Genomic DNA, 57,193 nt, shown 5'->3' with positions numbered 1-57,193 from the left:
GTCTCACCGGCACCGACCCCCACCCCCGGGGAGTGTGGGGTGCCACCATGACCACCGCCGCCGACCAGGTGCGGCTGTTGCGCGCGCTCTACTCCGAGGAGGGACCTCTGTCGGAGAGCGATCGCCTCTATCTGCGTGGACTGATGGAATCGGTCGCCGCCGAGCAGGCGTGGGGGGTCTCGGCCTGCGCGGGACCCCATGACACCGTGGGGCTCAAGAACGGATGGACACCGCGCGAGAGCAACCGCGGCCTGTGGAACGTCAACAGCGTCGGCTACGTGGCCGGCCCCGACCGGGAGTACCTGATCGCGGTCCTGAGCGACGGCAACGGCGGCTACACCAGCGGGGTGGAGTTGGTGGAGGAACTGGTGTCCACGGTCACCGATGCCCTGGAGGAGTCCGCCTCCTGACCCCGACCGGACACCGTGGTCTTTCGATGGTCCGGTCGCGTCCGGCGAGCGGGTCCCGCCCACCTGGCGGGACCCGCGAACGCGTGGCGGAGCATCGAGGCCTAGTCCAGCGGTCCGCCGGCCACGTACAGGACCTGGCCGGAGACGTACCCGGCCTCCTCTCCGGTGAAGAAGGCGACGGCGTTGGCGATGTCCTCGGGGACACCCACCCGGCGCACCGGGATCTCGGCCTCCTTGAAGGCCTTCATGTCCTCGTACTTGACGCCGATGCGCTCGGCGGTCGCCTTGGTCATGGCGGTCTCGATGAACCCGGGCGCGACGGCGTTGCAGGTCACGCCGAACTTGCCCAGTTCGATGGCGAGGGTCTTGGTGAACCCCTGGAGTCCGGCCTTGGCGGCGGAGTAGTTGGCCTGACCCCGGTTGCCCAGCGCCGAGGAGCTGGACAGGTTGACGATCCGCCCCCAACCGCTCTTGGTCATGTGGGCCTGGGCGGCCCGACTCATCAGGAACGTGCCCCGCAGGTGCACGTTCATCACGGTGTCCCAGTCCTCCACGGACATCTTGAACAGCAGGTTGTCGCGCAGGACACCGGCGTTGTTCACCAGGATCGTGGGCGGGCCGAGACGCTCGGCGACGGTGTCGACGGCGGCGCTCACCTGCTCGGGGTCGGCCACGTCGCAGCCCACGGCCACAGCCGTGCCGCCGGCGGCGGTGATGCGGTCCACGACCTCCTGGGCGTCGGACTCCTTCAGGTCCAGGACGGCGACGGACCGCCCCTCACTCGCCAGACGCTCGGCCACGGCGGCGCCGATCCCGCGGGCCGCACCGGTCACGATGGCTACACGGGGCGTTGGGGACATGGTGTTACCTCCAGAGTTCATGCGGTGGGCGCGGGGAGATCCTATCGGCATGCCAACCGGTCGGTAGGTGCCCGGGGTGACATTCGGCGGGGGGAAGGGGAACGTCCCTCGCGCGTACGCCTCCCGAGCCGGTGGAAGATGGTCTCTCCGTTTGCCTGCGCGGTGCCCCGGCGTGTCCTACGATTGTCCACAGGACCAAGATGCACGTGCATTCGAATCGTGCAGCGGCACACGCTCGCAGGGCGTCACCAGCTCTTCGGACACGACACCGCCGACTCACCACGGTGCATCAGGGAGGAGTGGAAGGCATGGAGTGCGCGGAGGCTGTGGCCGAGCCGACCCGTGGTTGGTGGCTCAGGGTCCTGACGCACGGTTCGCGCCGCTGGAACACCCCTGTCTGCGGAGACAGGCACGACGCCCTCACCTGGAGCTTCGTACCGCGCCCTCGTGCGGTGGGCGCCGCACGGGAGATCTCCGAGGCACTCCTCGGTGAATGGGGGATGCAGTACTTGTCCAACGATGTCGCGGTCGTCGTTTCCGAATTGGTCACCAATGCGGTCAGGCACGGCGCCCCCCTGCTCCTGCCCGAGCGGGAGGAGGGCGGTATTCAGCTGTCCTTGATGCGCAGCGGCAACGAATTCATCTGCGCGGTTCGTGACGGTGGAGAACGATTGCCACGCAGAAGGGAAGCCGATCTGGGCCTGGAGGGCGGACGGGGGCTTGCCCTGGTGAGTGCTTTCGCGCGAGAGTGGGGCGTGATTCCCACACCGCCCGGCGGAAAGTTCGTGTGGGCGCAATTCGTGTGAGCCGATCACCGTGTGCTGTTCCTCGGGAGGCGTCGCCATGGCGATGTGGTCCCACCCGGGGCGGTGGACGGAAGGCTCTTTCGGATCGCGGGGGTGATCGGGAGCCGTGCTCCTGTCTTGTACATGTAGTGTCTTGACCGTAGGGAAGGCATCCCGCCGGCCCGGATACCCTTGGGCGAGGAATGGACGGAGAGGCGGCGAACGTGGATATCGCTCGGTTGCGCCAGGGAAGCGGCCCCACCGTGCGCCGCATGCTGATCGGACACGAGCTGCGTCAACTCCGCGAAGCCCGTGGTATCAGTCGTGAGGACGCGGGGAACAAGATTCGCGCGTCGGCGTCCAAGATCAGCCGTATGGAACTCGGCCGGGTCAGTTTCAAGCTGCGCGATATCGAGGACCTCCTGAAGATGTACGGGGTCACCGACCGCAAGAAGATCAAGGAAATCCTCGAAGTCGCGCGGGAATCCAACAAGCCGGGGTGGTGGCGGGAGTACGGGGACTCACTGCACAAGTGGTTCACCCGCTACGTCGGCTTCGAGGAGGCCGCCGACCACATCCGTATCTACGAGTCCCAGTTCATTCCCGGCCTGCTACAGACCGAGGAGTACGCGCGGGCGATCATCTCCGGTGGTGTGGAGACCGAACTGGTCACCGAGCAGCGCGTGGAGGCCAGACTCAAAAGACAGCGCCGCCTGCGCACGGACAAGAAGATGCGCATGTGGGTGATCCTGGACGAGGCCGCGGTGCGCCGTCCCATCGGGGGACCGGAGGAGGGCCGCGAGATCATGCGCGGCCAACTGGAGTGGCTCATCCAGCTCAGCCAGGAGTACGACAACATCACCCTCCAGATCGTCCCCTTCTCGGTGGGTGCGCACGCGGCCGAGGCCGGTTCGTTCACCCTGCTGCGCTACTCGGAGTTCGAGCTGGCGGACATGGTCTATCTGGAACAGCTCACCGACGCGGAGATCATCGACCGGCGCCCCGTGGTGGAGGCCTACACCAAGGCCATGACCAGACTGAGCGTCGCGGCGGCCACGCCGGACGAGACGTTGGAGATGCTCAAGAACATGCTGAAGGACCTGGACAAGGACGACGAGGGCTAGGTCGTGTTTTTTGCATCATTTCGGGCTCGCGTCCACCAGGCCGCCTCTCGCTACGCCTCTGCGCTCGTGAAGCACGACCAGGCTGAACTTCGCACATCGTCTTGCGAGAGATTGCCTGGACGGCCGCTCGCTGACCCGAAAGCCTTCTGAAGAACACTCCCTAGAAGCACCTCTTGGAGGAGTGGTCCCGAAGGGACCGGAGATCGACCATAGGCTCGCTGCGGCGGGCCTTTTCGGTTTCCTGGGCAGGAGCCGCTTCCTCCGTCGGGCGATGTGCGCCCGACGCCCGAGGAACGGGTGGTCGCGGGTGGGGTGCCCGGGCCGGCCCGACTGAGGGCATGGCGGTCGGGCCGGCGCGCAGGAGTGCCACCGCACGGCGATGACCCCTCCTGCGTGCTCCGAACACCGAGGCGACCTGGGGCCGCCTACCCCAGAAGGTTGTCGAAGTCCCCGTCCTTGGCGCCGAGGATCAGGCAGTTGATCTCCTCCTGGGTGTAGACCAGGGCCGGCCCCGACGGGAACCGGGAGTTGCGAACGGCGATCGATCCGTCGCCGAGGCGGGCCATCTCGACACATGCGCCCTGGGAGTTGCTGCGCTTGGCCTTCTGCCAAGCCGCTCCAACGAGGTCGGTCGCGGGAATGCCGTTGCGTGCGGTCATGCTGCTCCTTAGTCGTATGAGGGGTGGTCCGTGCCGATGCACTCACAAATGCACGTGCATTGGCACCGACGCGTTCACAAGCATAGCGTGACCTCCGCCACTTGTCCGTGGGTTTGACGGTATGTGAGCGGCGTGTGATCGAGCAGCGTGGGCAGGTCGTCCTGTGGTGGGTGGGTTCGTGCGCAAGTGCGTCGAGGCCCGAGGAGGCGACCACCGATCCGCCGCTCGGGGTTCCGATACGAAAGCGGGAAAGACCCCGCCGGAACCGGATCGGGACTCGGAGTCGGCGGGGCCTTTCTCAGGGAAGGGCAAGGTCAGGAGCAGTCCAGCGCGGTGGTCAGCGCCTCCAGGTTGCCCCGCATGATCGAGGGATAGTCATCGCCGGGGGAATCCTCGGTGACCCCCTCCAGGGGATCGAGTACCTCCACCCGTGCACCGGTCTCGGAGGCGATGGTCTCGGCGGTCGCCGCGGGCATCAACGGCTCGGTGAAGACGGTGGTGATGTCACGTTCACGGACGATGTCGGTGATCGAGGCGATCTGTGAGGGGGAGGGTTCCATCTCCGGATCCACCCCGCTGACGCCCACCTGCTCCAGGCCGTAGGGCTCGGTGAGGTAGGTGAAGGCGGTGTGACCGACCACGACCTCGTCACGCTCGCAGGAGGACAGGCCCTCCTCGTACTCCTGCCCGAGCGCCTCCAGCTCCGTGGTGACGGTCTCCACCCCCCGTGCGTAGTCGTCGGAGCCGTCCGGGTGGATCCGGGCCATGCGGTCGCCGAGCTCACCGGCCACCTGTGCCATCAGGTCCACGTCGAGCCAGAAGTGGGGATCGTGTTCACCATGGTCGTGGCCGTGCTCCTCGGCGTGGTCCTCCTCGGCCGTGTCGCCGTGCTCGTGCCCCTCCTCGCCGTGGTCGTGGTCGTCCCCGGAGTGGTCGTGGTCGTCCTCGGAGGGGGACGCCTCTCCGCCCGCGGGGCGCAGGTCCACGAGTTCGGCGACGTCGAGCGCGCCGTCGGGGGCCTGCTGTGCGATCGCCTCGTCCACGGCGGGCTGAAGACCGCTCACGTGGAAGGCGATGTCGGCCTCACTGACCTGGGCGACCTGACGACCGGTCAGCTCCAGGTCGTGCGGTTCGGTACCGGGTTCGGTGAGCTGGACGACCGCCACCCGGTCTCCGCCGATCTCCCGGGCCAGCCACTCCAAGGGATAGACGCCGGTGACCACGGTGATGTCGGCGTCGGCCGGGGAGAGGCCCGACTCCTCCCTTCCTCCACCGTCTCCACAGGCGGTGATCGTCATGAGTGTTGCGGCGCCGAGGGCGACGACCCTCGCGGTTGTCCCAGTTCGCATGGGCCAATTTTGAGGAAAATGAAAACGGTTGTCAATTTGCCCGTTTGGCGAGAGCTGTCCCAGGCGGAGCAGACGTGGGAGGGATCGGCCACCGCCGACGGGGCGTTCACCGAGGCATGGGGCGGGTGCGGCGCCCGTGAGCGGTCCCCACACCGTGGGAGACGGGATCGATGTCCGACGGGAGCCCGTACCAACGACGACCCGTACCCGTGGGCGTCTCCCGGCCAGGTGGCTCAGGCCGACTCCGAGAAGCGCTCCACGTCGTCGGTCCGGCCCGCCACCACGATCACGTCGCCCTTGTTCAGCACCGTCTCCTGGGTGGCGTAGGTGAACTCCCCGCCCATCCTCTTGACCGACACCACGGTGACCCCGTACCGCTGACGCACCCGCGTCTCCCGCAGCGTCCTGCCGACCAGTGCCCGGGGCGCCTTGGTCTTGCCCAAAGAGAAGCCTTCCTCCAGCTCCACGTAGTCGAGCATCCGACCGGACAGCAGGTGCGCCACGCGCTCGCCCATGTCGTGTTCGGGCAGCACCACGTGGTGTGCGCCCACCTGCTCCAGGATCCTGCCGTGCCGCCGACTCGTGGCCTTCGCCCAGATGGTGGACACCCCCATGTCGACCAGTTGCGAGGTGGTCAGGATGCTCTCCTCCAGGTGACTGCCGATGGCCACCACGGCCCGCTGGAACTGCGAGGCGCCCACCTGGCGCAACGCCTCCTCGTCGGTGGCGTCGGCGATCACGGTGTGGGTGAGGGCGTCGGCGTAGGTCTGTACCAGACGAGGGTTGGAGTCCACGCCCAGCACCTCCCATCCCCGTTCGATCAGCTCCAGGGCCAGCGAGCTGCCGAACCGGCCCAGGCCCACGACCAGGACACGTCTGTCGGTGGGGCGCCTGTGTTGCTGCACGGGGTCCTTCCCTTCGGGTCGGAGGGCCTCAGCCGATGATCGGCCGCTCCATGGCGAGATCGTAGCGGCGCAGACGGTCGCGGAAGGCGAGCGCCGTCACGAAGGTGACGGGGCCGATGCGTCCGGCCACCATGAGCAGGGCCAGCAGAGACTGAGCCCACGGGGCCAGGTCCGGAGTGATGCCGGTGGACAGACCGACCACCCCGAAGGCCGAGACCACCTCGAACAGCACCGGCATGAAACCGAACGGGGTGGTGCGCAACAGCAGGACCGTGGTGACCGCCACCGCCGTGGCGGAGAGGAACACCAGGCTCAGCGACTGGCGGACCACCTCGTGCGGGAGTCGGCGGCCGAACACGTGCACCTTGTCCTGGGCCCGGACCTCGGCCAGGACCACCAGGAAGATCACCGCGAGGGTGGCGACCTTGATCCCTCCGGCCGTTCCGGCGCTGCCGTTGCCGACGAACATGAGCATGATCGTCACCAGCAGGGTGGCGTCCTCCATGTGGCCCGTGTCGACGGCGTTGAAACCGCCGCTGCGCGGCACCACGCCGTGGAAGAAGCCATCGGTGATGCGGGCCCACCAGTCCATCTCGCCCAGTGTGGCCGGGTTGTCCCACTCCATCACGGTGACCAGCAGGGCTCCGGCCACGAAGAGGATGGAGGTCGTGGCGACGGTGAGCTTGGTGTGCAGGCTCCAGGCGCGGGGTGTGCCCAGTCGGCGCCGCAACTCCAGCAGGACGGGGAGGCCGATGCCGCCGAGAATGATCGAGAAGGCCAGGGGAAGCAGGATGAACGGGTCGCCGGAGAAGCGCATCATGCTGTCGTCGTACAGCGACATCCCCGCGTTGTTGAAGGCCGAGACCGCATGGAAGAGCCCCGAGTAGACGGCCTCTCCCGGCGGCATGTCGTAGCCCAGCCACATCCGCGGGGTGATCAGCGCGAACGTGGCTCCTTGGAGCACCAGGAAGACGGCCGCCACCCGGCTGACCAACTCGCGAACGTCGCCCACCCACAGGCTCCGGGTCTCGGCCTGCACGTGGAGTTGCATGCGCAGCCCGAACCGATGGATCACCGCGGTGCCCAGCAGGGAGGCCAGGGTCATGATGCCCAACCCGCCGATCTGCATCAGGACCAGGACGATCCCGTGACCGAAGGCGTTCAGGTCTCCGCCGATGTCGATCACGCTCAGACCGCACACGGAGAGCGCGCTCGTGGAGGTGAAGAAGGCCTCGACGAACGACAGCCCCTCGGCGTCGGTCGTGGCCGCCGGGGTCATCAGCAGACCCGTGCCCACCAGGTCCACGGTGACGAACGCGAGCAGGAAGACCCGTGCGGGCTTGCGCCAGATGCGGGACTCGCGGGGAGCGTGCCAGTGCACACGTACGCGCCGTGTCGACCACAGGGCCCTTCGAGGCATGAGTCGGTCGCGGACCAGCCCGAGCAAGGCTCGCACGCCCGTTCCCCGAGGACGGGTGCTCACCGCTGGCCGCGGTTCGGGAAGGATGCCATGGTGCCCCCTTGTCGGCCGACCGCGAGGAATTGTGCCAGAGGGTCACGACACCGGCACGTCGACGGCCTGCTTCCGCATGGTAGACCCCTGGGTGAGGCGCGCGCGGTCGGCATGGGGCGCCGGCCGTCAGGCGTGGCGGGCCCCCTCGTGGTCCGCGTGTCCGGGCGGCTCCAGTTGCAGGGTGGAGTGTTCGACGTCGAAGTGGCCGGTCAGGCATGCGTGGAGCTCGTCCAACATCCGGCCGGTGTCGCGCAGATGCTCCTCGGCGACCACCACGTGCGCCGACATCACGGGCACCCCGGAGGTGATGGTCCAGGCGTGCAGGTCGTGGACGTCGAGTACGGCGGGGTGACTGAGCAGGTGTTCGCGCACCTCGGCCAGGTCCATGTCCTTGGGCGTGGCCTCCAGGAGGATGTGCACCGCCTCGCGCAGCAGCGTCCAGGCACGGGGCACGATGATCGCCGCGATGCCCAGCGACACCAGGGTGTCCACCCGTGTCCATCCCGTCAGCCAGACCACGGTCCCGCCCGCGATGACGCCCACGGAGGCCAGAGCGTCGCTGATGACCTCCAGGTAGGCCCCCTTGACGTTGAGGCTCTCCTTGGCGCCCGAGCGCAGGACGAACAGCGCACCGATGTTCACGGCCAGTCCGAACGCGGCGACGACGACCACTCCCGCGCCGGACACGTCCGCGGGTCTTTGCAGCCGGTCGATCGCCTCCAGGACGATGAACCCGCACAGGACGAACAGGACCAGCGCGTTGACGGCGGCGGCGAGGATCTCCGCCCGCTGGTAACCGAAGGTGCGTTCGTCGGTGGCCGGTCGGGCGGCGAGCCATACGGCGACCAGGGCCAGGGCCACTCCGAAGGAGTCGGTGACGGTGTGCCCGGCGTCGGCGAGCAGGGCGAGGCTGCCGCTGAAGGCGGCGCCGATCACCTGGACCACGGCGACGGCGAGCATCATCCCGAGGACCACGGCCAGCCGCCTGCTGTTGGCCGCGCCTGCGGTGACCGTGTGCCCGTCTCCATGGCCGTGTACCGCGCCCATCGGCCGCCCCCTGTCCGCCTCCGCCTGGTGGGCACCGTGAACGTACGGTGCCCACGATTCAGTCAGCACTGTTTATACAGTCTAAGCTGTCTATACAGCAAACCCTGTACAATGGTTTTCATGTTGACCTCCGAGCAACGCCTGTCCGCCATTCATCGACTGGGCCGCGCTCTGGCCGATCCCACCCGATGCCGCCTCCTCCTGGCGCTCCTCGACGGCCCGCACTACCCCGCCGGACTCGCCGAGCAACTGGGACTCACCCGCCAGAACGTCTCCAACCACCTGGCCTGCCTGCGCGACTGCGGGTTGGTGCGCACCTCCGCGCGGGGGCGTCAGGTCAGTTACGAACTCGTGGACGCCTCCCTCGCGCACGCCCTGGAGGACCTTCTGAGCGTGGTGTGGGGGACCGCCCACCCGCACGAGACGGTGGAGGAGTCGAGCGAGCGGTTGGAGGAGCAGCGGGCGGTCTGAGTCCCCTGAGACGGGGGTCACCTCAGGGCACGTCTTTCTGTGTGGGGCCAAACCCCGTACTGTGATGTCCGTTATTTGGGAAGACCGGCCCCACGGCGTCCTCCACCGTGTCCGCGGCGACCGCGGCCCGACTTCGGGCAGGGCTCCGAGGCCGGTCAGGGCCGACCCTGACAAGGGACTGACAGAACCCTGAGAGTCCCCTGAATCGGACAGGGGCGGGCCGACTCCAGATATAACGCGACGTATGGTGAGTAGTGCGCCCGGCGAAAGCGTGAAATTCCGACGAACACGCCTGGCACGGTGATCCCGCACCCCGCGGACGGATACCGACCGTCCCCCACCGCGGCACGTCCACAGGACTCCGCCGACCTCACGGCGCGCCGGAGTCGACGTGCGGAGGTGCTCGGGCACCGACGGACGCTGGACGCCCCCGCACATCATGGCCAGCACACCGCGGCCCGCTCCCGTGGTCCGCAGCGAAACTTAGGAACGAGAACCTCTCATGTCCAGATCGGCCGCAAGAGCCCGCGTCCCGGGCCGCCCCCGGACGGGGAATGCCGCCACCGGAGCGGAAGGGGCGCACACGTGAACCGCCTCTCGACCGTCTCACTCGGTAACCGGGCGCTGGTCCTGCTCATCACCCTGGCAGTCCTGTTCTTCGGTGTCCTCGCCGCAGTCTCGGCCAAGCGCGAACTCTTCCCAGAGGTCTCGTTCCCGATGGTGATGGTCACGGGAAGCTATCCCGGCGCCACACCCCAGGTGGTGGAGGGTCAGGTCACCGAACCCCTGGAGCAGGCGATCCAGGGGGTGGAGGGGGTCAACACCGTCACCTCCACCTCCAGCACGGGCACGGCCCAGATCATGGCCGAGTTCGACTACGGCCGTGACCAGGACGCCCTGGTTCGGGAGGCGCAGGTCGCCATCGACCAGGTCTCGGGCATGCTCCCCGACGACGTCGACACCTCCGTCATGTCGATGAGCACGGACATGATGCCGGCCATGCTCCTGGCCGTCAGCGCCGAGGACGGCGACGAGCAGGCCCTGGCCTCCAGCGTGGAGAACATCCTCATCCCCGACCTGGAGTCGGTGAACGGCGTGCGCTCGGCCACTCTGTCCGGCGTGCCCGAGCAGAGGATCGAGATCACTCCGGACGAGGACGAACTCGCCGAGGCCGGCATCACCACCGAGGACCTCTCCCAGGCCCTGGAGGGCAGTGGGATGCTCATGGCCGGGGGGTCCATCGACGAGGACGGTCGGACCCTGAGCGTCACCACCGGCGAGCAGCTCGCCTCCCTGGAGGCGATCGAGGACCTGTGGGTGCGCCCTTCCCAGGGCGTGGACCCCTCCGCCGCGATGCCCGGTGCGCCCCCGACCGCCCCGCCTTCGCCGGTCCGACTCTCCGAGGTCGCCGACGTCGAACTCCTCACCGCCGAGGCGAGCAGCATCGCCCGCCTGAACGGTGACCCCAGCATCGCCCTGATGATCATGGCCACCCCCGACGGCAACAGCGTCGAGATCTCCGAAGGCGTCCACTCCGTCCTGGAGGAGCAGTCCGACCTGCTGGACTCGAGCACCGAGATCGGTGTGGTCTTCGACCAGGCGCCCTTCATCAACGACTCCATCACCGACATGTTCGAGGCGGGCGGCTACGGCCTGGTCGCCTCGGTCATCGTCATCCTGGTCTTCCTGTTGTCCATCCGCTCCACCCTGGTCGTCGCCGTCTCCATCCCGGTGTCGATCCTCGTGGCCTTCCTGGGCATGCAGGCCTTCGGGTTCACCCTGAACATGCTGACCCTGGCCGCCATCACCATCGCGATCGGTCGGGTGGTCGACGACTCCATCGTGGTCCTGGAGAACATCGGGCGCCACATGAGCTACGGCAAGGAGCGCATGCGGGCGGTCAAGGACGGCGTGCGCGAGGTCGCCGTGGCCGTGGCCTCCTCCTCCTTCGCCACCATCGCCGTCTTCCTGCCCCTGGCCTTCGTCGGGGGCATGGTCGGCGAGATCTTCGTGCCCTTCGCGGTCACCAGTTCCCTGGCCCTGGGCGGTTCGCTGCTGGTGGCGCTCACCATCACCCCGGTGCTGTGCTACTGGTTCATGCGTCCCGCGGAGGTCGGTGACGCCACCCTGGAGCAGATCGAGCGGGAGAAGCGCTCCCCGTTGCAGCGGGCCTACCTGCCCGTCATCCGCTGGATCACCACCAAGCGCAGGTCCGCCACGATCATCACCCTGACCGCGTCGCTGTTCGTCTTCGGTGGCACGCTGGCCATGGCCGCCGGTTCCGAGACCGACTGGATGGGCGAGGCCGAGCAGAACACCTACGCGGTCGTGCAGGAACTGGAGCCCGGTACCTCCCTGGAGGCCGCCGACGAAGAGGCCGCCAAGGTCGAGGAACTCCTGGCGGGAATGGCCTGGATCGACAGCTACCAGACCAACATCGGCGGCAACCCGCTGATGGGCGGTGGGTCGGACCAGATCGACTACACCATCACCGCCGACCCCGACACCGACCAGCTGCGCAACCGCGAGGTGCTGCGCACCGAGTTCGCCAAGCTGGACACCGAGTACGAACCGCGTCTGGACGCCACCGGCGGCATGGGCGGTTCCGCCATCGAGGTGCGTGTCACCGCCGAGGACCAGGACACCCTGGCCGAGGCCGCGGCGATGGTCGAGGAGGAACTGCGCGCCATCGACGGCGCCGACGACGTGGCCAGCGGCATCACCGAGTCGCAGGCCGCGCTGGAGGTGCGCGTGGACGGTGAGGAGGCCGCCGAACTCGGCATGAGCGAGGCCATGGTCGGCCAGGCGGTCTCGGCCGCCTTCAACGGCCGTAACGTGGGCACCGCCACCATCGACGACATCCGCCGCGACGTGGTCGTCCGTGTGGAGGAGGCGCCGCAGACCGTCGCCGAACTGGAGGACCTGCCGCTGACCACGCCCACCGGCCAGGCCATCGTCCTGGGCGATGTGGCCCAGGTGGAGGAGGTGCTCCAGCCTCCGGAACTCACCCGTATCGACGGGGTCACCAGCACCACCGTGACCGCCGCCGCCACCGCCTCCGACCTGGGTGGGGTCAGCGTTCAGATCAGTCAGGCCCTGGACGGGCTGGACCTGCCCGAGGGCGCCACCGCCACCCTCGGTGGTGTGAGCCAGGAGCAGACCGAGGGCTTCGCCCAGATCGGGCTGGCGATCCTCGCCGCGATCGTCATCTGCTACCTGATCATGGTGGCGACGTTCAAGAGTCTGCTCCAGCCGCTGATGCTGCTGATCTCGGTCCCGTTCGCCGCGACCGGTTCGCTGGGTCTGCTCATGCTGACCGGCACCCCGATCGGTGCCGCCGCCCTGATCGGCATGCTGATGCTGATCGGCATCGTGATCACCAACGCCATCGTGTTGATGGACCTGATCAACCAGAACCAGAACCGTGGCATGCCGCTCGGTGAGGCGATCGTGGAGGGGGCCCGGCACCGTCTGCGGCCCATCCTCATGACGGCGGTGGGCACCATCGCCGCGCTCGTGCCGATGGCCACCGGTCTGGCGGGCGGTGGAGCGTTCGTCTCCGGCCCGGTCGCCATCGTGGTGATCGGCGGTCTGGTGACCTCCACCCTGCTCACGCTGATCCTGGTGCCCGTCCTCTACCAGCTGGTGGAGTGGGGGCGCCGGCGCCGCGAGGTCCGTAGGCAGGCCCGCCGCGAGCGCAGGGCGGGCCGCGGGGCCACGGTCGGGGAAGGAACCGAAGAGGAGGCCGCACGCAGCAGGCAGACGGTCGGCTGACCCGGTTTCGAGAATCGGGGGAAGGGGCGTCCCGCGCACAGCGCGGGGCGCCCCTCGTCGTTCTCCCTTTCGGGAGAGTTTCGGTCGCTTGCCGATCGGTTCGTGGCCGAAGGATGGTCGACACGTGCCCGGTGTTTGGCGGGCCCACATTTATCGATCCTATGTTCGAGAAAAGAAAAAAGATGATAAGAGCGTTTTGTCTCTCGTCTTCGAGGTATGCCGACACGTAGTGTTCGCGCTCAGGGCGCAGGGCGGGGCGGCGGCTCGCCGCCTCCTCGCGCGACTTTCGGGGGAAAGGGTGTAGAGATGATGTCTTGCGTCACACTCGACCGCCCTGACCTGCGCGGATACCGTGAACAGTTGTCGCTCGACAACAAAATTTTGCCCCACGGCTTTTGAAGACGTTTCTGAGGGAACGTACTGTGCGCACCACGGGCGCTACCGCCCGGTCACGGGGCTTGGACGCCGACCGTGAGCGGGGCGCACGACTGGGGCCTGCCAGCCAGGCAGCTATACCAGGAACACACAGGACAGAGCACCGGGGGGTTTTCTCTTGTCCGCTATCGCTTCCCATGTGTCCCAGAACACAACCAATCACACGCCCGTAATTCCCAGACCGCGTAGAGCGGCTGAGGAGGTCTCGGCCGAGGAGTTGTTGTCAGAGCTCCGAGGGCTGAGTGAGGGGGACCCGCGGGCCAACAGATTGCGCGAACGCGTCGTCGTGCTCTACCAACCGCTGATCAACAAGATCGCTCGCCGCTACGGGGGGCGCGGCGAGCCGTTGGAGGACCTGAAGCAGACCGCCATGGTCGGACTGGTCAAGGCCGTACGCGGTTACGACCCCGACCGTGGCAAGCCGTTCATCTCCTACCTGCTTCCCACGGTCACCGGCGAGATCAAGCGGCACTTTCGCGACCACACCTGGGCCGTGCGCGTGCCCAGACGTCACCAGGAGAACCGCGTCAAGCTCCGACGCATCATCGGTGAGTTCCAGCAGGAGCACGCACGCACCCCCACCATCGCCGAACTGGCCCAGGAGATGGGCCTGTCCGAGGCCGAGGTCAGCGAGCTGACCCAGGTCTCGGAGTCCTATCGCTCTCTGTCGCTGGACGCGCCGGACTCCTCCGACTCCGACGGACAGGAGGGCGCCCGTCTGGAGGACCACCTGGGCAGTGAGGACCGGGCCCTGGAGCGGGTGGTCGAGCGTGAGTCCCTCAAGCCGGCCCTGGCCCGCCTGCCCGAACGTGAACGCAAGATCCTGCTGTTGAGGTTCTTCGGAGACCACACCCAGTCCGAGATCGCCGACCGCCTCGGCTACTCCCAGATGCACGTGTCCCGGCTCCTGGCCGGCGTGTTGGAGCAGCTGCGCAAGGAGGTGGGCACGGACTCGCCCTCCCGTAATTAGCGGACCGTTTCCTCAGGGACCCGCTTCGCCGGGCAGCGGTCTCTTCTTCTTCCGCCGGAGGACAGCGACAGGAGCCGTCCTCCGGCGGGAGGACCGCCGGGAGCGCTCCGAGCGGGCCACGGGCTCGCACGGCACGCGGGGTCCGGTGTCACGGGCTCTGCGCTCCATCGTCGCCCGGGAGAGCAGGCCCGTCATCCCTCCGTCGCCGGAGCGGCGATTTGTGCTGTCCACGCACTCCAGGCAGTCTGCCTCCCATGAACGAAACGAACAAGAGCCTCGAAGACCTGGTCCGCGCCGAGTTGGGCGGCGAACCCTCCCAGGAGGCCAAGGACTACGCGCGGCGGCTCTACGAGCGCTACCGGCTGCCCGCACCCGCCGAGGACGGCGAGGACGACGGCGCGCCATCGACGGCCGTCACCGAGGAGTAGACAGGTCCCACGTCCGCCCAGGGCGGGGAGGACACACGGTGTGTCCACACTCCGCCACGGCATTCGGGGACGGCCATCGTCCCCCGCGAGGTCGGCCCGCGGAGGAGCGCCTCTTCCTCAGTGCGTGTCCGCCGCCGGGTCGCCACCGCGCTCCCAGACCAGTTCGAACCAGACCTTCCTGCCCATGCCGTCGCCGCGTCGTTCGGTTCCCCACTTGCTGGAGAGCGCCTCCACCAGATCCAGGCCCCGACCGTGCTCCGCCGTGTCGTAGGGGTTCCGGTTCTGGGGCTCGGGTTTCTCGGTCAGGCTGCCCAGATCCCGTACCTCCACCCGCGCCCATCCGGGTGCCACCTGGACGCACACCTCGAACTTGCCGGTGGCCATGCCCGAGGCGCTGTGGGTGATGGCGTTCGTGGCCAGTTCGCTGGTCAGCAGTGTCGCCGTGGTCAACTCCGGTGAGGCGGCCAGTTGACGGGCGACGAACCTCCTCGCGTAGGCGATCTGACTCGGCAGACCCGGAAACCTCCTTCGTACGGGTCTACGCGTGGCGTCGGTGTCGTCAGGGGCTCGTTCGTGCATGGGACTCGCCGGACGTTGCGGGTGTGTGGACGTGGGTGCCGGGCTCTGGAGAGGGTTCGTCCGCAAGGGGCCGTCCCCGCGGGTGGGACCGTGCGTTCGGTGCGTGCACGGGAGACTGTGGAATGCTGCGGTGTCACACATTGGGCTCACTCCCCGAGGACGTGTGTTCGCGGCGGGCATGGCAACGAAAGCGCCTGGCCCTCGAAGGGCGTCCGTGCCCACATCGTGGGTCACGGCGCGTTCTCACACCGGTCACAGTCCTCTGGGACAAGGAGGGATGCGTTCGTCTGCCGCGAGGTGCGCGGTCTGAGGGCGGCGACAGGGGGATGGGGAGAAGCCCGAGGGCTTCTCCGTGGTAGGCGGGGCCTGAGAGCGGGCCGAGGAAGTCGCTCATGTCTGGTTGTGGATGCGCCCTACGACACTGAAGGGCGTATTCGCGCTCAGCATACGCTCCGTGCCTCCTCGGGGACCCAACCGACCTCGCCTGGCCAGGATAACCCTCCCTGAACTGGTTAAAAGGGGTTTCCGGTCTGATCACACGGTTGGTCAGGAGGGGTGGCGCCCGGGTTGCGGGACTGGTGGGGTCTGTGAGCATGAATAACGATTGGGTAAAGTCTGGGGAAAGCCCGGTGATGGTCAAGGTCTTGCGTTCCCCATGTCCGACCGGCCAAGGTGTGGGGATGTCCTCCCGACCGCCCCTGTCCTCCGGTCCCGGCATCGAGATCGATCGCGCCGTACGCCTGACCGACGAGGGTCACGTCCTCGTGGGCGGATGCCCGCCGAGGACGGTGCGCCTCGCCCCCGAACAGGTCAGCGCGCTCATTCGTTGGTCGAGCGGTTCCATGCCGAAGGGAGAAGAGGAGGGGCTGCTCGCCCGGGCCCTGGTCAGGGCGGGGTTGGCCCACCCCCGCCCGCGGCCCCTCGCTCCCGATGACACCGTCGAGGTGGCCGTGGTGGGGCGGACGGGACACCACGCTCTGGCCACCACCTTGGACCACCTGGCGGAGCACCGCCCGAAGGTGCGGACGGTGGTGGTCGGGGCCACCGGTACAGAGGCCCGGGTCGCCCGCCGCCGTGGAGTCCGCGTCGTCACGGGTCAGACCGGGGGCACGGGGGCGATGGCCGCGGCGCTGCGAGCGTGCTCGGCCGATCTCGTCGCCCTCGTCGAGGCGGGCACACGTCCCTCCCCGGGGTGGCTGGAGACCGCCCTGGGGCACTTCGACGACCCCGAGGTGATGGCGGTGGTGCCGCGCGTCCTGACGGACCGCCCCAGGGGTCTCGACCACGCTCAGATGACCGTGGCCGCCATCGCCGCCGCCGGCACGGGCGCCGACCGCGGCATCGACCCCATGCCCGTGCTGCCCTGGGGGCACTCCAGGCCCTGGCAACGGCGGTCGGGCACGGACGGCGGGTTCACCGACGCACTGAGGCCCGTGCCGGCCCTGGTGGTGCGCCGTGTCGTCGCCGACCTGGGCCCCGGAGCGGAGGAGGCCCCCGTACTGGACCTGCTGTGGCGGCTGGTGGACCAGGGGTGGTCGGTGCGTTACGAGCCCCGGTCCCGGCTCTGGGCACCACCGACCACGGACGTGGCCGACTATCTGCGTGACAGCTTCGCCTTGGGGACGCTCGCCGCTCCGCTCGCCCGTCGCCACGGGCAACGCCGGGCCGGTCCCGAACTGCCACCGGCGGGGATGGTCGGCCTGGCCCTGGCCGCGGCCGGACACCCCGGCGCCGCGTTGACGGCCGGTGCGCTGGGAGGTGTGTCGGTGGCCGGCGCGCTCCTGTCCCAGGAACGGATTCCTCTGCCGGAGACGGCGCGGATGGCGGGCCTGGACCTGATGCGCACCGTGCGCGCGGGCACGCACGCGGTGCGTACCGCGTGGTGGCCGCTCGCCGCCGCGGCCACGGTGGGCGGCGTGATCGCCCGTCGCCGCGGGCGGAGGGTCGGAGGGAAGGTCGAACGTGCGAGGCGGATCGCCGTGGTCGCGGGCGCGGCCCTGACCCTGCCCCACGTCATGGCCTGGCACCGGAACAGGGCAAGGGCGTTGACCGGCCCGGTGCCCTGGACCGTTCTGGGCATGGCGGGTGACGCGGCCCGTTCGCTGGGGACCTGGTGGGGCGTGGTGCGCACACGGACCCCGGCGCCCTTGGTGCCACGGACCGGGACGGCGTCCGGTACGGCTCCCTCCGGCGGATTCGGGGGAGGCCGAGACCTTCCAGGGGTGAGGGCGGGCCGACGGCTCCCGTGACCGACCTCCGGGCTCTGCGTGGCCGCGGGTGAGTGGAGGGGCGAGGTCGGGGGCGCCCCTGGAAATTCCGTTGCGCTGGGTGAGGGGCTCATGGGCCTGCTGTCCGAAAAATCTTTTTTGTATGCTCCCATGGAAGAATTCTCTCGCGAGCACCCCCTGAAGGCGTGTATCCATGCATGTCGGAAAAATTGGTCATTTCCTTTTGGTCTCGTATTGTTCCAGCTCAGGCCCTGGTCTCTGTTCGGGTTGAAGTTGTTTCTTGCGTGCAAGACATGACAAATTATCCATAATTGCATGCCAGTCGAGTAGCGTTGTCTTTTCTTGATGTAGTGGTTACCTTCGAGTGTCTGAATTGCCGCAGGCTCATGGCATTACTGTCACGGAACGTATTCGGGTGAGAAAGCGCTCGGGATGCCTTGAAGAGCCGCTCTCCGTGGTCGTGAAGTGAGGAAGTCCTGGCATCGGTGACGTCCGCCGACATGTCCCTGGGGTACTTCGGACCGCGATCGTGGACGGAACCGGGCGAGGGCCGTGCACGAACAGGGCGAACGGCGGGCTCGGCTGTGAGGTTCGGAGAGAATTTTGGGCAAGTTCCTGGCCAGGCGGTTGCTGAACCACGTCGTTCTGATCTTCCTCGCGACGAGTTTCGCCTACCTGCTCGCCGCGACCAACCTGCATCCGCGCGACTACTTCGAACAGATGCAGCCGCCGCCCGCACCGGAGGCGGTCAACGCCCAACTGGACACGCTCAACCTCAATGACGAGACCCCCCTCGCCCAGCGCTACGCCACCTGGATCACGGGAGTCGTCCAAGGCGACTTCGGCAAGACCATCCAGGGACGCGAGGTCGCCGACCAGATGTGGATGAAGGCGGGCGTGACCCTGCGCCTGATCACCGTCGCCACCCTTCTCGGCGGCGCCGTGGGCATCGCCGTCGGCGCCTACGCCGCGGTACGCCAGTACCGCAGGTTCGACAAAGCGGCCACGGCGGCCTCCTTCTTCGTGTTGTCGGTGCCCACGGTCGTCATCGCGATCGTCGTCCAGGTCCTCGCCGTCGCGATCAACGACGGGCTCGGGTTCCAGCTCCTGCGCTACTCCGGGGAGTACTCGGCCGGCTTCGACGGGACGTGGTGGCAGTTCCTGGGCAACCGGATCCACCACGCCCTGCTGCCCACCACCGTGCTGGCCGTCGCGCTCTTCGCCGCCTTCGCCCGCTACCAGCGCAACATGATGTTGGACGTGCTCGGGGCCGACTTCGTGCGCACCGCCATGGCCAAGGGACTCACCCGCAGGAAGGCCCTGTTCAAGCACGCGCTGCGCACGGCCCTGATCCCCACCATCACCTACTTCACCTTCACCTTCGGCGCCCTGGTGTCGGGAGCGACCTTCACCGAGAAGATCTACGGATGGCACGGCATGGGCGCCTGGCTGATCGACTCGATCTTCCGCAACGACGTCCACGTGGTCGCGGCCGTCTCCTGGTTCATGGCGATCACCATCATGGCGGCGTCCTTCCTCTCCGACGTCCTCTACGCCTGGCTGGACCCGAGGGTGCGGGTGTGACAGCGCCCTCCGCCGCCGACCGCAACGTTCCACCGCACACGACCGCGCCACTGTCGCTGGAGAGCACGCCATGAACACGATCGAGAAGAGCACGGAGACCGCCGAGGCGCCGTCGGTGCCCCCGGCCCCCGACAGGCTCAAGGACGTGGTGCGCCGACTCCTGGGCACCCGACGTGTCATCGTCGGCCTCGCCATGCTCGCCCTGCTGACGGTGCTGGCCTTCGTGGGCCCGCTCATCAGCGGTTGGGAGGTGGGCCGGCGCGACTTCTCGGCCATGCTCGAAGGCCCCTCCTTCGAACACTGGATGGGCACCAACCGCACCGGCCAGGACATCTTCACCCAGTCCACCGCGGGCCTACAGAAGTCCCTGCTCATCGGCCTGCTGGTCGCCCTGATCTCCACCGGTGTCGCCGCACTCGTCGGTGCCTTCGCCGGCTACTTCGGCAAGATGACGGACAAGGCCCTGATGTGGGTCGCCGACCTGGCGCTGGTACTGCCCAACTTCGTCATCCTGGCCATCCTGTCCGAACACTTCATCGGACAGGGCGGATGGCTCGTCCTCGTCATCCTGCTCGCCGCCTTCAGCTGGATGGTCACCTCCAAGATGGTCCGCGGACTGACCATCTCCCTGCGTGAACGCGAGTACATCCACGCCGCCCGTTTCATGGGGGTGCCCCCGCACAGGATCATCCTGCGCCACATCCTGCCGAACATGTCGTCCCTGCTCATCGCGGACGCCACGATCATGGTCAGCACGGCCATCATCGGCGAGACCGCGCTCAGCTACTTCGGTCTGGGAGTGCAGCCCCCCGACATCAGTCTCGGCATGGTCATCGCCGCCGGATCCTCGTTCGCCACCACCGCTCCCTGGATGTTCGTGTTCCCCACGGTCCTGCTGGTGCTGATGGTGCTCGCGGTCAACATGATCGGGGATGGGTTGCGCGACGCCCTCGACCCGCACTCCACGTCGCGCCGTTCCTAGGGGGAGGCACACCCATGAGCACTGACATCATCGAGACCACCGAGGTCGCCTCCGACGAGTGCGCGGGGGAGGCCCCTGTCCTGGAGGTCACCGACCTCACCGTCACCTTCCCCGGAAGGAACGGCGGCCCCGACGTCCACGCCGTACGCGGCGTCAGCTACGCCGTACGCCGTGGCGAGGTGTTGGGCATCGTCGGCGAGTCCGGCTCGGGCAAGTCCGTCTCCTCCATGGCGGCCATGGGCCTGCTGCCCGACCACGCGGAGGTCACCGGATCGGTACGCCTGCACGGTGAGGAGATCCTGGGCCTGGACGACCGCGCCATGGCCCGCAAGCGCGGCAAGGTCATCTCCATGGTCTTCCAGGACCCGCTGTCCGGGCTCACCCCCGTGTACACGGTCGGCGACCAGTTGGCCGAGGCCGTCCTGACCCACGAACCCAGGACCTCCCGAGCCCAGGCCCGGGCCCGCGCCGTCGCACTGCTCGACCTCGTCGGCATCCCCAACGCCGAACAGCGTTACCGCTCCTTCCCCCATGAGTTCTCCGGCGGTATGCGCCAGCGCGTGATGATCGCCATGGCGATGGCCAACGATCCCGACGTCATCATCTGCGACGAACCCACCACGGCCCTGGACGTCACCATCCAGGCGCAGATCCTGGACCTACTGCGCACCGCCCGCCGCGAGACCGGCGCGGCCATCGTGATGATCACCCACGACCTGGGGGTCGTGGCCGGGTTCGTCGACCGTGTCCTGGTCATGTACGCGGGACGTCCGGTGGAGACGGGCGGGGTCGACGACATCTACTACCGCAGTCGCATGCCCTACACCATGGGCCTGCTCGGTGCCGTGCCGCGCATGGACCTGGACGACCAAGGGGCGTTGGTCCCCATCGAGGGGACCCCGCCCTCGCTGTCGAACCCGCCGCCAGGCTGCCCGTTCGCGCCGCGCTGCCCCCTCGTCCGGCCCGAGTGCGAGCAGACCGAGCCCGAACTCCTGGAGATCGGAGATCGACCCCCGGGGGAGGAGGTCCGTGCCCGCAGCGCGTCCGCCAGCGGCGCACGGGCGCCGGGCGCCGACGCCGCCCCCCAGCGCGTGGCGTGCCTCCGCTCCGGGGAGATCGCCGCCCAGGGATGGACCGCCCAGGACATCTACCCGGTGCCCGACATCCCCGAGACCTCGTTCTCCCACACGCGGCGCCAGGACCGCAGGGAGGTCCTGCGAGTCACCGACCTCGTCAAGCACCACGCTCTGACGAGGGGAGCGGTGTTCAAAAGACGCGTGGGCACCGTGTACGCGGTCGACGGCGTCGACTTCGACATCCGCGAAGGCGAGACCCTCGCACTGGTCGGTGAGTCCGGTTGCGGCAAGTCCTCCACCCTCATGGAGATCATGGGCCTGGAGAGGCCCCAGCGCGGCAGCGTCACGGTGATGGGCAAGGACTCCTCGACGCTGAGCAGGTCCGACCGGTTCCGACTGCGTCGTGAGATGCAGATCGTCTTCCAGGACCCGATGAGTGCACTCGACCCGCGCATGACGGTGTTCGACATCATCGCCGAGCCGCTGCGCACCCACGGCCGCTCCCCGGCCGAGACCACCCGCAGAGTGTACGAGCTGATCGCGCTGGTCGGTCTCGACATCGAGCACGCCACCCGCTTTCCCGCCGAGTTCTCCGGCGGCCAGCGCCAACGCATCGGTATCGCGCGGGCCCTGGCCCTGGAGCCCCGACTGCTGGTGCTCGACGAGCCGGTCTCGGCCCTGGACGTGTCCATCCAGGCGGGCGTGGTCAACCTGTTGCGGGAATTGCAGGCCAGGCTCGGGCCGGCCTACCTGTTCGTCGCCCACGACTTGTCGGTGGTCCGCCACATCGCCGACAGGGTCGCGGTCATGTACCTGGGCAGGATCGTCGAGATCGGCGACACCCGGTCGGTCTATTCCCGTCCCGCCCACCCCTACACCCAGGCGTTGCTGTCGGCGATCCCCCTCCCGGACCCGGAGAAGGAGCGCGCACGCACGCACATCGTCCTGGAGGGAGACCTGCCCAGTCCGGCGAATCCGCCCTCGGGATGCAGGTTCCGGACCAGGTGCCAGAAGTTCCTCACCCTCGCGGAGACCGACCGTGAAAGGTGCGTGAGCGTCGAACCACGGATCCTCGCCGTGAACGGTGAGGACCAGGGCGCGGCCTGCCACTTCGCGAAGCGGTGGGGAACCGACTGACGCCAAGGGCGGGCACGACACGACACTCCAGCGCCACCCCGCGCTGTCCGATCACCCCAGGAAGGAAACCCCCATGCCGAAGGTGCGTTATCTCGCCCTCGTCGCGGCGCTGGTGATGGTCACCAGCGCCTGCGGTGGCGACGGCGATGACGATCGGGGCGAGGCACGCCAGGAGGTGGCCTCGCTGGCGGCCCAGGACCTCAACCCCGCGCCCCGCGAGGGCCTGAAGGAGGGCGGCACCTTCGTGTGGGCTCTCAGCGCCTATGACGAGCAGCACAACATGTGGCACGTCCAGGGCAACCAGGCCAACGTGCGCCTTGTGACCGCCGCGGTCCTGCCCGACCCGACCCGCTACGACGCCGAAGGACTGCACTCGCCCAACACCGGCTTCGTGCTCGACTACGGGGTCAGCGCCGACGGCCTGGAGGTGTTCTACGAACTCAACCCGGACGCCGTGTGGTCCAACGGCGAGCCCATCACCTCTGAGGACTACCACGCCCAACTCGAGACCGTCAGCGGTGAGCGCGAGGGGGACTGGGAGCTCGGTGGCACCGCGGGCTATGACCAGGTCACAGAGTTCGTCCCGGGTGAGGACGACTACTCCTTCACCCTGAGATTCGACGAACCCTACTCCGAGTGGCCGTCCCTGTTCTCCCCGCTGTACCCCAAGGAGTACATGGAGGACGACGAGCTCTTCAAGGAGGGCTACGTCAAGGACTACCCCGTCACCGCGGGACCCTTCGGAGACGTGGAGTTCGACGACGTCGCCGAGCGCATCACCATCAAGAAGAACGAGGACTGGTGGGGCACCGAACCCCTGCTGGACGAGATCGTCTTCGACGCCATGGCCGGCGACGCCATGGCCGGTGCCTTCAACAACGGTGAGATCGACGGCTTCTACCTCGGTTACGACGCCGCCGGCTATGAGCTGCTCAAGGACCGCGAGGGCACCTACTTCACCGAGGCGGTCAACAACGGCCAGCGCTTCGCCGCGCTCAACGGCGGCAGCCCGCGCCTGGAGGACGTCCGTGTCCGTCACGCCGTCTCCCTGGGACTGGACCGCGACGCCCTGGCCGAGGTCGCCCTCGGCTCGGTCGACTGGCCGATCACCGGTGAGACCAACCGTCTGCTGAGGTCCAGCCAGAACGGTTACCAGGACAACAGCGAGGGCTACGGCGAGTACGACCCCGAGCGGGCCGGGGAGTTGCTCGACGAGGCGGGCTGGACGCTGGAGGAGGGTGAGCGGTACCGCACCAACGAGGACGGCGAGACGTTGACCCTGGACTGGGTGGCCTCCGATGATCTGGCCATCGCCATGGACGAGGCCGAGATCGGCCGTGACATGCTCGCCGAGATCGGCATCGAGGTCAAGGTCCGGCCGGTGCCGGGCAACGCCCTGTTCTCCGAGTACGTCATCCCGGGCAACTACGAGGTGGCCACCTACGTCCTCGTCGGCTCCAACCCCTACGCCGGGGACGCCAAGGAGAACTACAGCATGCCGAACGACGACGGCGAGTGGGGTAACAACCTCTCCCGTATCGGCACCGAGGAGATCGACGCCAAGTTCGACGAGATGCGGGCCGAGACCGACCCCGACCGCTACGCCGAACTGGCCAACGAGATCGACCGCCTGCTGTGGGAGGAGGTCGTGAGCATCCCGTTCTTCGAGCGTCCGGGTCTGTACGTGATGAACGAGAAGCTGCACAACTGGGGCGAGTTCGGGCTGGCCTCCGGCTACGTCTACGAGGACATCGGCTGGGCCGCCGAGTAGGACGGTGACGGCGGCCTTCACGGCACGCCGAACCCACGGAGCGGAGGGCGCCGGTCCCAGGTCGGGACCGGCGCCCTTCGCCGTGTGTTCTCCGAGCGCCCCCGACACTCGGCCCGGGTTGGGGCCGCGGATCCGGCTGTGGCAATGTCTAGTGCGGGTTCGGCCCTGTTCGCAGGGATATGTGCTTATGGTCATCCCCCGTGTCGAAAACGACCACAAGTGCGATATCAGCGAGGTGGGGACCCTTCCCTCCCCCCATCATCCTGCTCGTTGGAAAGCCTGCGATGAGACCCCATCCGATCGCCGTCGTGACCGTGGCGGCGCTGCTGTGCGTCGCTGTGACCTCCTGCGCCCCCGAGGAGGGGGCAACGGCCGTGGAGCCGCCGGACGGTGCTCCGACCGACACCGCGACGACCGAGGCCGACGAGGCCGAATCCCCGTCGAAGGAGGAGAGCGACGAGCCGTTCCCGTTCGGGACCCCCGTCGGTTGGGCGGCCGAACCCCTGGAACGGGACGGAGAGGAGCACCCGGGCGTGGTCGGCGGAAGCGCGGGAGAGACCGTCACGGCCTCCGACGCCGACGAACTGGCCGACCACCTGGCCGCCGAGGAGCCGCTCACGGTGCGGGTCGAGGGAAGGATCGACCTGGAGGGGGAGGTCGAGGTCGGATCCGACAAGACCCTCGTCGGTGTGGACGGCGGCGCCGAGCTGACCGGGGGCCGACTCGTGGTCGACGGCTCGGACAACGTCATCCTGTCCAATCTGAGCATGGAGGCCGAAGGAACCGCGATCACCGTGAGCGGAGGCGCGCACCACGTGTGGGTGGACGGGTCCACCTTCTCCGGAGGCGGCGATTCCTCCCTGATCTCGGTCACCGGCGGGGCCGACCACGTCACCCTGTCCTGGAACCATTTCCGTGACTCCGAGTCCGCGATCACCATCGGCGACGCGGAGGACGAACCGGGCGCGTTGAGGGTCACCGTGCACCACAACCACTTCGACGGGACCTCGGGCCGTCACCCGCGGGCGCGGTTCGCCGAGCACGTGCACGTGTTCAACAACTACTATCACTCCAACCCCGAGTACGGGGTCCAGTCCGGTCGTGACTCCAACGTCCTGGTGGAGGGCAACTACTTCGAGAGGACCCGGCTGTCGGTGTCCACCGAGGAGGAGCGGCCGGGCAACGTGGTCACTCGTAACAACCTGCTGGTGGACTCCCGACAACCGGACCTGCGCGGAGACGTGCCCGATCCCCCCTATGCCTACGAGCTGGACGACACCACCAACGTGCCCGACGTCGTCGTCGCGCGGGCCGGGATCAGCTGAAGGAGTGGTACTCGTAACTTTCCCCGACACCGTTCGGTGCGAGGTAGTCGAGTCGTCGCGGGTAGCCCCGTTCGTCGATCCACAGGTCGAACGAGGCCTCCTCCACCACGGTGAGGGTGTTGCGGCCCGCCCCGGGGTCGAAACCGCCCAGCATCGTCGTGAAGGTGCCGGTGTAGTGGTAGGCGCTGTGCGTGGCGCTCAGACCCGGCCACTCCAGTTTCACCTCCTCCGGGCCGGTCAACGCCAGGTCGGGGGAGGTGTCGAGCACCTCGCGCAGTTTGGCCGAGCCGAAGTCCCGTGAGCACAGGTAGCGGTCGGCCGCCTCCGGTGGATCCAGCAACTTCAGGCCCTGACCGGAGGTCATCATGAGTCGGCCGCCGCCCATGTCGTAGCGGTACACGCTCCGGTCGTCCGCGGTGGTGAAGGCGTGGTCGAACTCGGGCGCGGCCCCGGCGCGGTAGACGGCCTCCCCCCGCCCCGCCTCCTCCGGCTCCGAGGTCTCCCGGAGGGAGTCCGAAGCGGTGACCGGACCCTCGGAACCGGCCACGCCGTCGTAGGCCACGAAGGTCATGTGGAAGGCCGAGGCCGACTCCACCAACTCCACCGAGGTGGACAGGTAGGCCTCGGCGTCCTCGGGGACCGCGTCCCGCGAGCCCGGCCCACTCCGGGGTGGTCGGGACTCGGGACCGTCGTCCGCCTCCACCGGGCGTTGCGTGTCGCCGATGGCCAGCCGTGCCACACCCCACCCACTGGCGACCACCGCCAAGCAGGCCAGCACCACGAGGACGCGGAGCGGCCAACCGGGCTTTCCTCCGGAGGGGGAGGGGTGCTCGTCCGGAGTGATGTGCGGCATCGACGGCATCGACACGGCCGGGGCCTCGTTTCTGCGGATCGTCGTGGGGGTTCGCTGCTCGTCTTGTTCAGGGGATCGGAGAGTGACGGTTTGTACGACGCGGTGACGTACCGTTTCGTTCGATCGCCGCACGTACGTGATCGCCGCCCGCCCTCACGAAGACGAGCACCCAGTCGCGGTGGGGTGAGTCCACGAACGCTTCCAGAAAGCCGAACGTGCGTGTCCGCGACAGCCTTCGCAGGGCTTCCGTCCCGGCGTGCTCCCACAGCGTCCGCACCGCGGCCCGGGCCACCGCGGTCGAGGTGAAGGAGGGGTGGAGGAAGAGTTCGTACAGCTCATCGCCCTGCAATCGCAGGACGGTGGCCTCCAGCACCGGTGAGTCCAACATCCCCAGGAGGGCCAACGCGCAGTCCACGCGGGCCGGTGGGGTGGGCGCGGGCACCGCATGCGCACACCGCAGGACCGCTTCGGCCGCCGCCGCCGGATCCAGTCTCCAGTCACCGTCCAGTGCGAGGTCGCGGCTGATTGTGGTCCCGTCACTATCGGGATTTGCGGCCCCGCCGTCCGGCGTCTCCTCGGCACCGGACGGATCACCGGCGGAGTCCAGCGCCCGGTGCACGGCGCCGCGCAGGTGTCCGGGCAGTGCCTGAAACGGCCCGAAGGCCATGACGCCGAGGCAGACCACGACCAACAGCAGGGCCGCGTACTCCAGCAGGGCGTTGCCCCGGTCCATGCCCGGCCCCTTCTCTCCCACCGGTGTGCCGCCGCGGTGTCAGGTCCCGCGGTACCGGTCCTCGCGAAGACCACCGGACCGGCGGAGCGCGTCCCTGTCCCGGGCGGGCACACACGGCGGGGCACTCGGAGGAAGAGGAGGGAGCCCCGGGTCGGGAGGAAGGACGGCGGGCGGGGACCCGCTCACCGACCGTCATGACCTCCAGGTTGGGCGAGGCCGCGCCTCCGTGCAAGGCCCCGCCGAACCTGTGGACGGTCCCCCGCGAAGCCTGGGGAGGCCGACGTCAGCGCATGTCGCCCACACCCGCCGCCAGATGGATGTGGTCGATGTGGTTCTGGGTGTTGTCCCGCCTGTCGTCCATCCGGCGCCGCACGCTCTCCCAGGGGCCGATGGGGTCGCGCGTGGCGTTCCAGATGTGCTGTTCGTAGATCACGCCCTTGATCCCCAGCTGCCGGGAGTTCTGGATCGCCCAGTTGATCACCTGGACGGCGGTGGCGTGCATCTCGGGCGTGGGCACGCCTCCCAGGCTCGCCATCATGTAGTCCACGGCCTCACCGGTGTGGTGGTCGCTTCCCGGCTCCTCGCGCCGGCCGCCCGCACTGAGGTAGAAGCCGCCGAACTCGGCCTGGAGGCGCTCGTGCACCGCGCACATGATCGGGTGCAGGGCGCCCAGGGAGGAACAGTCCACCATCGGCCCTCCACCGAAGACGAAGCTCGGGTTGAACTTGTAGCGGCCCTCCTGGTCGACCAGGTGCACGTCGATCAGTCCTTTGGCGGTGCGGAAGTCGGTGATGGTCGCACCGCCGCAGATCAGGTCGCCGCCGTCCCGGCCGCACTCGGGGGAGACCCGGACGACGGCGATGGCCGAGGCGTTGCCGACCACGGTGCGGGTCTCGTCCTCGGTGCCGTCGCAGACCACGTCGTTCCAGTGCCGGGAACCGTCCTCCTCCAGTTCCTTCTGGCACACGGCTCCGCGCACCTCCACCCGCACGATGTTGCCGCTGCGTCCCATGACGTTGTCGCTGGCGCGGATGGAGGTGAGCACAGCCCCGTTGGCCCGGGCGTACTCCTCGGCGCGTCCCTTGGCGACCTCCTCGTCGAACCAGGGCATGGGGTACACGCCCTCCACCATGTCCCGTGCGGCCTTGTCCTGGAGAGCGCCCACCGCGGCCAGCGCGGCGGCGTCGGCGGCGGTCTGGGTCCGGGAGCGCGAGTCGTTGGCGGCGCCCACCCTCACGAACAGCAGTGTCAGCGCCAGCAGGGCCAGGGTGAGCCCGAACAGCAACAGGATGCCGGCCTGTCCGTCGTCTCCGCGGCCTGACAGGCGTAGTCGGGGCCGCGGGGCCCGCTGGGGAAGGATCCTTCGCAGTCCCATGCCTTGTCCGTGGGGGTCGACTTCCGAGGGAGGGGAGTGCGGTCGCCCGGTTCCGGGGGAGCACCGTGCGTGGTGATCATGTGACCGGAGGACGACACCCCGCTCGGCGAAGCTTATCCGGGCCGGCTCGGCGGCGGTAGGGGCTGTGGACGGTGATCGTCGCGCACGGTGACCGGAAGGACGTTCGTGTTGGTGAAGAACGGGAGAAGTGAAGCGAACTAAGGCTTTTGTCCGTATTGCGATACATAGCCGAGCGAGCGCCCGAAAAATGAAACCCGTATTTTGTCCGAATATCCGTCCGCGCATGGGCCGAACACAGGAATATGGACTCTGAACGGTGCGCGTTCGGCGGAGGACGCCGCGACGCCCGATTCATCGAACCACGGCAGCAGATGGAGCGAAGACGAGAAGATGGACCCCCGTAAAGCGATGACCCCCGTCGAAAAGGACGAGTCCCTCCGCCGGATCGGGACGGATCTGCTTCGGGCAGCCCCCGACGACTGGGTCAAGCTCCGTCTCGTGTACTCGGGGCTGGGCGCCTACGAGGCGGCCGGATTCGAGGTGATGTTCGAAGACGGACGCAGCACCGGATGCGTGCCACCGCTGGCCGCCCTGGAACTGATGCGGGAACTGCGGGCGGGAATGTACACCGAGGGGAAGGGCACCTGGTACACCGCCTACTACGAGGTCGGGCGTCCAGGCAGTTACCGGGTCCGCTACGACCACGAGAACGAACCCCACTTCGACGAGCCCCTGGACAGGGCCGGCTGCCTGCTGGACCTGGAGTTCTTCCCCCGGGACGAGGAGTACGTGCCCGATTGGCTGTGGGAGTACCTGGAGGGCGACCGCCTGTCGGGGGCCGCGGTCGAGAGCGCCTCCCCGTGGAGCGGACTGGCCACCGCGCCGAGACGAGCGCCACGGACACGCATCGCACCGGGCGACATGACCCCCGAGGAGATGATGGACACCGTCCAGGAGATCGTCGACCGCACGATCGCCGGAGTGTACGGACAGTGGAGCGAGCTGGTCATCGAACGCCGAGGTCTGGTGGGAGTGTCCTGCTCGCGCCTGATGGTGCGCAGGGAGGACGGAGGCTTCGAGTGGGACCTGCTCCTGCCCGAGGTCGGGCGGATGCTGGACCGGCTGCGCACGGGCATGTACCAGCCGGGGAAGGGAACGTGGTTCACCGCCCGCCTCACGGTGGACGGGTCACGCGAGATCGGGGCGCACTTCGACCACGACACCCCGCCCGAGTTCGACGTCGAGCCCGACCCCCGCAGCTTCCACCACGACATCCAGTGGTTCCCGCGCGGCGCCGACCATCTGCCCGACTGGTTGCTGGACAGGCTCAGCCTGGCCCAGCGCATGATCCGCACAGGAAGTCCCCGACCTCGGGCCTAGGAACGCGGATGGAGGCGGCGCGGGCCGAAGGAGAGGACCCGCACCGCGTTCACGGCAGCCTTCGGCGCAGGGCCTCCCACACGTGGACGTCGGCGGCGGTGACCTTGAGGTCGCCGCCGCCCAGCGGAGTCACGGACACCGAGCGGACATAGGGACCGCGGTGCCAACGGCGCGCGGTGCGCACGGGAACCGCTCCCGCCCCCAGACGGCCCAAGGACTCGGCCGGCCCCACCAGGAGACGAAGACGCCACGACCGACTGAGCGCGGCGTCTCCCGCCTCCCCACGCGGCGGCAGCGGCAGAGCGCCCCTCACACGGCCGTCCGCGCCACGAGGGGAGGGGACGGGGAACAACGGGAAGCGCTGCCCGGCGCCGCTGCCGCGCACCACCTCCACGGCGTAGGAGGCCCCCTCCGGCAAGGGGGAGGACAGACGCACCTCCAAGCGCATCCCGTGCCCGCCGTACCCGGCGGGGCAGGCCCGCAGCTCACCCACCTCCAGCATCGGCGCCAACGGCGACGTCTGTAGTCCCAGGCGGTCGTTGACGGTGTAGTAGGGACGCACCCGCGAACCGGAACCGTGCTCGGGACGCACCTTCTGGGCGGGATACCTGATGATCTTCTTGTATCCCGTGACCCCGGCCAGGTGGCGTCCGACCGTGCACTCGCCTCCGTCGGACAGGACCAGACGCAGCTCCCACTTCTCCGACTCCCCCTCCCGGCCACGGACCACGGTCGCCGGATCGATGACCGCGGTGAAGCCGCCGTCGCCCTCCACCAGGGCGGGGAACTCCCTGCTGGTGTCGCGTGAGGCGCGCATGCGCACCACCATGCGCGCGTCGGCGTCCGGGACCCGCCGTCCCAGCACCCGCCCCCGAACGGTGATCCGTCCGTTCTCGGACTCCACGCCCACCACCTCCGCGTGGTGATCCGACCGGCGCGTGTGCAGGACCAACTCGCCCTTGGCCGAACGGGCGGGCACCACCAGGGCCAGCCGTTCGACCTCCTCGGGCGCGAGCGGATATCCGTGCTGGTGGATCTCCACGTCGCGCACGGGCTTCTCCTCGGAGCCGTCGACGCGCAGCACCTCCCATGTGCGTGGGACCAGACGGTCGCGCGCGGCGTCCACGACCACGCTCCCGTCCGGACCCACGGCCGACTCCACCCTCCGCCCGGAGCCGACGAGCGCCACCGCGTCGGGAGGGTCGGGGAAGGACAGCGTCACGGTCCCGTCCGCGCCCGCGTTCACCCGACAGGAGGCGGGAGGCTCGGGACGGGGCACGGGCACCGCCGGACCCGGAGGGGGAAGCGACCGGCCGCTCAGGTCGGAGAACAGCCGCTCGTGCTGGAGGACCACGTTGGCGGGATCGAACCTCTCGGAGTCCGTCAGGGCCGCGGACGACATGCGGCGGCGGAGCCCATCGTCGGCCATCAACTCGGCCAGGCCCTCGGCGATCCCCGAGACCGACTTGTTGGGCACCAGCAGCCCGTCCTCGTGGTCATGGATGATCGAGGCCGGCCCGTGGGGGCAGTCGGTGCTCACCACCGGCAGCCCCGACCGCATGGCCTCGACGATCGTCATCCCGAACGGCTCCTCGCTGGAGGTGGTGGCCGCGAACGACCCCTGTGCCCAGACCTCCTCCACGCGCGGATGGGCCCCCATCAGCCACACACGGTCCTGGAGCCCCAGGGAGTCCACCAGTTTGGCCAGCGCGGCGCGTCGACCACCACGTCCGTAGATGCGCAGGGTCCAGTCGGGGAACTCGTCGCTGACCATGGAGAACGCCTGGACCAGCAGGTCGTGGCGCTTGCTGGGCGCGAGCCTTCCGGCGGAGACGATGGTGCGGGTGTTGTGGCCGTTGGCCGTGAAGGGCGGTGCGGGCACCGAGTTGGGGATGGACGACACGTGCACCCCCGGCAGCGACATCCTTCGGCGGTAGGTGCGCGCGTCGGCCTCGGTCACCGTCACGAAGGCGTCCAGATGCGGGTACTCGGCCTCCATCACGCGGCGCAGCGCCTCGTGGTGCTGTTCGTAGGTCAGGTGCTCCTGCCCCACCTTCAACGCGTGTGAAGGAGCGGCCCGGGCGATCACCACGTTCAGCCCCGGCCGAGTCCCCACGATCACGTCGGCGTCGGTGGTGGCCAGGTACCTCTCCAAGCGCTCGTCGGTCAGGCGACTGTGGTCGGGGCCGCGTGTGTCCTCCTCCGGGTAGAGCAGCGGAGGCACACCGGCCCTTCCGTCGCCCTCGTAGAGCGGACGTCCCCCGTCTCCGGTGCCGTGGGACTCGTCGTGGTCGCGTATGTCGACGAGGGGGATCAGGCGTACCTGCTCGGGCACCGGAAGGGCGGGTTTCTCGCGATGGCGGAACACGGAGACGATCTCGACCTCGTGTCGTGCCGACAACGCCGCCGCCTGATTGGCGACGGTACGGATCGTTCCGCCGATGCCGTACATGTCGTGGATCAGATAGGCGATCTTCACAGAGCCCCCGTGGTCTCGGCGCCGCCCCGTGGCCGGAGCGGCGGCGCTGCCCGTTCACGGCCCCGAGGTCCCCTGACGGGGGAAGAGCGGGAGAAGAACGAGCAGGCTATGGACATCGCCTAGACAGAAATGCCCTTTATGTCTGATGAGTCCCGAAGATTTACCGTGCTCTGTGGTTCTTTTGCGGAACTTTCACGCGCCGCGAAAGCGACACGCCCGAAGTCGGGGGCGGTGTTCGTGTAGGCGTGTCGCGGATGCGCGGGGAAGGGGCGTGGAAGTGACTGACGGCACCGTTCGTCGCGGGGCGTCAGTAGGTGCGGGTGTCCTCCCAGTAGGCCCAGGCGACGCAGGGGGTGCCGTGCTCCTGGGCGATGTGGTCCAGTCCCCAGTCGATCTGGACGGACGGGCTGTCAGGGAAGCCGGAGGGCATGGAACCGTGTCGCGCCGGATTGAAGCCGGAGATGCCGTGCTCGCCGGTCGTGGGATTGACGAGGGTGTGGTCCCAGTGGGAAATGGCGCTCCACAGGTTCTTCAGGCACCCCCACTCGGTGTCGGTCCATCCTCGCTGCTCGGCCCCGTGCATGGCGAGGGACTCGTTCTCCAGGGCGTTGGAGTTGCCGCCGCCCCACTCGTATTCCTCGGGCTCCTCGGGCCTGTCGGCGTCCACCCAGGTCTGCTCCCCGCATCCCGGCCCTTCGACAAGGCAGACCATCTGTCGAACCCCGTTGTTGAAAGTCCGGCTGAGCTCGAGTTGGTAGACCGCGACCATGATCGCCGCGACCAGGATGGTGACCGCAGCCATTTCGACGAACGCCGCGCCCCGGTCCCTCGCGGACCCACAGGCGGGGCGCAGCGGGGAAAGGAGGCGGTCGGTCCGGAAACGGCCTCGCGATCGGGACGCCCCGGCGGAGGGGGAGCGAGGGGGAACCTTCGAGCGGGGTGAGCGAGGTGAGCGGGGTGAGCGGGAGTGGTGAGAGGTGGGCAACGCCGCCTCCTGCGGGTGGGTGTGGGGGAGTCTCAGGAGATGGGGATGTCTTCGATGGGGTCGAACCCCGGGATCTCTATAGTGATCGATTCGAGATCTTCAGGCACAGAGTACATGGACCAATATGTGACGGTGGATCTTGGTACTGCTGTTTCTTGTAGTTGAACTGAATATTCGCCGGAGCAAAGACAGTAATTTTCGCCGTCCATTACTGGGTGAAATCGCTTTCCTTCTTTGGGGTCAAAGGCGGTGACGCCAGCAAAATTTGGCCCTGAGTAAACATATGAGTACTGATTTAGCCAGGAAAGTACAACATGGTTGTCGCCTGTATTATAGATCCCCCAAGTAACAGATAGAAGGTTGCCTTGCTGGTTTCGGTAAGCTTCATTTACCTCTGCCACTAACTGTCTTGACAAATCATTAGTTCCATTGGAGCTCCCGAGGATCGCAAGATCACTGTTTTTAGGTGATGAGGAAGCTGCGCTCATTCCCGTAGTGGTCAGGGTTAAAATAACTGTGGCTGATATTAAGAGTGTGAATAGTCTCTTAATTTTCACTGTGTACTCACTCATTTTTCGAACGTGACACTGACTCTCCGGTTGCGTTCGCGCCCTTCCTCCGTGTCATTATCAGCGATCGGATCTTCTGCTCCGTGGCCCTCAACATTGAAGGTGACTCCCTTTCGGGTGACCAATTCTCGTAGAATCTTTTCTACGGAACTAGCGCGATCAAGAGATAGAGGAATGTTGACCGAATCGCTTCCGGTGTTATCAGCATGTCCGTCTATTTCGACCATGTTAGAGCTTGCACCGTTGATCTCCGTGGCGACTTGTTCAAGTATATCTCGAGCTTCAGGGCTAAGTTCTGCGCTATCCGTTTCGAACAGAACATCCGAGGAGAGGATGATGCTAATTTCTTCGTTGTTTTCTGTCCTCCCGGTTTGATCTTCCGTGTCATCAGAAATAAATGTTAGATCTAGGATTTCTGGCGAGGATAACCCTTGGTTTTCAAGTGTCTCTGAAGATTGCGTTATAGGGATATCTATTAGTGGAGGAGTGAGAGGTGTAGTTATGGTTAGTTTCTCTACGTCTTCTGTGACGGGTAGAGGGAAGGCGACCCACATATTTTCAGTTGCTCCGCTGGAGATTTTTCCGTCCCATGTTGAACAGAAGCAAGATCCATCGCTCTGTTCATAGCTTAACATTCTTTTTTGATTTTTAGCGTCAATAAGAGTTATTCTGCTGGCAGTATTTGGTTTTTCGTCTACAGTGAGTCCAAAATTGAGAACAAAATCGGAATCGGATTTATTGGTTACCCCAAATTTAAGCCTTAGTAGTCCAGGTGAGACGTTTTCGAGTGCGTAAATATCTATTTGCAGGTCACTGCCAATTTCCGTAGAAGATGAGGTGGTGCTGGCCAAGATTTCTTTTAGATTTTCTTCTGTTTTATTTTGTTCTTGTGAGGACTGTTCCCTCTCTGTTTTTTCAGAGGGTGCCCCCTCGGAATTAACGACACACCCGGAGGTGATAAGAGTGAGAGTCATGAGTGATGCTAAAGAGCGATTTGAGGCACTCCCATCTTTTCTTTGTGGGGGGCAGGGTGTCTGTTTCTTATTTTTGCGCATGATGCTCTAGTGTCGGTAGAATTTTCTTTATTATATATGGCTAGTATCCAGTGAGGATTTCCGTTATAGCGGTAGTGATGGACTGGCCGATTCTGCTGGGGATGCCGATAGCAGTGATTGCCGCGACAACACCTGCGATCAGGATAATAACGGCAGCATATTCGAGGATTGTGGCACCTCGGTCCTCTTTCTGAGAGGTCGGCACAAGGAAGGCTCTGAGCTTCGCCCAGAGCGCGGTCAGGTTGTTCATGGGGCTGTCTCCTCGGGGGAAGGGGGCTTACGGCACCACATCTTCGCGGCCTCTTGCTCGGGGAAGGACCCTGGGCGGGCCCACCAGGGGTTTTGCGTGGAAGGTACAGGTTCATCGAATCCGCTGCCGGACATCAACACCTGTGGCCACTGTCGTTCTGGCCGGATGCGGCCATCCTCCTTCAGGATGCCCCAGGGGAAGCGCGTCCACACGTCGTCCACAGGACAAGGAGAAAGCCCAGGTAGGAGCGTCTTCCCAGATTTATTCGCGGTCACGCTTCCTCGCGGTGGGAGTCACGGTCGGGGCTCAGCGGGGCACCATGATGACACGTGTGTTACGGGAGATGCCATGGCCGGGCGCAAAATGCCAGGCCATCCCCTACGTCGGAATCCTCTGGTGTTGTATGGATTCCTCAGTTTCCGTCCGGGGCGTACGCCCGGAAGTCCGCTGCCTCCCAGCGGCGACTTCCGCCATCCCCATCCCCATCTCCGCACCCCTGACGGATCTCGGAATCACAGCCCGAGAGGCGGCGCCTTGGACGATGGCACGGTTCTTGTACTGGGGACGGCACTGCTCGTGGGGCTGGCGGTCGGCGGTGCTCCGCTGGTGACCGTCCTTCGTGCCGGCCTCGTTCTCCGATCCGCCCTGAGGTCGGCCGCCGACGGGAACGCCGATCCCGGTGGCGTCGCCCCGGACCCCGACGACCTGGACCCCCACGAACTGGCCCTGCTCTGCGGCGGGCCGGTCAGGGTGGGGGAGACCGCCCTCATGGACGCCTTCCTCCACGGTCGTATACGTCAACAGCCCTTCGGGGGGCTCCTCACCCTCGTCGGCCCCTCCCGGCATCCCTTCCATGAGAAGAACCTCGTCCGGCGCGATCTGGTGAAGGCCCTCCGTGGCCGCGCGGGCGTCAGTGCGCGCGAGGTGGTGGGTCGGGTCGCCACGGGAAGGGGAGTCGGACGCCACCGTGCCAGGCTCATCGAAGCCGGTCTGATCGTCGACTCGCCCCGGCTCCGAAAGTCCTTTCGAGCGCGGGAGAAGGCGGCCAGGACGATCCGGCGGATACATCTGCTCGGGTTGCTGGTGGGCGCGGCCGGCGCGGGCGCGCTCCTCCTCGCGCGGACCGACACCGCTTGGGCCGCCCTCGTCGCGGGAACGGCCGCCGTGGTGGCCCTGACGGTCGCGCGGGCGGTGATGTCGGCGAGCGGTGGTCCGGTGTCGCGCCCCAACACCTCTCTCGGGAACAGGGTGGTCGAGGTGGCCCGGGAACGCTACGGACCTTCCAGCGACCTTCTCTCCGTCGGTACACGTCTCCACGGCGGTATGACCCGAGACCAGGCGATCCGCTATACCGCGGTCGTCGGTTTCCGTGCGTTGCGTGGGTTCGTCCCGTCCCGGTACGACGGCTCCCGGTACGACGGCGGTGCCGGCGGTGAGTCCGTCGCCCGTGGGGACGCCGCAGCGAGTACCGGGCAGATCGAACCCACCAGTCTGGAGAGCGTGGGCGCCTTCGCCGAACGCTGCCAGAGTTCGTCCGGGGGTGGGAGGGACGATTCCTCCGGTGAGGGGTGGGGCGGCGGAATCGTCTTCTCCGGTACCGAAGCGAGCGGTGATTCCGGTGGTCTGGGAGGCGGCCTGGGGGGTGGTTGGTCAGGCGGCGGATCCAGCGACGGCGGAGGCGGTGGCGGAGGCGGGGACTGACCTCCGTCGCGTGGCCCACAGAACACGACGCCGGGCGGGGTCCTCCGTGAACCCCGCCCGGCGTCCCCGGTCGGAGGAGACGGTGCCACTGCCTGCCTACAGATCGGCGCCGTCACCCTTGACATTCCTCTGACCGGGGTGCGGTGGGATCAGCTTCGGTCCGGACGCTTCAGGTCGGCCAGTTCCGCCAGCAGCTCGAACGAGCGCAGACGAGCCTGCTTGTCGTAGATCATCGACGACACCATCAACTCCTCCACGCCCGTGTCGGTGACGAACAGTTCGAGCTTGCGGCGAACCGTTTCCGGTGAGCCCACGAACGAGTAACGAAGCATGTGGTCCAGTCGTTCCTTCTCGCCCGGACGCCACATGGTGTCCAGGCTTCGGGGGTCCACCGGAGGACGCAGTCTTCCGCGCGCCCCGCGCAACGTGCCCAGGAACGCCTGACGCATGGTCGTGAACAGGTATTCGGCCTCTTCGTCGGTGTCGGCGACGAAGGCGTTCACCCCCGCCATCGCATAGGGCTCCCGCGCCTGCTTCGAGGGCTGGAAGCCCTGCCGGTACACCCTCAGTGCCTCGTAGAGCGCGTCCGGCGCGAAGTGCGAGGCGAACGCGTACGGCAACCCCAGCCGGGTGGCCAACTGGGCGCCGAAGAGGCTGGAGCCCAGAATCCACAGCGGCACTCGCAACCCCTCCCCGGGGATCGCGCGCACCGGCTGCCCTGGCTCGGCGGGCTCGAAGAAACCCTGTAGTTCCCGTACGTCATCGGGGAAGGACGCGGAGGCGCGGTTGTCACGGCGCAGCGCCCTCATCGTGCGGGGGTCGGTCCCCGGAGCGCGGCCCAGGCCCAGGTCGACCCGCCCGGGGTAGAGCGATTCCAGGGTGCCGAACTGTTCGGCGATCACCAGCGGCGCGTGGTTGGGAAGCATCACTCCGCCCGCGCCGACCCGGATGGTGGAGGTCCCTTCGGCGATGAACCCCAGGGACACCGAGGTGGCAGCGCTGGCGATGGCCTCCATGTTGTGGTGCTCTGACAGCCAGAAGCGCCTGTAACCGAGCCGTTCCGCGTGCTGGGCGAGCTCCCGCGCCTCACGGAGCGCCTCGCCCGGGGTGGACCCCTCGGCGATGCTCGCGTGGTCGAGCACGGACAACGCGACTGTGGACATGATGGCTCTCTTCTTCTGCTCGGTGGCGGATCCGGCCGCGAGGTCGGGAGGCGCAGACCTCGCCATCGACGGACATGGATGTTCGATGTTCGACGAATATCGAAGTACGACGGTACGCTCACGACTGTCCCCGGACAAATCCCGTCCGGACACCGGCCGGGCCCGAGCGAGGAGGATCGCCTTGGCTCCGAGGGAGCACCCGCACCCCGACCTCCACGAGGTGGAGTTGGTCACCGTCCTGGCCGCGTTGGCCGAGCCGACCCGGTTGCGGATCGTGCGGATGCTCGCCGCCATGGAGGAGAGGGAACGGGCCTGGAAGGACATCGACCTGCCCATCGCGCGGTCGACCCTGAGCCACCACCTGAAGATCCTGCGCAACGCCGGTCTGTTGTGGAGCCGGACCGAGGGGACGCGGTGCTTCGTCTCGCTGCGTGACAAGGAGATGGAGGGCCGTTTTCCCGGCCTGCTGGAGTGCGTTCTCGCATGCCAGGACTCGGTGGACGTCCCCATGGCGAAGGGCGGCGTACGCGAGGATCGAGCGGCGTCGTGAGGACGAGGACCCGCCCACCCCGCCCCTTCCGACCCGAGTGTGTCCGAGTCCGGGCATGGTCATGGCCTCAGGACCACCTGAGTCGTCCGAGCCCCGGCGTCACGGTGAGGCGCCGCACGGGCCGGCGTCCGGTCACGATCGGACAGGGGACCCGGCTGAACGCCGACCCCTCACCGTGATCGTCGCGGGGACGGCTGTCAGGCGCCGAACCCCTCCACCCGGTGTTCGATCCACGAGCGGTCGTGTCCGGGCCACGACCGTCTCCGTCGCCCGCGCCCGGCGGCCCCTCTCACCTTCCTCGGGGCCTCCTCACGGCTCCCCGGTGCCCGACGTGCCCGGTGTCCTTCGGCGGTAGCATTCTTCCGTCCTCAGACCTTCGCCCCCATCCCCCCTTGTGTGACCGTACGACGGGCAGGGCGGGATATGCCCGGAAGCGTACGGTCGGATGGCAGAAGACTCACGTTCCCTGGACCGGTGCTCCGGATCGGCGCACCCTCCCTGGTCCAGGAGAGTGGAAGGCACTTCCCCCATGGCCTCACAACCGTCCGGCTCCCTCCCGCCCCGTGTGCGCCCCCTCACCTCCGGCGACCCCGACCAGATCGGCGACCATCGGCTGATCGGCAGACTCGGCGGAAGCGCCATGGGCGTCGTGTACGCCGCGGTGTCCCCGACCGGGGAACCGGTCGCCCTCAAGCTCGCCCACAAGGAGTGGATCCCCGCGGTGATCCCGGACCACGACGCCGCCCCGGTCCGCCACGGTCGCTTCGCCGTGGGCGCCGGCGCGGGCGGTGACCTCCACGGACGACCGTGGGCGGCGGTGCCCTACCTGCCCGGCCCCGACCTCGGCCGCCGCGTGCGGGAGGAGGGACCACTGCCCGAGGACGCGCTCGCGATCCTGGCCGCGTGCACCGCCGAGGCCCTCGCCGCACTCCACACCACCGGAGCCGCCCACGGTGACGTCAAACCCGGCAACGTGGTCCTGACTCCGGACGGCCCCCTTCTGGTGGACCACGGCATCGCCCGCCGGATCGACGACGGAGACTCGCGCACCGCCTCGGGCAGCACGGGCTGGTCGGTCCCCGAACGCCACACGGGCTCCCGGCCCGACCCCGCCTCCGACGTGTTCTCGTGGGCCTGCGTGGTGTTCCTGGCAGCCACCGGGAGCGAACCGTTCGGTACGGACACCTCCCCGCTGGAGGTGTCCCGTCGAGCCCGCGAAGGCGTCGTCGACCTCTCCGCGATTCCCTCGGACCTGCGTCCCGTACTGTCCCGGGCCCTGTCGGCGGACCCGTCCCTGCGCCCGCCCGCGGAGGAGATCTATCTGGAGTGCCTGCTGGCGGCGGGTGTGGAGGACAGTGCCACCCGCGATACGTGGTCCCAGCGGCTGCACGCGCTCATCACCTCCCACTGGCCGCGCGTGGACACCGGTGGACACCGCCCCCAGGAGTGGGCCGCCGTGGCCCGGGCCCTCGTCGAACAGGACGGCGGGGCACCGGGGAAGAGCCCGGGGCGGGCCAGGGGAGGGGGACGTGTACGCGGACGCCGACGCAAGGCCCTCATCCGCCGTGTCCCGGTCCTGGCGGTCGCCGGGGTCGTGTTCCTGGCCGCGGTGATCGGCGGAGGGTACCTGTTCCTGGACGCCCTTGCCGGAGAGACCGACACCGTCCAGGCCGAGCCCGTACCCGCGGCCCCCGAAAGGGAGAGCGAACCCGCCCCGACACCCGATCCCGGCACTTCCACAGAGGAACACCGGACCGAGCCCCTGGCCGGTATGGACCTGGTGGCGGCCTCGCTCGACGCTTTGCTGACCGCGGAGTCCTTCGAACTCACCATGGTCACCCACGCCGGGAACGGCGGAGGATACGGCCAACCCCTGCCCGGCGACACCGCGACCACACCCACCCTCTTCGACCGCGTGTTCTACCAGTCCGGGCCGCCGGAGGCGCTGCGCTGGACCAGCACCGTCAGCGGCGCGCGCACCAGTGACCTGATCCGGACCGACACAGGACTGGTGCGCGGGGAGAACACCGCGTGGAACGGGCTTCCGGCCTGGTACGAGGCCGAGCCCGAGACCCGGGAGAGGGCGGAGGTCTTCGCGCGGGACCGCGTCGTCGAACCCCTGGTGCGTGCCGTGGAGAACGGCACCGCCACCGACACCGGACCGGTGGTCTTCACCGCGCCCCCCACCCCCGAGGACGCCTACGGCCACCTGGGCACCGAAGCCCCCGACGAGGTGCCCGCGGTCCGGGTACAGGGCCGTTTCTCCTCCTCCGACACACAGGAGGCGGACACGATGTTCACCCTGGTCGCCACCGAGGACGGTATACCGCTGGGCTTCTCCACCGAGGGCGCCTCCGGAGGAGGCGTGATCCTCAACGGCCGCCCGGTCTCGGAGGGCGTCCCGATCTCCTTCCTGGCCCCGACCGCTCCGGAGCCGGAGCTCTGGTACACCCGGTACACGTTCGTGGAACTGAACGGGGAACCGGACCTGGGCGTCCCCGACCCGGGCCTGGTCCGCCCCGCCGAAGCCGCCCTGGAGGACGGGCCCCCAGCGGATTGAGGCCGGCCGCGCGCTGGTGCCGCACCTGGGCATGACATAGGTTGACTTCTGCGTCGCGTGCCACCGGTCAAGAGAAGTGGGCCGATCGGGAGGGTGCGCGGGCGCCTTGAAACCGCCGGGGAGTGAATCGCGAGCGCACACACCACGGAAGTCACCTAGGTGTACTGACCACAGAGGTTGGTGACACGGGCTGCTGGGATCTGCCCTCCGATCCCGGTGTGGGGCCGATGGTAGTTGTACCAGTCCAAGAAGTCGGGATAGGCGGCTTGGCACTCGGCCTCGCAGGAGTAGAGGCGAGCGTAGGCCCACTCGGTGGCCGGCGTGCGGTGGAACCGTTCGATCTTGCCGTTGGTCTGGGGACGCCAGGGCCGCGTCCACCAGGCCGCCTCTCGCTACGCCTCTGCGCTTGTGAAGCACGACCAGGCTGAACTTCGCACATCGTCTTGCGAGAGATCGCCTGCACGGCCGCTCGCTGACCCGAAAGCCCTCTAAAAACACTCCCTACTGGGTTTTTCGTTAGTGGTGTGGGGCTGAAGGATGGATCCCCAGCCCGGTGCGGTGGTCATGTCCAGGCCGTAGGGGATGACCGTAAAGGCGTGCCCCTTCCGCGCTCCCCTTCTTCGCCAGTGCCGCTGAGAGCACTGTGCACCGTCGAGGACGCCCCCAGCAACACCCTCACCCCGAACAGAACCCCACCCTTCACACCAGCATCACTTCTGGACACCTGAAGCGAGCCGCAACCACCAACGGTCCCTACCGCCCCGCGCCCCGCCCCTCCCCCGTGATCTTGCTCCCAGCGTCACTGGAGGTGTCCGGCAGTGACACCCAGAGCAAGATCACGGGGAGGGGGGCCACCCCCTCGGCTACATCCGGTCCGAAGGCCACGTGTACGTCGTCGGTTCCGCAGGTGGCGCGGACCGCCATCCCGACTGGTACCACGACCTCCTCGCCCACCCCCTGGTGCGTGTGGAGACGGGCACGGAGGAGTTCGAGGCCGTCCCGGGCCCGCCTCCCACGACGGCCCCTCCCCTCCCGAGGGAGGGGCCTCCCCGGCACTTCGAGGATGCTCAACCACCCAGGATGGCACCGAGGTCGACCTGGGTGCCCAGGAACATCGACCCCACGATGAGAAGGAGCAGGCCGGGCAGCAGGGTCACCGCGGTCACCATCGTCACCCGGGGGTTCATGCGCTGGGCCTTGCGGCGCATGTACTGGGCGTCGGCCCGCCGCATGTCCCGGCTGATGTCCACCAGGGTGTCGCTGAGCGGCGCCCCCAACTCCTCGGCCTGCTGGATCGCGGTCACGAACTTGCTCAACGACTCGTTACGGTTGCGGCGGCGCAACAGCTCGAAGGCCTCACGGCGTGAGATGCCCAACTCCATCTGCTGCAACGCCAGCTTGAACTCGTCGGCGAGCACCCCGGGCATGGAGTCGGCCACCCGCGCCACCGCGGCGCGGAAGGACATCCCCGCGCTCACCGTCACCGCGAGCACGTCCAGGAAATCCGGCAGCTGCGACTGCACCCTGTCCGCCCGCTCCTGACCCTGCACGTACAGGCTCAGATCGGTCAGGCCCATGAAGGCGAGCACCACCACCCCGAGCAGGGGACTGCCGGACACGAACATCAGGGTGCCCAGGAGGCCGTACAGAAGAACCTCGCCGACCTTGCGCCGCAGGTAGCGCTCCGGGGTCAGCCCCTCGGGGCGTCCCGCCGCCTCGATGCGTTCGGCGATGGAGGCCAGCCTTCTTCGCCCCAGGGCCGCCTCCAACGACCGCGCGAAGGGCCGCCCGACCGCCTCGGTGATCCGGTGCAGGACGAACGTGTCGTCGGATCGGGTCCGGGTCGGACGTACCGGTGTCCCGCCCACCGTCACCCGGGTCTGGGACATGGCCAGGTGCAGGCCGTAGCACGCGGTCACCACGACCAGCGCACCCGCCGACGCGGCGGCGAAGGGGACCAGGAGCGGAGAGACGTTCACGTCGGGGACCTCACAGTTCGAACTTGGTGATACGGGACACCAGCACGAAACCGATGGTGAACAACGCCGCCACCACCAGCAGTACCGCGATCCCCGCCACGGACGTGGTCATGACGCGCATGATGCCCGGTTCGATGGCGTTGATCAGGAACAGCGCGCCCACCGACATGAACCCCAGAGCCCACACCGTGCTCGTGGTCTCGCTGAGGATGGTCTGTACCTCGCGTCGGGTCTCCTTGCGGTTCTCCAACGTGGTGGAGATGTTGCGCAGCGCCGTGACGAGGGAACCGCCCGAGCGGGAGGCCACCACCAGGGTGGACAACAGCACCCCCAGCTCCCGGGAGGGCATCCGCTCGCGCAGTTCCCCGACGGCCTCCTCGAAGCTCGCACCCAACTTCATCGACTCCACCATGCGCCCCAGCTCCTCACCGGCGGGACCGTCCAGTTCCTCGGCGGCCATCGCCACGGCCGTGGGAAGCGCCAGCCCCGCCGAGGTCGCGTTGCCCAGCACCCGGGCCAGGTCCGGTAGTTGGGCGGTGAACTCCTCACGCCGCTTGGCCTCGGCCCGGTTGAGGTAGGAGAAGAACAGGAACGCCACCCCGGCCGCCGCCAACAGGCCGAAGAAGGGCGCCAGCACCTGCCAGACCACGATGACGGCCAACAGCGACCCGCCCCCCAGGGCGAGGACGAACGTGGACAGCCGTACGTCCGCCCCCGAGCGGGCGATCCTGCGGTGCAACCGCGCGCCCCACTGGGTGCGGTGGATGGCCGCCTCCAGCCGTGCCATGGGGGTGGACGCCTCGTACTCGGCCTGGGTCAGGGCGCTGCGGGCCGCGATCAGCCGCTTGTGCTCGGCGCTGGCCACGAACTCCCACAGTGCCCACAGCGCCAACACCAACACCACGGCCAAGCCGCCGAGGATCGCCATGAACTGCCAGGTCATCGGTGCTCCAATACGGTCGGGGGGAGCGCCCCTCCGGGCGCGGGGCGAGAACTCACCGGCCCTGCCGGGACTGCTCCTCCGAGGCCACACCGAAGGCGGCGGGGATGGCCTCGCCCACGTGGTAGATGCGTCCGGCGATGTGCCGGGGCAGGGGGAAGTGTCGGAACCGACCCTCCACCGTCCGGTGGGGGCCCATGGGCATCGCCTCGAACCGCATCACCGGGTCCAGCCGGAACTCCTCGCGTCTGCGGGAGGAGACCACCGCGATCTCGCTGACCCGTCGTGAGCCGTCCGGCCAACGACCCAGGTGCACGATGGCGTCCACCGCGTTGTTGATCTGATCGCGGATCGCGTCGTAGGGGATGGTGCCCTCGCCCAACGTGGACAGGGTCTGCAACCGGTGGATGGCGTCGTCGGCGGAGTTGGCGTGCACGGTCACCAGCGACCCGTCATGGCCGGTGTTCATGGCCTGGAGCATGTCGATGGTCTCCGAGCCGCGCACCTCGCCGACGATGATGCGGTCCGGTCGCATCCGCAGCGCGTTGCGCACCAGGTCGCGGATGGCGATCTCGCCCCGCCCCTCGATGTTGGGAGGTCTGGACTCCAACCGCACCACGTGCTCCTGCATCAGTTGCAACTCGGCGGAGTCCTCGATGGTGACGATGCGTTCGTCGGAAGGGACGAACGCCGACATCGCGTTGAGGAAGGTCGTCTTACCGGTGCCGGTGCCTCCCGAGACCACGATGTTGAACCGGGCGCGCACCATCGCCGCCAGCAGGATGCCGGTCGGCGAGTCCAGACTGCCCATCCGCACCAGTTCGTCGATCGGGTAGGGCTTGGGGAAACGTCGGATGGTCAGGACCGGCCCCGACAACGACAGCGGCGGGATGATCACGTTGACGCGCTCCCCCGTGGGCAGCCGGGCGTCCACCATCGGCGAGGCCTCGTCCACCCGGCGGTTGACCAACGACACGATGCGGTCGATGGTCTGGTAGAGCTGTTCCTCACCGTTGAAGGCGGCGTCGACCCGCTGCATGCGACCCCCGCGTTCGATGAACACGTTGTCGGGGCCGTTGACCATGATCTCGGTGATGGTCTCATCGGCCAGAAGGGGCTCCAGCACGCCCAGGCCCAGGGCCTCGTCCACGACCCGGCGAATGAGCACCGAGCGCTCCCGGTCCGACAACACCGGACCCTCACGGGTCAGGATGTGGCCCACGACCTTCTCCAGACGAACCCGGCGCTGGGCCAGGGTCAACCTGGTGAGGTCCTCCAGGTTGATCTCCTCCAACAGCCGTCGACGCCAGTGCGTGACGCTGCCACGGTCGGCGCGTCCCTCCGCGACGCGGTCCTCCTCCAAACGGTCCTTCAGACCCATGTCCCGCTCCTCCTTCCCCCGAGGCGCTCACGGCGAGCCCTCCCCGTCTCACACATCGGGCATGTCCACTCGTCGGGTCAGTGTCAGGTCCAGGCCCGAGGCCGGGAACACGATCGGCAGCCGATGCGAGACCTGCACGTAGAAACCGTCGTGGTCGTTGACCCCGCTGGTGACGACCGCCTCGTCCAGCCACGACGGCAGCGACCGGCGCGCGGCGGCCTCCGCGCCCGCGAGCTGTTGGGTCCCGGCCGCCCGCGCACCGGCCCTGGCCGCGGACTCCAGTCGCTCGGCCGCGACGAAGGCCAGGAAGGCCTCGACCGAGACGACCGCGACCAGGAGCAGGATCGGGAAGATCGCGGCGAACTCCAGCAACGGGCCACCCCGGTCGCCGCCCCGGAACGGACGGCGTCCCAGCAGCAGTCGTCTCACTCCCCGAGGAACGCGCGGCGCGGGCTCGGTGCTCACTGGAACGACCCCCTCGGCTCCACCTCGGTCACCACCCGGGCCTCCCCCGTGACGTCCCACGGGCCGGAGGCGCCGGGCAGGAAGATCGGCATGGCCAGCGTCACCCGGGCGAAGCGCGAACCGTCGCGCTCGACCACCTCCACCGTCATCACGTCCGCGCCGTCCCAGGGGGCCCGCACCCGCTTGCGTGCCTCCTCGTCCACACGCTCCATGTCGTCGGGGGTCACCGCGGCCTGTCGGGCGGCCTCCGCGGCGCCGTGCGAGGCGTACATGGCGGTGATACCGAGTAACAGGACCTGCCACACCAGGGCCAGCGCCAGCAGCAGAAAGGGCACCACGGCGGCGAACTCCACGATGACACCGCCGCGGTCGCCCCGCCGAGGCACGTCCGAGCCCCGGGCGGAGCGCGGACCGGACTCAGCCACCGAAGCCACCGTGGCCTCCACCACCCCCGTGCACGCCACCTGCGGGGCGGTCGCCGAGGAACGGGCTCGGGTACCGGGCGGGGGAGGGGCCGTCGCCCGTTCCCCTGGGCGGCGTGGGCCCCGACGAGGCGTTCAGGAAGCCGGACACATCGCGGGTGGAGGGCGGCGAGCCGCGCCGGGCGGCGAGCGAGCCGAAACCTCCCGAGCCCGCGGGGGGAGTGGCCGCGCCGCCCGTGCCACCCTGGCCGGGTGACACGGGCGGGTTCAACAGGTCCAGTTCCGCGGCCAGTCGGGAGAAGGCCTTGCGCAGTCCCTCATCGGTCACCTTGGTGGGGTCGCCGTTGTTCTCCGCCGGCTCCAGCGCCCGGTAGGCGGCGGGGACCGGGGTACGCAGAACCCGGGTCCCCAGTAGCTGCTGGAGGAAGTCCGGTTGGATCTCGTTCCTGCGGCTGTGTCGGGTGACCAGCGAGTACACGTCCTCATGGGAGCGCACGTGCAGACGTTCCCACATGGCCATGAGCCGCTGGGCGCCGCGCATCGCCGGCACGTCGGGGGTGACGGTGACGACCGCGCTGTCGGCCATCTCCACCGCCATCGCGGTGGCCTCGTTCATGGTGGAGCCGCAGTCCACGATCACCAGTTCATAGCGCGAACGCAGCGCGCTCAGCACACGGCGGGCGGCGCGCGCGGTGACGTCCTCACCACGTTCGCCGTGCTCGGGGGCCAGCAGCACGTGCGGTCCGCGCGGGTCCACGTACAACGTCTCCGAGAGCATGCCGGGGGTGATGTCGTCCCCGGCCTCGACCAGGTCGCTGATGGAGCGGCGGTGGCGCAGGTTGAGGAACGCGGGCAGGTCGCCGGTCTGGAGGTCCAGGTCCACCAGGCACACCACCCGCTCCGCGGCGGCGGCCGCCATCGCCAGGTGCACCGCGCACGTGGTGGTGCCCACGCCGCCCTTGGCGCCGCCGAGGGCCACGATCCGACCGCGTACACCCGAGGCGGGCAGATCCCACGAGGCCGACTCCAGGTGACGGCGCAGCGTCCGTGACCACTCGGCCGCCTTGGTGATGCGGTTCTCCAACTCGGCGATGCCCGAGTCCTCGGGTATCACCCCGCGGGCACCGGCCTCCATGGCGCCGGTGAAGGTGTCGGGGTCCATCGTGGGCGACACCAGCAGGATGGCCAACTGCGGGTGACGGTGGGACAGGTCCCTTATCGCGTCGAACACCGGGGCCGGGCCCAGGTCCTGGTGGATGAGGACCACGTCGATCTCGGGAAACTCCCCGGCCGCGTCGATCAGTGCCGACGTGGTGGGCCGGGAGGCCACGAGGTCGGCGTTGCGCAGTTCGTCGAAACGCGCGGCGAGCACCATCTCCGACTCGGAGGTGGGCATGCCCGCCAGGACACGGAAGTTCAACGTCTACCCCCCATGCGGCATGCGCCGCCCGTTGGTCATGTCCCCGTCGTCGGGTGTGTCGACGCCCACGAGATCGTCGAAGTCCTTGCTACAGAACTCCGAGTCCCCGGGCGACCCTCCGCCGTCGGCGCTCACCAGCGCCAGTCTGAGCTTGGTGGAGAAGTCCTCGGCGTAGGCCAGTCGCAACGCGGCCTCCGGCTCCAGACGGAAGGTCACGGGGACCACCCCGGCCATGCCGCCGCCCTCGCTCTCCTTCGACCGCAACTCACCGATGTCGAGGACCTCCACCTCGGTGAGGACGCGCACCGCGCACGCCTGGCCGTGGTCGCGCGGTTGGAAGGTGCCGTAGATGTCCACGAACGACCCGCGCCGCACCTTGCCGGCGACACCGGTCTCGGCGTCGACCATGATGGCGATCTCCCTTTCGCCCGCGGTCAGGGTGGGCTGGGGCTGCACCATGCCGTGCTGGAGGTACACGCCCGCCTCCAGGTGGGAGGCGGCGACCAACTCCTGGTCGGCGGGGGTCTCGACGTCGGACAGGTCGGCGAGGAAGACCTCCGGGTCGAAGTAGGCCCTGGGCACCTGGACCCGTTCCACGGAGCCCTCTCCGAGAGGTTGGTAGGCGTCGACGTCCTCGGTCAGTCGCAGGACGGTCGCGAAGTCGCCGAGACGTTCCTGCTGGTCTCTGAGGTAGGTGAACACGGAGGCGAACACGGCGACGGCGCCGATAGCGGCAACGACCATGAGCAGGACGCCGCGTCGCTGACGGGGGTTCATAGGGGTTGCTTATCCGTTTCCAGTGTCGTCACGGGCCGCCGGTCGGGGCGCGGCGCGGAGCCTACCGGGAGTAGGTCCTCGGCGCTTCGGCCTGCGGGGTGCGGTCCGCCGGCGGCGGACCCTCCGGTCGGTGGGTGGACGGTGGGGGACGGTGCTCGGATGGGTGCTGGAGGTCGGTGGGGGAGGGGGATGTGGGCGGGGCGGGACGGACGGGGCCGATGCGGGGGTGCGGGTGCGAGGAGGCCGCGTTGGGCGGCTGTGGGAGACGAGGAGCCCCGTGTCCGCCGTCCGGGCGGGGTGTGCCGCGTGGGGCCCGGGACCGCACGGCCCGAGCGGAGCAGAAGGGACAGTGTCGGGACGACATCGGCTCACCGCACCAGGAGCAGGCGGAGGCGCGGAGGGAACCGGCCGCGTAGGCCAGGGCCTGGGGGTGAGCGCTCAACGCCACGAACTCCACGTACTTGGCGGTTCCCCAGTACTCGGGGCCCAGCGGTTGGGCGGGCAGGGCGCGGGTCGCCACCGGTTGGACGGCCTGGGGCAGGTTGTCGTCGAAGGGGCCGGTGATGCCGGGGTCGGGTGTGGAGTACAGCAGTTGGACCGGCTGCACGGGGCGGAAGGGCAGAGAACCGGCGACGTCGGACGGCCGCATACGTCCCACCTGGCGGATGGGCGCGCAGTAGGCGAGAAAGGACACCGCCGGAGCGTAGGAGCCCACGTGCTGGCGTAGGGAGGTGGGGATCGTGGACAGACCGGAGACCGATCTGAGCCAGGCTCCCGCGAGCAGATGCCTGGGCAGTTCGTCGCACAGCGCGGCGACCATCCCCGGTTGGAGGTAGGGAGCGAGGTAGGCGAGTTGGTCGGCGACCAGCGAAAGGGCGAGGGGCGACAGGTCGAGGCCGATCCCGGCGACGTGGTCGGTGCGCATCGCCCCACGGGCGAAGTTGACCGCCCGTTCGGCGTCCGAGGAGCGCCACGTGGGGTACAGGGCCACGATCTTGCGCCCGGCCTCGATCTCTTGCCTAGCGAAGGCGACGAACGCCGCGCTGCGCTCGCCGACACCCTCTCCGCGCAGTGCGAACCGCCGGGCCCCGGCCTCGCCCACGTGACCCGTGCTGGGGATGTCCGCCAACAGGGCGACGGTCGTCGCCGACCGAGGTAGGGCAGTGGACACTGGGCAAGCTCCATCGGTTCTGCGCATGGGGGGAGACTGCTGGACGGCCTTCCGCGCCGGAGGCACCGCTCGGACGCATCGTAACCAATGTGTGGCGGAGCGCGGGAGCCCTCGCGTTCGTCGCCCTGACAGGCGGGGCGTGAGGTGTGGGAGGGGTCCGGGAGGGAAGTCGACGGATGTGACTTCGGCGGAGGGCCTTCTCCGCCGACCGCGAGGGAACACGTCGCGTTCGTGTACGCCACCGCCTTTCTGCACGGATTTCTACACGGAGCCGGCGCCCGCCGGACGTATGTGGCCGGCCCGTGGACGGACCGGTATGTGGCCGCTCCCCCTTTGTCGGGGTTCGTTCGGGGTCATGGTGTCGGGGCGGTCGTGGACCTCCCGCCGCGGCTACCTCCTTCCCACTCCACGGCCTCGCACTCACCCGACCCGCCTCGTCCAAGGATGCCCTTCCCCACCCTCGCCCACCAGTGCCCCCGGACAGTTTGTGGACGGTCGGTTCCGACCGGGAGGAAACGCCATGGGGTCGATCACGCTCGGATCCGCGCCGATCGGGAACGAATCAGGGCTCTTTCGCGTCATATCTTGAGAAGCGACACGTCCCCGGAGGAGACCAAGGATGCGCAAGGCGAACCGTGCCGCGGCCGGAGCCGCTGCCTGGCAGGTCATCCAGAACACAGACGGCGACGTCTCGGTGTGGAAGCGCGCCGGGGCGGTTCCACGCATGATCGGCGCCAAACTGAGAGGGCGCTACCCCGAGCTGAGCACCACGAAGCTGCTCGGGATGCTCGTGCTGGCGGCCTACATCATCTCGCCCATCGATTTCGTTCCCGAGTTGTTCATCCCGCTGCTCGGCCTGGCCGACGACGTCGGTGTCGCCGTGTGGCTGACCACCATGGCCCTCGGAGAGAGCGAGCGCTTCGTCAAGTGGGAGCGCGACGTCCAGGCTCAGCAGGCCTTCCAGGAGGCCAACGGACCCGGGCAGGCGGGCGCGGACCGGAACGGCCCTCGTCGGGACGTGTCCGGACAGGCGGCGGGCCAGGCCTCCGGGTAGGGGCGCCGAGGTCCGTATTCCTCCAGGTCCACGCGGGCCCCGCGGCACCGACGCGGGGCCCGTTCCCCGTGCACGGAACCCCTCGGGCCGTCCTCGGGGAAGGCCGGACCCGCGACCGCGCGGACGTTCGGTGTCCCCGACTCGCCGGAGAGCTCGTTGAGGAGGCTCAGCGGGCAGACCGGCCCTCGGGGACGATGACGGCCACCATCCGGTCCACCAGGGACTCGGGGTCGTCGTCGGTGAGCACGTCCGGCAGGGTCAGGTGTTCCACGAGCAGGCCGGTCATCGCCAGGTAGAGGGTGACCACGGTGTTCCGGTCACCGGGGAAACCGCCCTCCAGGTGCCGCCGCACGTTCTCCTCCAGGGTCCACCTGATGGTGCGAGTCAGTTCCTCGCGGATGCCCGGATGTCGGTTGGCCTCCAGACGCAGCTCCAGAAGGGCGAGGTAGCCGTTGCGGTCGGCCTCGACCCGCCTCAACAGGTCGCGCATGCCCAGGCGGGTCTGCTCACGCGAGGGAACCGAGTCCAGGAACCGGGCCATGAACTCCTCGGTGGGCGCCAGTCGCACGTGGACGTGCGCGCCCGCCTGGAGCAGGAGTTCGGAGCGGTTGGCGAAGTAGTTGGACGCCGTCCCGCCGGGGACCCCGGCTCGGGCGTCGACCGCCCGGAAGGTCAACCCTCGGGCCCCGTCCTCCGCGAGCACGTCGATGGCCGCGTTCAGCAGGGCGCGCCTGCGCTCGGGGTTCTGCCGCATGACTTCCGCCCCTCCTTTCTCGGGAAGAACACGCTTGTCTCCATCACTTCGATCGTAGTACTTTACTTGTAGTGGTATTCGGCGAACAGCTGGGAGAAGCATGGACATCGAACTCGTCGGCCTGGCCGTCCTCTGCGACGCCCCGCGCTCCAGCGCCGAGTGGTTCGCCGAGCATTTCGGTTTCGAGATCGGCGTCGACCTCGGTTGGTACCTCAACACCCGGCACAGCGGCCACCACAAACTGTCCATCGACTTCGTGCTGCGCGACCACCCGTCCACACCTTCGATCCTGCGCTCGGGCGGGGGCGAGACGCTGATCGCCTTCCTGGTACCGGACGTGGACGCCGAGGAGAGGCGCCTGCGCGAAGCGGGCGTGGAGGTGATCATGCCACTGGTCAGCGAACCGTGGGGACAGCGACGTTTCCAGGTCTCGGGCCCTGAAGGGCTCTACGTCGAGGTGCTACAGCGGGTCGACCCCGACCCACAGTGGATGAGGGACAACGGTCTCGCCGCACAGGCGGAGGGGTGAACGCGGGTCGGATCACACGATCCGACCCGCGTCGCACGGACGGGGACCGGCTCAAAGGTGCTCGGCGAGCGGGCCCATGACCGGGATCCACTCCCGAACACCGATCCGGGTGATCAGGCCCTGGATGTGGAAGGGGTCCTTCTCCGCCAAGGCGAGGGCCTCCTCCCTGGAGTCGGCGCGAAAGAGCAGGAGCGCGCCGGGTTCCTCCTCGGTGCCCCACGGGCCCGAGCACAGGTTGACGCCCTGTGCGGAGAGGACACCAAGGTACTCCCGGTGAACGGGACGATGCTCGTCACGTGCGGCGGCGCTGTCGGGAGCATAGGTGTAGGTGACGGCGAAGATCGCCATGCGAGTTCCTCCTGGTACGGCGGTACGGCGGTGGACCGACGCGAGGCCCTCACCGCGGTCGCCGCCACTGTGCCACAGGACGAGGGGCGGCGGGTCGCTCACTCCGGAGGTTCCAACTCGGCGTAGACCACCAGGTTGTCGGTGTAGCCGTCGCCCCGTTCGAACCGGCCCCCGCAGGTCACCAGGCGCAACTCGGCCCGATTGCCCGTGGGTCCGTAGACCTTCCGGGTGGGGAAGGCGTGCTTGTCGTACTCACGCACCGCGTAGACGGTGAACACGGCCTCGGTGCCGTCGGAGCGGGTGACGGTCACCTCGTCGCCCGGCTCCAACCGTCGCAGCCAGAAGAAGACCGCCGGGCCGCTGACGGAGTCCACGTGCGCCCCCATCACCGCCGCTCCGGCCTGGCCCGGCCAGGGACCGGACTCGTACCAGCCGACCGTGTCGGTGTCCTCGGGGGACGCCAAAGCGCCGGTGGCGTCCACGTCCAGCGGGACGAGGTCGGTGGTGTCGACCTCGATCGCGGGGATGGTGAGGCCGACCGGACGGGAACGCTCCATCGCGGGCGCGGCGTCGGCGGGCGCCCGTGTGACGGCGGGGGCGGGCGCGGCGTCCGCCCGGTCCCCGGCCAGGTCGCTCTGCCACATCCCCGCGGCCATGAGCAGGACGCCGAGGGAGGAGACGAACCTCGTGGCCGCCGAGCACAGTGCCCGGCGGCCACGAGACGGTTGCGGCCACGCGGCCGTTCCGGCGCTGGAGCCGGTACCGGGAAGTGTCATCATGCCCGGACGCGCAACAGGTGGCGGCCGGCGACGGCCACCGCTCCCGCGACCGTGACCAGGGCGGCGCCCAGGCCGATCATCCAGGCCACGGGGGTCCCCGACGTGCCGCCGAAGCCGGTCTCCATCCCGCGCTCGGGGGCCGCGGCGAGCGCGCCGCAGGAAGCGGGGTGGGTGGCCTGGGCCGGGAGCGAACCGTCGAGTTCGCTGGGCCCGGCGGCGTTGAAGTCGTACTCGCGGGTGTCCTCGGCGCCGATACCGCGCTGGACGACGACGGCCTTGCCGTGCAGGACCCGCTTGGCGATGTCCTCGCTGACCTCGAAGGTGCGCTCGTACTCCAGCTTGCCGTTCTCGTCGGCGACCGGCATGTTCTCCATGTCGAGCTTGTTCTCCGCGCCGACACCGCCCTCGGCGGTCAGCGACACGGCCTCGGGACCGTAGTAGGGCGTGCCCTCGACGGTGCTGACGAAGCCGTCGCCGTTCTCGTCGGCCTTCAGACCCGTCGGGCAGATGTTCTCGCCGCCGACGTGCAGGTGCTGGGCGTGCGGCAGGCCCGGCGCGAGGCCGGTGGCGTGGATCTGGACGGTCATCGTCGTGCCTCGGAGCTCGACGGTGCTGGTGCCCGTCGCGTTGGTCTCGTTCATGGGCTGCAATTGGGCGTGCAGGACCTTGGTGTCCTGTGGTCCGTCGGAAGCGCCGGCATGAGCGGCCGTGGCGGCCAGCACCAGCCCCATGGGGAGCGCCAGTGCCGCCGCGGTGGCGGTTGCCTTGTGCATTGCGAGAGTCTCCTCTGCGTTCCTCGCCGTTCTGATAACGGGAGTCGTGCGAGGAGATGCCCCTCCGCAGTGGGGCGGTAACCCTATGTAATGAGTTAATTACGTGTAGTTGTGAACCGTTTTTGTGGTGACACAGGGGGATTGAGGTGGTTTCAGGAGGTTGGGCTGGAGGGCTCGCAGCCGCGAACCCCCTACGTAGGGCCACTTTCAGGCCTTAGAGTGGCCCTGGTAAGGGGTGTGCCGTACTGACGCGGCCGGCGTGTCGTACGGCAGGCGCGGCGGCGCCTGCGCGTGATGCCTCTACTCAGCGCGACCACGAGATCGATGAGGAGGGAGAAGGGCGAGGAGTGCTCCCCAGAGTGGGGAGGCGTCTTCGGGCTGTGCGCATGATGTGCTCGTCGAGCTTCTATAGCTCTCCTGTGCCACAGTCGACGTAGTCGGCGATGCTCTTCTCGTACTCTTCACGGGTGTCGAATTTCCCGTTGTAGAGCTCGATATAGGAAGAGACGAAGTCACGGCCTATCATCCTATGGTCGCACCAGGTGACCTCGTTTTCCCACAGAAGTGCGTTCATGGCATTGTCTACATGGCGCGGCAAAAGACCATCGTCCCCGAGTCCCTCTGCGACGGTCCATTTAGCAGGGTCGGTCTCCAGTCTGTATTGATTGTCTTCTTCTATGAGGGCGCCTCCCTCCAAGAGGGATTCTCTAGTTCTATCGGAAGCGTTCGCGATTATCTCAGGCGATTCTTCCTCAACGAACATTCTCTCTAGAGTCAGTATCATGACATGTCGGCGAACCCATTCGCCATCTACCTTTGACGGGTCGTTCTCTTCTGGAGAAGGCTCTGAGTCTGCCTGGGGCGGTACAAGACCGAGTCCTTGGCATGCAGAAAGAGATATCGCGACGGCGAGGACGACAATCGCTTCGGTGAGTTTGCACTGGAGGATGGCGTACGGATATTTCTCTGAGCAGAGGAGGCGTCTTCGGGCTGTGCGCATGAGGTGCTCGTCGAGATTCTACAGCTCTCCTGTTCCGCAGTCGACGTAGTCGGCGATGCTTTTTTCGTATTCTTCATAACTAGCCGAAAATCCTTCGTGGAGGTCAGTGTAATTCCTCACAAAATCTTTTCCAGAAATTGAATCTCCACACCAGGTGACGTTGTTATTGTTGAGGATCACGTTTAGTGTGAAGTCAATATTGTTGATGTGAGTATCACTACTCAGGTCTTCTGATGTGTTCCATTTATTTGTGCTTGTCTCGACTTTATATATATCTCCTTCTTTGGCTAGCACTCCAGCCTTCAAAAGTTGATCTACTCCAGAATCTCCGGTGTTGTCAAGAACCTGCTCTGGATACTCATGGATCATGCGTTCAAATGTGAATATTTTGGTGTGGCGAAGTATCCACTCATTGCTCGGGGATTCAAGTGCCCTCTGTTCATATTCCTGCTCCTGTTTCGAACAGGAGGATAGGAGCAGGAGTCCAGAAAATATTAATACTGCTGTCAATACTTTCTTCAGTTTCATGGGTATAAGTTATCGCTTTCCGAAATTTTTCACAAGGTCGTGGCGATTGTTGTACTCTTCGGAGTATTCTCCCGCGAGATCAAGGGCGTCGGTAGGCTTTCTCTCGGTACGGGAATCTGTCGGGGTTATTTCAGTGTTTTCCAGGGCGCCTGCTAGAACATCATCCAATTCAAGGAACTCTCCCTCGAGTCTACCGTTGTCCTGCCAAATTTCAGAAGATTGGTTGAGCTCTATTTCGCCATCTTTGTTAATGGTGCACACATTGGCTTCGATGAGCGTTTCGATCAGATGCTGAGGGGGTTTTTGTTCGATGTTCTCGCTTTGAGAGTTCATGATCTTTTCGAGCAGAATGAGCTCATTCTGCCTGATGCGAGTTTCAGCGTTTTCGCCCGACGGGAGGCGTGGTCTTACAGTGGTTTCCTGGTCTACCAATTTTTCAATAATCCAGTCAGGGCCAAGGTTCAGACCCCAGCCGATACTCTTTCCGATTACAGGTATTTTTTCGGAGTGCTCTGCGGCTTTTTCAATGGCGTATCCATATAGCTTCTCTTTTCTTTCTTTGGTCTCTGTGAGGTCCAGGCTTCTCTTTTCTGCCTCTGCCTCCAGGGCGATTTCTATCAGTGCGTCCAGGCTAGCTGATCCTCTGGAAGCAGTGCTTGTGTTACCATTTTCCAGGAGGATTTCAATTGCCAGATTCTGGTAAAGGGCAGCAGAGTTTATGGTTCGTGTTGCAGTGTCATCGTTGCCCATGAGATACTCCATGTAAGATGCTCGCTCTTGGGGTCCGATGTTGAAACGGTTGGTTTCTGAAATGTAATCTCCTACTCCTGTTGTTGCCACTTCTTCGCCGTTTTCATTAGTTTCTGAGACGCTGCTCTCAGCAAAGCTGAATATATAAGAGTCAAATATATCAGCCAGACTGTGGGCGAGTTCAGTGTTAAATGCAGTGAAGGACGCGCTATTGTATTCTTTCCCGTCTTCGCTGACGTCCACGCCTGTGCTGGTGAGTGCTTCCTGCATCTCAGCGGTAGTGACCATGCCGACAAAACTTGCTGCGGCTTTTCCGGACATGTCCTGGTCTCTTGGGTCATCGCTCTCAGACTTGTCAGAGATCCAGTCAATCAGCTGAGAAACAGTTTCACCCTTGTCATGCCACTCGTAGGTGAACAGACCCTCAATGACGTTTGACCGATCTTCACTGGAGTGGTAAATGTCAAGTTTAGTGTAGTCTACGCCTGATCTGGATTGGTCCATGCCCAATGCGGGGTGACTCGCATAGGGGTCAGTATTGGGATGTTCGCCGGTAAGTATGTAATAGCTGGCATCTTCGTTGCGGGTGCTTACCTCTATCAGCGGAGTCATGTCCTCTGAGGTGAGAAAGCCGTTTTCTCCTATGCGATGTGTGTAGGTGCCTGAGGACATGGACAGGTTGACCGACAGTTCGTAGCCGCCTCGGAAGTCTTCGTCGGTGTGCTGCAGCATGTTGGACAGGGCCCGTACATCGTTCTCGTAGAGAACCCAGGAGTAGGGCACCTCGTCTTCCCCGTGTTCGTAGTACTGAGGGCTTTCGGCCACTCGGCGCACACTTCTTGGCAAGTCCTCATAACTGCCACCAAGACTCTCATCGGAGAGCGCTAGCAAGCCGTCACCTAGCACACCCAGCGCGTACTCGCGTTCTTCGTCGGTCAGGTGCTCGCCCTCCATCTGGGCCGGCACACCGAGTACGCCCGGTCCCGGGGTGTTCTCCGACTCCAGGCGCTCGTAGAACGCGTCGAGGAAGGCCATCT

Annotated in this window: 50 protein-coding genes and 2 pseudogenes (1 of these 52 cut by a window edge); 20 read left to right on the top strand and 32 right to left on the bottom strand. The window is 67.4% G+C overall.

The window, feature by feature from the left end:
- Positions 1 to 410: the 3' portion of a serine hydrolase gene (locus PFX91_RS12060; protein WP_502888309.1), read on the top strand. Its footprint begins 496 nt before the window's first position; only the last 410 of its 906 coding nucleotides appear in the window; its start codon lies beyond the left edge, outside the window; it ends in the stop codon at positions 408 to 410.
- 101 nt (positions 411 to 511) lie between these two features.
- Here PFX91_RS12060 and PFX91_RS12055 read toward each other — a convergent pair whose 3' ends face one another.
- On the bottom strand, positions 512 to 1,270 hold the full coding sequence (locus tag PFX91_RS12055) for an SDR family oxidoreductase (RefSeq protein ID WP_285731596.1): 759 nt from the start codon (positions 1,268 to 1,270) through the stop codon (positions 512 to 514).
- 308 nt (positions 1,271 to 1,578) lie between these two features.
- On the opposite strand from PFX91_RS12055, the gene PFX91_RS12050 reads away from it, so the two are divergent.
- Together PFX91_RS12050 and PFX91_RS12045 are read left to right on the top strand one after the other, a co-directional pair.
- Entirely contained in the window at positions 1,579 to 2,076 is a 498-nt protein-coding gene (locus PFX91_RS12050; protein ID WP_285731595.1) for an ATP-binding protein, read from the top strand.
- A 251-nt stretch (positions 2,077 to 2,327) separates the two neighbouring features.
- Entirely contained in the window at positions 2,328 to 3,179 is an 852-nt protein-coding gene (locus tag PFX91_RS12045; protein WP_285731594.1) for a helix-turn-helix domain-containing protein, read from the top strand.
- Between the two features lie 425 nt (positions 3,180 to 3,604).
- Here PFX91_RS12045 and PFX91_RS12040 read toward each other — a convergent pair whose 3' ends face one another.
- From PFX91_RS12040 to PFX91_RS12020, 5 genes are all read right to left on the bottom strand, one after another.
- The gene (locus tag PFX91_RS12040) at positions 3,605 to 3,838 is read right to left on the bottom strand and encodes a DUF397 domain-containing protein (RefSeq protein WP_285731593.1); all 234 of its coding nucleotides are present in this window, start codon (positions 3,836 to 3,838) and stop codon (positions 3,605 to 3,607) included.
- Between the two features lie 314 nt (positions 3,839 to 4,152).
- A complete protein-coding gene (locus tag PFX91_RS12035; protein ID WP_285731592.1) occupies positions 4,153 to 5,187 on the bottom strand; it encodes a metal ABC transporter substrate-binding protein in 1,035 nt (344 codons plus the stop codon).
- Positions 5,188 to 5,420: 233 nt separating this feature from the next.
- Positions 5,421 to 6,092, bottom strand: coding sequence for a potassium channel family protein (locus PFX91_RS12030; protein WP_285731591.1), 672 nt, complete (start codon positions 6,090 to 6,092; stop codon positions 5,421 to 5,423).
- 28 nt (positions 6,093 to 6,120) lie between these two features.
- Complete coding sequence (locus PFX91_RS12025; RefSeq protein ID WP_285731695.1) at positions 6,121 to 7,512, bottom strand: TrkH family potassium uptake protein; 1,392 nt, start codon at positions 7,510 to 7,512, stop codon at positions 6,121 to 6,123.
- A 219-nt stretch (positions 7,513 to 7,731) separates the two neighbouring features.
- Positions 7,732 to 8,652 carry a cation diffusion facilitator family transporter gene (locus tag PFX91_RS12020; RefSeq protein ID WP_285731694.1) on the bottom strand — a complete coding sequence of 307 codons (921 nt, stop codon included), beginning with the start codon at positions 8,650 to 8,652 and terminating at the stop codon, positions 7,732 to 7,734.
- Positions 8,653 to 8,772: 120 nt separating this feature from the next.
- Between PFX91_RS12020 and cmtR the strand changes: the two genes are divergently transcribed.
- The 4 genes from cmtR to PFX91_RS12000 all read left to right on the top strand — a co-directional run bounded on the left by cmtR (position 8,773) and on the right by PFX91_RS12000 (position 14,730).
- Complete coding sequence (gene cmtR / locus PFX91_RS12015; RefSeq protein ID WP_285731590.1) at positions 8,773 to 9,123, top strand: Cd(II)/Pb(II)-sensing metalloregulatory transcriptional regulator CmtR; 351 nt, start codon at positions 8,773 to 8,775, stop codon at positions 9,121 to 9,123.
- A 585-nt stretch (positions 9,124 to 9,708) separates the two neighbouring features.
- Positions 9,709 to 12,897, top strand: coding sequence for an efflux RND transporter permease subunit (locus PFX91_RS12010; protein WP_285731589.1), 3,189 nt, complete (start codon positions 9,709 to 9,711; stop codon positions 12,895 to 12,897).
- 553 nt (positions 12,898 to 13,450) lie between these two features.
- Positions 13,451 to 14,302, top strand: coding sequence for a SigB/SigF/SigG family RNA polymerase sigma factor (locus tag PFX91_RS12005; RefSeq protein ID WP_285731588.1), 852 nt, complete (start codon positions 13,451 to 13,453; stop codon positions 14,300 to 14,302).
- Positions 14,303 to 14,556: 254 nt separating this feature from the next.
- The gene (locus PFX91_RS12000) at positions 14,557 to 14,730 is read left to right on the top strand and encodes a hypothetical protein (protein ID WP_285731587.1); all 174 of its coding nucleotides are present in this window, start codon (positions 14,557 to 14,559) and stop codon (positions 14,728 to 14,730) included.
- A gap of 117 nt (positions 14,731 to 14,847) precedes the next feature.
- On the opposite strand, the gene PFX91_RS11995 is transcribed toward PFX91_RS12000, so the two are convergent.
- Positions 14,848 to 15,309, bottom strand: coding sequence for an ATP-binding protein (locus tag PFX91_RS11995; RefSeq protein ID WP_285731586.1), 462 nt, complete (start codon positions 15,307 to 15,309; stop codon positions 14,848 to 14,850).
- 680 nt (positions 15,310 to 15,989) lie between these two features.
- On the opposite strand from PFX91_RS11995, the gene PFX91_RS11990 reads away from it, so the two are divergent.
- From PFX91_RS11990 to PFX91_RS11965, 6 genes are all read left to right on the top strand, one after another.
- On the top strand, positions 15,990 to 17,558 hold the full coding sequence (locus tag PFX91_RS11990) for a glycosyltransferase (RefSeq protein WP_285731585.1): 1,569 nt from the start codon (positions 15,990 to 15,992) through the stop codon (positions 17,556 to 17,558).
- Between the two features lie 582 nt (positions 17,559 to 18,140).
- Positions 18,141 to 19,121 carry an ABC transporter permease gene (locus tag PFX91_RS11985; RefSeq protein WP_285731584.1) on the top strand — a complete coding sequence of 327 codons (981 nt, stop codon included), beginning with the start codon at positions 18,141 to 18,143 and terminating at the stop codon, positions 19,119 to 19,121.
- Positions 19,122 to 19,191: 70 nt separating this feature from the next.
- On the top strand, positions 19,192 to 20,103 hold the full coding sequence (locus PFX91_RS11980) for an ABC transporter permease (protein ID WP_285731583.1): 912 nt from the start codon (positions 19,192 to 19,194) through the stop codon (positions 20,101 to 20,103).
- 14 nt (positions 20,104 to 20,117) lie between these two features.
- Positions 20,118 to 22,316 carry a dipeptide ABC transporter ATP-binding protein gene (locus PFX91_RS11975; protein WP_285731582.1) on the top strand — a complete coding sequence of 733 codons (2,199 nt, stop codon included), beginning with the start codon at positions 20,118 to 20,120 and terminating at the stop codon, positions 22,314 to 22,316.
- A 73-nt stretch (positions 22,317 to 22,389) separates the two neighbouring features.
- On the top strand, positions 22,390 to 24,087 hold the full coding sequence (locus PFX91_RS11970) for an ABC transporter family substrate-binding protein (protein ID WP_285731581.1): 1,698 nt from the start codon (positions 22,390 to 22,392) through the stop codon (positions 24,085 to 24,087).
- Positions 24,088 to 24,371: 284 nt separating this feature from the next.
- Positions 24,372 to 25,412, top strand: a complete 1,041-nt coding sequence (locus tag PFX91_RS11965) for a pectate lyase family protein (RefSeq protein WP_285731580.1) — start codon at positions 24,372 to 24,374, stop codon at positions 25,410 to 25,412.
- On the opposite strand, the gene PFX91_RS11960 is transcribed toward PFX91_RS11965, so the two are convergent.
- The 3 genes from PFX91_RS11960 to PFX91_RS11950 all read right to left on the bottom strand — a co-directional run bounded on the left by PFX91_RS11960 (position 25,405) and on the right by PFX91_RS11950 (position 28,373).
- The gene (locus PFX91_RS11960; RefSeq protein ID WP_285731579.1) at positions 25,405 to 26,265 is read right to left on the bottom strand and encodes a hypothetical protein; all 861 of its coding nucleotides are present in this window, start codon (positions 26,263 to 26,265) and stop codon (positions 25,405 to 25,407) included. The two genes, PFX91_RS11965 and PFX91_RS11960, sit on opposite strands and share 8 nt — an antisense overlap.
- Before the next feature lie 67 nt (positions 26,266 to 26,332).
- Complete coding sequence (locus tag PFX91_RS11955; RefSeq protein ID WP_285731578.1) at positions 26,333 to 26,998, bottom strand: hypothetical protein; 666 nt, start codon at positions 26,996 to 26,998, stop codon at positions 26,333 to 26,335.
- A 283-nt stretch (positions 26,999 to 27,281) separates the two neighbouring features.
- On the bottom strand, positions 27,282 to 28,373 hold the full coding sequence (locus PFX91_RS11950; RefSeq protein WP_285731577.1) for a VldE C-terminal domain-containing protein: 1,092 nt from the start codon (positions 28,371 to 28,373) through the stop codon (positions 27,282 to 27,284).
- A gap of 429 nt (positions 28,374 to 28,802) precedes the next feature.
- Here PFX91_RS11950 and PFX91_RS11945 point away from each other — a divergent pair, with 429 nt between their 5' ends.
- On the top strand, positions 28,803 to 29,774 hold the full coding sequence (locus tag PFX91_RS11945) for a hypothetical protein (RefSeq protein WP_285731576.1): 972 nt from the start codon (positions 28,803 to 28,805) through the stop codon (positions 29,772 to 29,774).
- Between the two features lie 49 nt (positions 29,775 to 29,823).
- On the opposite strand, the gene PFX91_RS11940 is transcribed toward PFX91_RS11945, so the two are convergent.
- The 5 genes from PFX91_RS11940 to PFX91_RS11920 form a co-directional block, all read right to left on the bottom strand.
- Complete coding sequence (locus PFX91_RS11940) at positions 29,824 to 32,253, bottom strand: glycosyltransferase family 4 protein (protein WP_285731575.1); 2,430 nt, start codon at positions 32,251 to 32,253, stop codon at positions 29,824 to 29,826.
- A 307-nt stretch (positions 32,254 to 32,560) separates the two neighbouring features.
- Complete coding sequence (locus tag PFX91_RS11935; RefSeq protein WP_285731574.1) at positions 32,561 to 33,055, bottom strand: aggregation-promoting factor C-terminal-like domain-containing protein; 495 nt, start codon at positions 33,053 to 33,055, stop codon at positions 32,561 to 32,563.
- A gap of 215 nt (positions 33,056 to 33,270) precedes the next feature.
- A complete protein-coding gene (locus PFX91_RS11930) occupies positions 33,271 to 33,810 on the bottom strand; it encodes a hypothetical protein (protein ID WP_285731573.1) in 540 nt (179 codons plus the stop codon).
- A complete protein-coding gene (locus PFX91_RS11925) occupies positions 33,807 to 34,862 on the bottom strand; it encodes an OmpA family protein (protein ID WP_285731572.1) in 1,056 nt (351 codons plus the stop codon). The genes PFX91_RS11930 and PFX91_RS11925 overlap by 4 nt, the downstream gene beginning before the upstream one ends.
- 40 nt (positions 34,863 to 34,902) lie before the next feature.
- Positions 34,903 to 35,112, bottom strand: a complete 210-nt coding sequence (locus tag PFX91_RS11920) for a hypothetical protein (RefSeq protein ID WP_285731571.1) — start codon at positions 35,110 to 35,112, stop codon at positions 34,903 to 34,905.
- A gap of 534 nt (positions 35,113 to 35,646) precedes the next feature.
- Here PFX91_RS11920 and PFX91_RS11915 point away from each other — a divergent pair.
- On the top strand, positions 35,647 to 36,813 hold the full coding sequence (locus tag PFX91_RS11915) for a TIGR04222 domain-containing membrane protein (RefSeq protein ID WP_285731570.1): 1,167 nt from the start codon (positions 35,647 to 35,649) through the stop codon (positions 36,811 to 36,813).
- A 149-nt stretch (positions 36,814 to 36,962) separates the two neighbouring features.
- Here PFX91_RS11915 and PFX91_RS11910 read toward each other — a convergent pair whose 3' ends face one another.
- Entirely contained in the window at positions 36,963 to 37,976 is a 1,014-nt protein-coding gene (locus tag PFX91_RS11910; protein ID WP_285731569.1) for an LLM class flavin-dependent oxidoreductase, read from the bottom strand.
- A gap of 181 nt (positions 37,977 to 38,157) precedes the next feature.
- On the opposite strand from PFX91_RS11910, the gene PFX91_RS11905 reads away from it, so the two are divergent.
- Positions 38,158 to 38,526, top strand: coding sequence for an ArsR/SmtB family transcription factor (locus PFX91_RS11905; protein ID WP_285731568.1), 369 nt, complete (start codon positions 38,158 to 38,160; stop codon positions 38,524 to 38,526).
- Between the two features lie 529 nt (positions 38,527 to 39,055).
- The gene (locus PFX91_RS11900; RefSeq protein WP_285731567.1) at positions 39,056 to 41,086 is read left to right on the top strand and encodes a protein kinase domain-containing protein; all 2,031 of its coding nucleotides are present in this window, start codon (positions 39,056 to 39,058) and stop codon (positions 41,084 to 41,086) included.
- Positions 41,087 to 41,241: 155 nt separating this feature from the next.
- Here the strand turns inward: PFX91_RS11900 and PFX91_RS11895 are convergent.
- Positions 41,242 to 41,460, bottom strand: a pseudogene (locus PFX91_RS11895) (integrase core domain-containing protein); the annotation flags it as partial.
- A gap of 493 nt (positions 41,461 to 41,953) precedes the next feature.
- Here PFX91_RS11895 and PFX91_RS11890 point away from each other — a divergent pair.
- Positions 41,954 to 42,073, top strand: a pseudogene (locus PFX91_RS11890) (nitroreductase/quinone reductase family protein); the annotation flags it as partial.
- An 80-nt stretch (positions 42,074 to 42,153) separates the two neighbouring features.
- Here the strand turns inward: PFX91_RS11890 and PFX91_RS11885 are convergent.
- From PFX91_RS11885 to PFX91_RS11850, 8 genes are all read right to left on the bottom strand, one after another.
- Positions 42,154 to 43,065 (bottom strand): type II secretion system F family protein, encoded by a 912-nt coding sequence (locus tag PFX91_RS11885; protein WP_285731566.1) that lies wholly within the window; start codon positions 43,063 to 43,065, stop codon positions 42,154 to 42,156.
- A 10-nt stretch (positions 43,066 to 43,075) separates the two neighbouring features.
- On the bottom strand, positions 43,076 to 44,008 hold the full coding sequence (locus PFX91_RS11880) for a type II secretion system F family protein (RefSeq protein WP_285731565.1): 933 nt from the start codon (positions 44,006 to 44,008) through the stop codon (positions 43,076 to 43,078).
- A 52-nt stretch (positions 44,009 to 44,060) separates the two neighbouring features.
- On the bottom strand, positions 44,061 to 45,386 hold the full coding sequence (locus PFX91_RS11875) for a TadA family conjugal transfer-associated ATPase (RefSeq protein ID WP_285731564.1): 1,326 nt from the start codon (positions 45,384 to 45,386) through the stop codon (positions 44,061 to 44,063).
- A 48-nt stretch (positions 45,387 to 45,434) separates the two neighbouring features.
- Positions 45,435 to 45,851: a TadE/TadG family type IV pilus assembly protein gene (locus PFX91_RS11870; RefSeq protein WP_502888308.1), complete on the bottom strand. Its 417-nt coding sequence runs from the start codon at positions 45,849 to 45,851 to the stop codon at positions 45,435 to 45,437.
- The gene (locus PFX91_RS11865) at positions 45,848 to 46,204 is read right to left on the bottom strand and encodes a pilus assembly protein (RefSeq protein WP_502888314.1); all 357 of its coding nucleotides are present in this window, start codon (positions 46,202 to 46,204) and stop codon (positions 45,848 to 45,850) included. Before PFX91_RS11865 ends, PFX91_RS11870 begins: the two co-directional genes overlap by 4 nt.
- 64 nt (positions 46,205 to 46,268) lie before the next feature.
- Positions 46,269 to 47,693 carry a CpaE/TadZ family protein gene (locus tag PFX91_RS11860; RefSeq protein WP_285731562.1) on the bottom strand — a complete coding sequence of 475 codons (1,425 nt, stop codon included), beginning with the start codon at positions 47,691 to 47,693 and terminating at the stop codon, positions 46,269 to 46,271.
- Between the two features lie 3 nt (positions 47,694 to 47,696).
- Entirely contained in the window at positions 47,697 to 48,470 is a 774-nt protein-coding gene (gene cpaB, locus PFX91_RS11855; protein WP_285731561.1) for a Flp pilus assembly protein CpaB, read from the bottom strand.
- Positions 48,471 to 48,531: 61 nt separating this feature from the next.
- A complete protein-coding gene (locus PFX91_RS11850) occupies positions 48,532 to 49,641 on the bottom strand; it encodes a hypothetical protein (RefSeq protein WP_285731560.1) in 1,110 nt (369 codons plus the stop codon).
- Between the two features lie 619 nt (positions 49,642 to 50,260).
- Here PFX91_RS11850 and PFX91_RS11845 point away from each other — a divergent pair.
- Positions 50,261 to 50,695, top strand: coding sequence for a YkvA family protein (locus tag PFX91_RS11845; RefSeq protein WP_285731559.1), 435 nt, complete (start codon positions 50,261 to 50,263; stop codon positions 50,693 to 50,695).
- Positions 50,696 to 50,861: 166 nt separating this feature from the next.
- On the opposite strand, the gene PFX91_RS11840 is transcribed toward PFX91_RS11845, so the two are convergent.
- Positions 50,862 to 51,449, bottom strand: a complete 588-nt coding sequence (locus PFX91_RS11840; protein WP_285731558.1) for a TetR/AcrR family transcriptional regulator — start codon at positions 51,447 to 51,449, stop codon at positions 50,862 to 50,864.
- A 100-nt stretch (positions 51,450 to 51,549) separates the two neighbouring features.
- Between PFX91_RS11840 and PFX91_RS11835 the strand changes: the two genes are divergently transcribed.
- A complete protein-coding gene (locus PFX91_RS11835; RefSeq protein WP_285731557.1) occupies positions 51,550 to 51,978 on the top strand; it encodes a VOC family protein in 429 nt (142 codons plus the stop codon).
- A gap of 51 nt (positions 51,979 to 52,029) precedes the next feature.
- Here the strand turns inward: PFX91_RS11835 and PFX91_RS11830 are convergent, their stop codons facing one another.
- The 6 genes from PFX91_RS11830 to PFX91_RS11805 form a co-directional block, all read right to left on the bottom strand.
- Complete coding sequence (locus PFX91_RS11830) at positions 52,030 to 52,326, bottom strand: YciI family protein (protein ID WP_285731556.1); 297 nt, start codon at positions 52,324 to 52,326, stop codon at positions 52,030 to 52,032.
- A gap of 98 nt (positions 52,327 to 52,424) precedes the next feature.
- A complete protein-coding gene (locus PFX91_RS11825) occupies positions 52,425 to 53,105 on the bottom strand; it encodes a class F sortase (protein WP_285731555.1) in 681 nt (226 codons plus the stop codon).
- Positions 53,102 to 53,878, bottom strand: coding sequence for a hypothetical protein (locus PFX91_RS11820; protein WP_285731554.1), 777 nt, complete (start codon positions 53,876 to 53,878; stop codon positions 53,102 to 53,104). Before PFX91_RS11820 ends, PFX91_RS11825 begins: the two co-directional genes overlap by 4 nt.
- Before the next feature lie 406 nt (positions 53,879 to 54,284).
- A complete protein-coding gene (locus PFX91_RS11815; RefSeq protein WP_285731553.1) occupies positions 54,285 to 54,878 on the bottom strand; it encodes a hypothetical protein in 594 nt (197 codons plus the stop codon).
- Between the two features lie 18 nt (positions 54,879 to 54,896).
- Positions 54,897 to 55,406, bottom strand: a complete 510-nt coding sequence (locus PFX91_RS11810) for a hypothetical protein (protein ID WP_285731552.1) — start codon at positions 55,404 to 55,406, stop codon at positions 54,897 to 54,899.
- Positions 55,407 to 55,415: 9 nt separating this feature from the next.
- Positions 55,416 to 57,193: TPR repeat domain-containing protein (locus PFX91_RS11805; RefSeq protein ID WP_502888307.1), on the bottom strand; the 1,778-nt coding region annotated here is incomplete at its 5' end.

The sequence above is a fragment of the Nocardiopsis sp. ATB16-24 genome (assembly GCF_030271535.1).
Classification (GTDB): Bacteria; Actinomycetota; Actinomycetes; order Streptosporangiales; family Streptosporangiaceae; genus Nocardiopsis.
The sequence above is the reverse complement of the archived record's forward strand: the minus strand, read 5'-3'. Positions and strand labels throughout refer to the sequence as shown.

Excerpts from the sequence above, each read along its gene's own strand:
- PFX91_RS12055 (WP_285731596.1), bottom strand. The coding sequence starts at position 1,270 with ATGTCCCCAACGCCCCGTGTAGCCATCGTGACCGGTGCGGCCCGCGGG.
- PFX91_RS12050 (WP_285731595.1), top strand. The coding sequence starts at position 1,579 with ATGGAGTGCGCGGAGGCTGTGGCCGAGCCGACCCGTGGTTGGTGGCTC.
- PFX91_RS12045 (WP_285731594.1), top strand. The coding sequence starts at position 2,328 with ATGCTGATCGGACACGAGCTGCGTCAACTCCGCGAAGCCCGTGGTATC.
- PFX91_RS12040 (WP_285731593.1), bottom strand. The coding sequence starts at position 3,838 with ATGACCGCACGCAACGGCATTCCCGCGACCGACCTCGTTGGAGCGGCT.
- PFX91_RS12035 (WP_285731592.1), bottom strand. The coding sequence starts at position 5,187 with ATGCGAACTGGGACAACCGCGAGGGTCGTCGCCCTCGGCGCCGCAACA.
- PFX91_RS12025 (WP_285731695.1), bottom strand. The coding sequence starts at position 7,512 with ATGCCTCGAAGGGCCCTGTGGTCGACACGGCGCGTACGTGTGCACTGG.
- PFX91_RS12020 (WP_285731694.1), bottom strand. The coding sequence starts at position 8,652 with ATGGGCGCGGTACACGGCCATGGAGACGGGCACACGGTCACCGCAGGC.
- cmtR (WP_285731590.1), top strand. The coding sequence starts at position 8,773 with ATGTTGACCTCCGAGCAACGCCTGTCCGCCATTCATCGACTGGGCCGC.
- PFX91_RS12000 (WP_285731587.1), top strand. The coding sequence starts at position 14,557 with ATGAACGAAACGAACAAGAGCCTCGAAGACCTGGTCCGCGCCGAGTTG.
- PFX91_RS11995 (WP_285731586.1), bottom strand. The coding sequence starts at position 15,309 with ATGCACGAACGAGCCCCTGACGACACCGACGCCACGCGTAGACCCGTA.
- PFX91_RS11990 (WP_285731585.1), top strand. The coding sequence starts at position 15,990 with ATGTCCTCCCGACCGCCCCTGTCCTCCGGTCCCGGCATCGAGATCGAT.
- PFX91_RS11980 (WP_285731583.1), top strand. The coding sequence starts at position 19,192 with ATGAACACGATCGAGAAGAGCACGGAGACCGCCGAGGCGCCGTCGGTG.
- PFX91_RS11975 (WP_285731582.1), top strand. The coding sequence starts at position 20,118 with ATGAGCACTGACATCATCGAGACCACCGAGGTCGCCTCCGACGAGTGC.
- PFX91_RS11970 (WP_285731581.1), top strand. The coding sequence starts at position 22,390 with ATGCCGAAGGTGCGTTATCTCGCCCTCGTCGCGGCGCTGGTGATGGTC.
- PFX91_RS11965 (WP_285731580.1), top strand. The coding sequence starts at position 24,372 with ATGAGACCCCATCCGATCGCCGTCGTGACCGTGGCGGCGCTGCTGTGC.
- PFX91_RS11960 (WP_285731579.1), bottom strand. The coding sequence starts at position 26,265 with ATGCCGCACATCACTCCGGACGAGCACCCCTCCCCCTCCGGAGGAAAG.
- PFX91_RS11955 (WP_285731578.1), bottom strand. The coding sequence starts at position 26,998 with ATGGACCGGGGCAACGCCCTGCTGGAGTACGCGGCCCTGCTGTTGGTC.
- PFX91_RS11950 (WP_285731577.1), bottom strand. The coding sequence starts at position 28,373 with ATGGGACTGCGAAGGATCCTTCCCCAGCGGGCCCCGCGGCCCCGACTA.
- PFX91_RS11945 (WP_285731576.1), top strand. The coding sequence starts at position 28,803 with ATGACCCCCGTCGAAAAGGACGAGTCCCTCCGCCGGATCGGGACGGAT.
- PFX91_RS11935 (WP_285731574.1), bottom strand. The coding sequence starts at position 33,055 with ATGGCTGCGGTCACCATCCTGGTCGCGGCGATCATGGTCGCGGTCTAC.
- PFX91_RS11930 (WP_285731573.1), bottom strand. The coding sequence starts at position 33,810 with ATGAGTGAGTACACAGTGAAAATTAAGAGACTATTCACACTCTTAATA.
- PFX91_RS11925 (WP_285731572.1), bottom strand. The coding sequence starts at position 34,862 with ATGCGCAAAAATAAGAAACAGACACCCTGCCCCCCACAAAGAAAAGAT.
- PFX91_RS11920 (WP_285731571.1), bottom strand. The coding sequence starts at position 35,112 with ATGAACAACCTGACCGCGCTCTGGGCGAAGCTCAGAGCCTTCCTTGTG.
- PFX91_RS11910 (WP_285731569.1), bottom strand. The coding sequence starts at position 37,976 with ATGTCCACAGTCGCGTTGTCCGTGCTCGACCACGCGAGCATCGCCGAG.
- PFX91_RS11900 (WP_285731567.1), top strand. The coding sequence starts at position 39,056 with ATGGCCTCACAACCGTCCGGCTCCCTCCCGCCCCGTGTGCGCCCCCTC.
- PFX91_RS11880 (WP_285731565.1), bottom strand. The coding sequence starts at position 44,008 with ATGACCTGGCAGTTCATGGCGATCCTCGGCGGCTTGGCCGTGGTGTTG.
- PFX91_RS11875 (WP_285731564.1), bottom strand. The coding sequence starts at position 45,386 with ATGGGTCTGAAGGACCGTTTGGAGGAGGACCGCGTCGCGGAGGGACGC.
- cpaB (WP_285731561.1), bottom strand. The coding sequence starts at position 48,470 with ATGAACCCCCGTCAGCGACGCGGCGTCCTGCTCATGGTCGTTGCCGCT.
- PFX91_RS11845 (WP_285731559.1), top strand. The coding sequence starts at position 50,261 with ATGCGCAAGGCGAACCGTGCCGCGGCCGGAGCCGCTGCCTGGCAGGTC.
- PFX91_RS11840 (WP_285731558.1), bottom strand. The coding sequence starts at position 51,449 with ATGCGGCAGAACCCCGAGCGCAGGCGCGCCCTGCTGAACGCGGCCATC.
- PFX91_RS11835 (WP_285731557.1), top strand. The coding sequence starts at position 51,550 with ATGGACATCGAACTCGTCGGCCTGGCCGTCCTCTGCGACGCCCCGCGC.
- PFX91_RS11830 (WP_285731556.1), bottom strand. The coding sequence starts at position 52,326 with ATGGCGATCTTCGCCGTCACCTACACCTATGCTCCCGACAGCGCCGCC.
- PFX91_RS11825 (WP_285731555.1), bottom strand. The coding sequence starts at position 53,105 with ATGATGACACTTCCCGGTACCGGCTCCAGCGCCGGAACGGCCGCGTGG.
- PFX91_RS11820 (WP_285731554.1), bottom strand. The coding sequence starts at position 53,878 with ATGCACAAGGCAACCGCCACCGCGGCGGCACTGGCGCTCCCCATGGGG.
- PFX91_RS11815 (WP_285731553.1), bottom strand. The coding sequence starts at position 54,878 with ATGCGCACAGCCCGAAGACGCCTCCTCTGCTCAGAGAAATATCCGTAC.
- PFX91_RS11810 (WP_285731552.1), bottom strand. The coding sequence starts at position 55,406 with ATGAAACTGAAGAAAGTATTGACAGCAGTATTAATATTTTCTGGACTC.